General features: G+C 36.1%; 47 protein-coding genes (2 of these 47 running past the window's edge). 31 read left to right on the forward strand and 16 right to left on the reverse strand.

Annotated features, from left to right (window positions below; genetic code table 11):
• From AN34_RS18650 to AN34_RS18665, 4 genes are all read left to right on the forward strand, one after another.
• Positions 1-585 carry the 3' portion of a transketolase family protein gene (locus AN34_RS18650; protein ID WP_029287996.1) on the forward strand. Its footprint begins 375 nt before the window's first position, so the window shows 585 of its 960 coding nt (coding positions 376-960); its start codon lies beyond the left edge, outside the window; it ends in the stop codon at positions 583-585.
• Between the two features lie 85 nt (positions 586-670).
• The gene (locus tag AN34_RS18655) at positions 671-1,231 is read left to right on the forward strand and encodes an RNA polymerase sigma factor (RefSeq protein ID WP_029287998.1); all 561 of its coding nucleotides are present in this window, start codon (positions 671-673) and stop codon (positions 1,229-1,231) included.
• Positions 1,232-1,264: 33 nt separating this feature from the next.
• Complete coding sequence (locus tag AN34_RS18660; protein ID WP_029288000.1) at positions 1,265-1,915, forward strand: hypothetical protein; 651 nt, start codon at positions 1,265-1,267, stop codon at positions 1,913-1,915.
• A 2-nt stretch (positions 1,916-1,917) separates the two neighbouring features.
• Positions 1,918-2,358, forward strand: coding sequence for a hypothetical protein (locus tag AN34_RS18665; protein ID WP_029288002.1), 441 nt, complete (start codon positions 1,918-1,920; stop codon positions 2,356-2,358).
• Between the two features lie 146 nt (positions 2,359-2,504).
• On the opposite strand, the gene tnpA is transcribed toward AN34_RS18665, so the two are convergent.
• Positions 2,505-2,957, reverse strand: coding sequence for an IS200/IS605 family transposase (gene tnpA / locus AN34_RS18670; RefSeq protein WP_029288005.1), 453 nt, complete (start codon positions 2,955-2,957; stop codon positions 2,505-2,507).
• 239 nt (positions 2,958-3,196) lie between these two features.
• Between tnpA and AN34_RS18675 the strand changes: the two genes are divergently transcribed.
• The 3 genes from AN34_RS18675 (at position 3,197) to sucC (ending at position 6,350) form a co-directional block, all read left to right on the forward strand.
• Entirely contained in the window at positions 3,197-4,621 is a 1,425-nt protein-coding gene (locus AN34_RS18675) for a DUF4173 domain-containing protein (RefSeq protein WP_029288007.1), read from the forward strand.
• A 48-nt stretch (positions 4,622-4,669) separates the two neighbouring features.
• Positions 4,670-4,978 carry a hypothetical protein gene (locus AN34_RS18680; protein ID WP_051666717.1) on the forward strand — a complete coding sequence of 103 codons (309 nt, stop codon included), beginning with the start codon at positions 4,670-4,672 and terminating at the stop codon, positions 4,976-4,978.
• A 172-nt stretch (positions 4,979-5,150) separates the two neighbouring features.
• Complete coding sequence (sucC, locus tag AN34_RS18685) at positions 5,151-6,350, forward strand: ADP-forming succinate--CoA ligase subunit beta (RefSeq protein ID WP_029288011.1); 1,200 nt, start codon at positions 5,151-5,153, stop codon at positions 6,348-6,350.
• 341 nt (positions 6,351-6,691) lie between these two features.
• Here sucC and AN34_RS18690 read toward each other — a convergent pair whose 3' ends face one another.
• Entirely contained in the window at positions 6,692-7,894 is a 1,203-nt protein-coding gene (locus tag AN34_RS18690) for an MFS transporter (RefSeq protein WP_029288013.1), read from the reverse strand.
• Positions 7,895-7,995: 101 nt separating this feature from the next.
• On the opposite strand from AN34_RS18690, the gene AN34_RS18695 reads away from it, so the two are divergent.
• Together AN34_RS18695 and AN34_RS18700 are read left to right on the forward strand one after the other, a co-directional pair.
• On the forward strand, positions 7,996-8,553 hold the full coding sequence (locus AN34_RS18695; RefSeq protein ID WP_029288015.1) for an NADPH-dependent FMN reductase: 558 nt from the start codon (positions 7,996-7,998) through the stop codon (positions 8,551-8,553).
• A gap of 313 nt (positions 8,554-8,866) precedes the next feature.
• The gene (locus AN34_RS18700) at positions 8,867-9,469 is read left to right on the forward strand and encodes an outer membrane beta-barrel protein (RefSeq protein WP_029288018.1); all 603 of its coding nucleotides are present in this window, start codon (positions 8,867-8,869) and stop codon (positions 9,467-9,469) included.
• Between the two features lie 73 nt (positions 9,470-9,542).
• Here the strand turns inward: AN34_RS18700 and AN34_RS18705 are convergent, their stop codons facing one another.
• Positions 9,543-11,201, reverse strand: a complete 1,659-nt coding sequence (locus AN34_RS18705) for a M28 family metallopeptidase (protein WP_029288020.1) — start codon at positions 11,199-11,201, stop codon at positions 9,543-9,545.
• Positions 11,202-11,540: 339 nt separating this feature from the next.
• On the reverse strand, positions 11,541-14,285 hold the full coding sequence (locus AN34_RS18710) for a S8/S53 family peptidase (protein WP_157263357.1): 2,745 nt from the start codon (positions 14,283-14,285) through the stop codon (positions 11,541-11,543).
• A gap of 203 nt (positions 14,286-14,488) precedes the next feature.
• Between AN34_RS18710 and AN34_RS18715 the strand changes: the two genes are divergently transcribed.
• Positions 14,489-15,322 carry a M57 family metalloprotease gene (locus tag AN34_RS18715; protein ID WP_029288024.1) on the forward strand — a complete coding sequence of 278 codons (834 nt, stop codon included), beginning with the start codon at positions 14,489-14,491 and terminating at the stop codon, positions 15,320-15,322.
• 155 nt (positions 15,323-15,477) lie between these two features.
• Here the strand turns inward: AN34_RS18715 and AN34_RS18720 are convergent, their stop codons facing one another.
• Positions 15,478-17,985, reverse strand: a complete 2,508-nt coding sequence (locus tag AN34_RS18720; RefSeq protein ID WP_029288025.1) for a DPP IV N-terminal domain-containing protein — start codon at positions 17,983-17,985, stop codon at positions 15,478-15,480.
• 175 nt (positions 17,986-18,160) lie between these two features.
• On the opposite strand from AN34_RS18720, the gene AN34_RS18725 reads away from it, so the two are divergent.
• Genes AN34_RS18725 through AN34_RS18735 form a run of 3 tightly spaced genes read left to right on the forward strand, consistent with a single transcriptional unit; the run spans position 18,161 to position 21,190 of the window.
• A complete protein-coding gene (locus AN34_RS18725; RefSeq protein WP_029288026.1) occupies positions 18,161-19,039 on the forward strand; it encodes a polysaccharide deacetylase family protein in 879 nt (292 codons plus the stop codon).
• A 53-nt stretch (positions 19,040-19,092) separates the two neighbouring features.
• Entirely contained in the window at positions 19,093-19,980 is an 888-nt protein-coding gene (locus AN34_RS18730; RefSeq protein ID WP_029288027.1) for a polysaccharide deacetylase family protein, read from the forward strand.
• Between the two features lie 40 nt (positions 19,981-20,020).
• On the forward strand, positions 20,021-21,190 hold the full coding sequence (locus AN34_RS18735) for a DUF3298 and DUF4163 domain-containing protein (RefSeq protein ID WP_029288028.1): 1,170 nt from the start codon (positions 20,021-20,023) through the stop codon (positions 21,188-21,190).
• Positions 21,191-21,561: 371 nt separating this feature from the next.
• Here AN34_RS18735 and AN34_RS18740 read toward each other — a convergent pair whose 3' ends face one another.
• Positions 21,562-22,014: a hypothetical protein gene (locus tag AN34_RS18740; RefSeq protein WP_029288029.1), complete on the reverse strand. Its 453-nt coding sequence runs from the start codon at positions 22,012-22,014 to the stop codon at positions 21,562-21,564.
• A gap of 152 nt (positions 22,015-22,166) precedes the next feature.
• The gene (locus AN34_RS18745; RefSeq protein WP_029288032.1) at positions 22,167-22,742 is read right to left on the reverse strand and encodes a nitroreductase; all 576 of its coding nucleotides are present in this window, start codon (positions 22,740-22,742) and stop codon (positions 22,167-22,169) included.
• A 359-nt stretch (positions 22,743-23,101) separates the two neighbouring features.
• On the opposite strand from AN34_RS18745, the gene AN34_RS18750 reads away from it, so the two are divergent.
• The 6 genes from AN34_RS18750 (at position 23,102) to AN34_RS18775 (ending at position 28,677) form a co-directional block, all read left to right on the forward strand.
• Entirely contained in the window at positions 23,102-24,724 is a 1,623-nt protein-coding gene (locus AN34_RS18750) for an ABC-F family ATP-binding cassette domain-containing protein (RefSeq protein ID WP_029288034.1), read from the forward strand.
• A 68-nt stretch (positions 24,725-24,792) separates the two neighbouring features.
• Positions 24,793-25,449 carry a hypothetical protein gene (locus tag AN34_RS18755; RefSeq protein WP_029288036.1) on the forward strand — a complete coding sequence of 219 codons (657 nt, stop codon included), beginning with the start codon at positions 24,793-24,795 and terminating at the stop codon, positions 25,447-25,449.
• A gap of 100 nt (positions 25,450-25,549) precedes the next feature.
• Positions 25,550-26,242 carry a DUF4397 domain-containing protein gene (locus AN34_RS18760; RefSeq protein ID WP_051666718.1) on the forward strand — a complete coding sequence of 231 codons (693 nt, stop codon included), beginning with the start codon at positions 25,550-25,552 and terminating at the stop codon, positions 26,240-26,242.
• A 109-nt stretch (positions 26,243-26,351) separates the two neighbouring features.
• Positions 26,352-26,936, forward strand: coding sequence for an RNA polymerase sigma factor (locus AN34_RS18765; protein WP_082468465.1), 585 nt, complete (start codon positions 26,352-26,354; stop codon positions 26,934-26,936).
• The gene (locus tag AN34_RS18770) at positions 26,929-28,167 is read left to right on the forward strand and encodes an outer membrane beta-barrel protein (RefSeq protein ID WP_029288044.1); all 1,239 of its coding nucleotides are present in this window, start codon (positions 26,929-26,931) and stop codon (positions 28,165-28,167) included. The genes AN34_RS18765 and AN34_RS18770 overlap by 8 nt, the downstream gene beginning before the upstream one ends.
• A 72-nt stretch (positions 28,168-28,239) precedes the next feature.
• Positions 28,240-28,677, forward strand: coding sequence for a hypothetical protein (locus tag AN34_RS18775; protein WP_029288046.1), 438 nt, complete (start codon positions 28,240-28,242; stop codon positions 28,675-28,677).
• A gap of 66 nt (positions 28,678-28,743) precedes the next feature.
• Here the strand turns inward: AN34_RS18775 and AN34_RS18780 are convergent, their stop codons facing one another.
• Together AN34_RS18780 and AN34_RS18785 are read right to left on the reverse strand one after the other, a co-directional pair.
• Complete coding sequence (locus tag AN34_RS18780; protein WP_029288049.1) at positions 28,744-29,250, reverse strand: peptidylprolyl isomerase; 507 nt, start codon at positions 29,248-29,250, stop codon at positions 28,744-28,746.
• A gap of 11 nt (positions 29,251-29,261) precedes the next feature.
• On the reverse strand, positions 29,262-31,283 hold the full coding sequence (locus tag AN34_RS18785) for a thioredoxin domain-containing protein (protein ID WP_051666719.1): 2,022 nt from the start codon (positions 31,281-31,283) through the stop codon (positions 29,262-29,264).
• A 165-nt stretch (positions 31,284-31,448) separates the two neighbouring features.
• Here AN34_RS18785 and AN34_RS18790 point away from each other — a divergent pair, with 165 nt between their 5' ends.
• Positions 31,449-31,718, forward strand: coding sequence for a DUF1016 N-terminal domain-containing protein (locus tag AN34_RS18790; RefSeq protein WP_231625585.1), 270 nt, complete (start codon positions 31,449-31,451; stop codon positions 31,716-31,718).
• A gap of 23 nt (positions 31,719-31,741) precedes the next feature.
• Positions 31,742-32,839, forward strand: a complete 1,098-nt coding sequence (locus AN34_RS18795; RefSeq protein ID WP_029288055.1) for a mandelate racemase/muconate lactonizing enzyme family protein — start codon at positions 31,742-31,744, stop codon at positions 32,837-32,839.
• An 80-nt stretch (positions 32,840-32,919) separates the two neighbouring features.
• On the opposite strand, the gene AN34_RS18800 is transcribed toward AN34_RS18795, so the two are convergent.
• On the reverse strand, positions 32,920-33,786 hold the full coding sequence (locus AN34_RS18800) for a glycoside hydrolase family 25 protein (protein WP_029288057.1): 867 nt from the start codon (positions 33,784-33,786) through the stop codon (positions 32,920-32,922).
• Between the two features lie 158 nt (positions 33,787-33,944).
• Positions 33,945-34,931: a hypothetical protein gene (locus AN34_RS18805; RefSeq protein WP_051666721.1), complete on the reverse strand. Its 987-nt coding sequence runs from the start codon at positions 34,929-34,931 to the stop codon at positions 33,945-33,947.
• A gap of 184 nt (positions 34,932-35,115) precedes the next feature.
• Between AN34_RS18805 and AN34_RS18810 the strand changes: the two genes are divergently transcribed.
• Positions 35,116-36,342 carry an MFS transporter gene (locus AN34_RS18810; RefSeq protein ID WP_029288061.1) on the forward strand — a complete coding sequence of 409 codons (1,227 nt, stop codon included), beginning with the start codon at positions 35,116-35,118 and terminating at the stop codon, positions 36,340-36,342.
• Between the two features lie 39 nt (positions 36,343-36,381).
• On the opposite strand, the gene AN34_RS18815 is transcribed toward AN34_RS18810, so the two are convergent.
• Together AN34_RS18815 and AN34_RS18820 are read right to left on the reverse strand one after the other, a co-directional pair.
• On the reverse strand, positions 36,382-37,362 hold the full coding sequence (locus AN34_RS18815) for a glycoside hydrolase family 43 protein (protein ID WP_029288064.1): 981 nt from the start codon (positions 37,360-37,362) through the stop codon (positions 36,382-36,384).
• Between the two features lie 150 nt (positions 37,363-37,512).
• The gene (locus AN34_RS18820; protein WP_029288067.1) at positions 37,513-38,883 is read right to left on the reverse strand and encodes a dipeptidase; all 1,371 of its coding nucleotides are present in this window, start codon (positions 38,881-38,883) and stop codon (positions 37,513-37,515) included.
• Positions 38,884-39,132: 249 nt separating this feature from the next.
• On the opposite strand from AN34_RS18820, the gene AN34_RS18825 reads away from it, so the two are divergent.
• Entirely contained in the window at positions 39,133-40,107 is a 975-nt protein-coding gene (locus AN34_RS18825; protein WP_029288069.1) for an SGNH/GDSL hydrolase family protein, read from the forward strand.
• A gap of 37 nt (positions 40,108-40,144) precedes the next feature.
• Here AN34_RS18825 and AN34_RS18830 read toward each other — a convergent pair whose 3' ends face one another.
• Positions 40,145-40,468, reverse strand: coding sequence for a DUF493 family protein (locus AN34_RS18830; RefSeq protein WP_051666722.1), 324 nt, complete (start codon positions 40,466-40,468; stop codon positions 40,145-40,147).
• A gap of 455 nt (positions 40,469-40,923) precedes the next feature.
• On the opposite strand from AN34_RS18830, the gene AN34_RS18835 reads away from it, so the two are divergent.
• From AN34_RS18835 to AN34_RS18845, 3 genes are all read left to right on the forward strand, one after another.
• Positions 40,924-43,221, forward strand: a complete 2,298-nt coding sequence (locus AN34_RS18835; protein ID WP_029288073.1) for an ATP-dependent helicase — start codon at positions 40,924-40,926, stop codon at positions 43,219-43,221.
• A gap of 291 nt (positions 43,222-43,512) precedes the next feature.
• Positions 43,513-47,052, forward strand: coding sequence for a chromosome segregation protein SMC (gene smc, locus AN34_RS18840; RefSeq protein ID WP_029288075.1), 3,540 nt, complete (start codon positions 43,513-43,515; stop codon positions 47,050-47,052).
• 98 nt (positions 47,053-47,150) lie between these two features.
• Positions 47,151-48,125: a M28 family peptidase gene (locus AN34_RS18845; RefSeq protein WP_036677526.1), complete on the forward strand. Its 975-nt coding sequence runs from the start codon at positions 47,151-47,153 to the stop codon at positions 48,123-48,125.
• Between the two features lie 3 nt (positions 48,126-48,128).
• Here the strand turns inward: AN34_RS18845 and rsmG are convergent, their stop codons facing one another.
• Complete coding sequence (gene rsmG / locus AN34_RS18850) at positions 48,129-48,764, reverse strand: 16S rRNA (guanine(527)-N(7))-methyltransferase RsmG (RefSeq protein WP_029288079.1); 636 nt, start codon at positions 48,762-48,764, stop codon at positions 48,129-48,131.
• A 24-nt stretch (positions 48,765-48,788) separates the two neighbouring features.
• Complete coding sequence (locus tag AN34_RS18855) at positions 48,789-49,916, reverse strand: glycosyltransferase (RefSeq protein WP_231625583.1); 1,128 nt, start codon at positions 49,914-49,916, stop codon at positions 48,789-48,791.
• A 225-nt stretch (positions 49,917-50,141) separates the two neighbouring features.
• Here AN34_RS18855 and tgt point away from each other — a divergent pair, with 225 nt between their 5' ends.
• The 5 genes from tgt to AN34_RS18880 form a co-directional block, all read left to right on the forward strand.
• Positions 50,142-51,272, forward strand: coding sequence for a tRNA guanosine(34) transglycosylase Tgt (tgt, locus tag AN34_RS18860; RefSeq protein ID WP_029288083.1), 1,131 nt, complete (start codon positions 50,142-50,144; stop codon positions 51,270-51,272).
• Between the two features lie 2 nt (positions 51,273-51,274).
• Positions 51,275-52,378, forward strand: coding sequence for an LptF/LptG family permease (locus AN34_RS18865; protein ID WP_029288086.1), 1,104 nt, complete (start codon positions 51,275-51,277; stop codon positions 52,376-52,378).
• Between the two features lie 2 nt (positions 52,379-52,380).
• Entirely contained in the window at positions 52,381-53,259 is an 879-nt protein-coding gene (locus AN34_RS18870; protein WP_029288088.1) for a DMT family transporter, read from the forward strand.
• Positions 53,260-54,586: 1,327 nt separating this feature from the next.
• The gene (locus AN34_RS18875; RefSeq protein ID WP_029288091.1) at positions 54,587-57,391 is read left to right on the forward strand and encodes a hypothetical protein; all 2,805 of its coding nucleotides are present in this window, start codon (positions 54,587-54,589) and stop codon (positions 57,389-57,391) included.
• A 3-nt stretch (positions 57,392-57,394) separates the two neighbouring features.
• On the forward strand, positions 57,395-57,671 hold the 5' portion of the coding sequence (locus AN34_RS18880; RefSeq protein WP_029288093.1) for a lipopolysaccharide assembly protein LapA domain-containing protein. The gene runs 5 nt beyond the window's last position; 277 of the gene's 282 nt are visible here — the first part of the coding sequence; it begins with the start codon at positions 57,395-57,397; the stop codon falls past the right edge of the window.

A 57,671-nucleotide genomic window follows, 5' to 3' on the forward strand; every position in this document is an offset into this window, starting at 1 on the left:
ATTTTGGAGGATATCGGCTTAATGAAAATGTTGCCAGGAATGGTGGTGATTAATCCATGTGATTATAATCAAACCAAAGCTGCAACCATGGCCATTGCAGAATATGAAGGTCCGGTTTATTTACGTTTTGGACGCCCGGTAATTCCAGTATTTACAGATCCTGATCAAAAATTTGAGATAGGTAAGGCTTGGATGGTAAATGAAGGAACTGATGTAACCATTATTGCAACCGGCCATATGGTTTGGAAAGCAATTGAAGCAGGAGAGCAATTGGCAGAGTTGGGTATTGATGCAGAAATTATCAATATCCACACCATCAAACCTTTGGATGATGAAGCCATTTTGAAATCAGTTAAAAAAACAGGTTGCGTAGTTACCTGTGAGGAACATAACAAATTTGGCGGTTTAGGTGAAAGTGTTGCACGTTTACTAACAACTGAGTTACCTACTCCACAAGAATTTGTAGCTACTAATGATACTTTTGGTGAAAGCGGTACACCTGATCAATTAATGTCTAAATACGGCTTAGATGCGGTAAACATTGTGGAAGCAGTTCAAAAGGTAATCGGCAGAAAAAAAGCATAATTAAATAACTTTAAAGGCACGAAGCACACTAATAAAAACTTGGTGGTCTTGGTGCCTTTTTGGTAATCAATACTAATATTCCTCGATGAAACCAATTGAAGATTCGCAAATTCTTGAAATGTTTGCCATCGAGAAAACCCGCGATGAAGCTTTCAATTTACTTTTAAAAAAATATCAGCAGAAAATTTACTGGCACATCAGGCGATTGGTACTCAACCATGATGACTGTGACGATTTGCTACAGGAGGTATTTGTAAAAGTGTGGAAAAATCTTGATAAATTTAGAAACGACTCGCAACTGTATACCTGGATTTATCGCATTGCGACAAACGAATCCATTACTTTCCTCAATAAACAAAAACTAAAAAACAATACCCCTCTTGATGATGTCTCATTAGAACTGGCTGAAAATCTGGTAGCTTCATCTTATTTTAATGGGGATAAATTAGAATTAAAGCTGCAAAAAGCCATTCTTACCCTTCCTGAAAAGCAACGCCTGATCTTTAATATGAAATATTTTGGAGATATGAAATATGAAGAAATTTCGCAGGTACTGGGAACATCAGTAGGCGCTTTAAAAGCATCGTTCCATATTGCTGCAAAAAAAATTGAAGCTTTTATTACAAATGATGAAATAGATTATTAAACCTTTTCACTCAAATTGTATCCTATATCTGTGATGAATGAAAATATAGAAAATAACGATTGGAAAAAGGATGCTCCTGTACTGGCAGCAATGCAGAAAAGCAATCCATTCAATATTCCAAATGGATATTTCGAAAGTGTAGACGATAGAGTGAAATCTGCTATCTTCATAGCTGGTTTAAACAAAGAATTGAATAGTGATAGTTTTGAGGTTCCACAAAATTATTTTGAAAACCTAACTGAACGCATTGAAACAAATATCAGGTTATCAGCGCTGCCAAAAGCCGAGCATTCATTTTCAGTTCCTGAACATTATTTTGATGACTTAAAGCATAGAATAACTGAAAGAATAGCTGCTGAACAACCTATAAAAACTGCAAAAATTATTCCTCTTTGGAGACGAAACATTTTAAAGTATGCTAGTGCAGCCTGTTTCGTTTTGATGGCATCATTTGGAGCTTATTTCTATCAAAACGATTCATCATCAATACCTGCGCAAACCCAATCTGCAGAGCTTTCGAGCGAACAAATGCTATATGATATTGATGAAAGTACCATTATAGAGCATTTAGAGTCACAAAATACCACATCAGCAAATAATACTTCTGCGTCAGATACAGAAATGGAAAACTATTTATTGAGCAATTTCTCTTCGAGTGATTTATCTCATGAATTAAATAACTAATAATGAAAAACTTACTATTCAGCACCTTAATATTCCTATTACCCATCACGCTTTTGGCGCAAAGACCAAAAAGTGAAGAAATAGAATCACTTAAAATAGCTTATTTTACGCAAAAACTTAATTTATCCCCAGATGAAGCTAAGGTCTTCTGGCCGATATATAATGATATGCAGAGCGAGCAAAATGCCCTACGCAAAGAACGCATGCAAAAAATGATTTCTTTTAGAAAAGTAAATGAAATAGATAATCTTACTGATGCTCAGGTTCAAAGTTTAATTACCAGTGAATTTGATTTTAAACAAAGAGATCTTAATCTTGATAAAAAGTATTATAGTAAATTAAAAGCCAAGCTCCCCATTAAAATCGTTGGAAAATTTTATCGGGCGCAAGAAGGATTTAAGCGTGAATTGCTTAATAAATTTAGAGGCGGACAGAAAAATTAAGCTAAAGACTTGCAGAGATGCAGGTCTTTTTTGTTTTAAAGCAAACTGACTACTTTATTGACATTGATACATTTAACTTAAATAGCTACCCAAAATGGAAAATGAATGAATGACCCCGAAGCAGAGCTATCGGGGTATCGCATAATTTAAAGACTCAAGCTCAACTGATTTCTATTCAACATCTTGTAAGATGATTTATCCTCTCCCTGATTTTGAATATATTTCATAATAACTGTTTCATTTGCATATTGCCCAACAGTATTGACATAATAACCAGCAGTCCAAAAATTTCCTCCCCAAAGTTGTTGCTTAACTTCTGGGTGAAGACGGAAAAGCTCCTTGGCTGTAATGCTCTTTACTGCCTGAACAATACTTTTTACCGATAGCATTGGAACGCTTTGTATCAAAAAATGAACATGGTTATCATCAGCCCCAATCTCAACAAAATGAATTTCATATCGCTTGGAGATATCTTCACAAACCAAAACTAAACTCTCTTCAACGGAGGTAGACAGAATACTTCGTCGATATTTAATCGGACAGACCAAATGATAAAGCAGCAAACTTTTGTTATGACTCTTGTGAATATGATCACTCATAAACAAAAATACTTATTTTATCACCCAACCCGATGAAAACTCTTTGTTTTCAAACTTTCAGCTGTGACCGCCGAAGCAGAGCTTCGGGGTATTTTTTGAATAAATCCAACCTCTTGCTCATTGCCACCATATTCGGTGGCTTGCTGTTCAACTTCTTATTCTGGAAAGAAAGACTAGCCTTTAATTTATTGATATACAGCATCTTTATCCTGACCATAACCTATTTAAATACAGACATAATGAAGAGCACAAAATTTAAAATTTTTGGCTTAGCACATCTTATGTCTGCTATTTTAGTCGTGATTAATAATACTGACTTATCTATAGCGACCTATTACATCAGCTTATTGGTGTTTATTGGAATCAGTCATAATCAACAGATTAGAACTTTATTTGCAGCTGGGCTGGCGGCAATTCTTCAGATGATCACTACACCCTACAATGCCATTACTAACCTGAGTAAAATAAGCATAGGCAACTTTAACCTGAAACCTGTTTTTAGATTAATCAAATACATCGTCATCCCCTTCATCGCAGTTATCTTTTTTACTTGCCTTTATGCTGCCGCTAACGAATTATTTGCGCATTACCTACAGACCATTTTAACCAGCATTTTTAATTTTTTTAAAGGTATTCTCCGATTCTTTTTTGAAGACCTGGATATTGAACGCTTCTTTTATTTCTGCTTCGGATTATTGCTGACCAGTGGTTTATTGTTACCCTTACTGAACAAAAGACTTGAAAATGAAGAACTAAAAGCCAGTGAACAATTAAAAAGAATCAGAAGGGGATCGTCACAAAAGACACTATGGTATTTAGTTATGGAAACGTTTGCCGGAAATTTGTTGTCACGCAAAATGGCGCTCAAAACTGAATATATTATCGGTGCAATTATGTTTGTGGCACTCAATATTCTACTGCTCTTATTAAACACCATCGATATCACTACGCTTTGGTTTGGCTATAAACCAGCAGGTAATTTCTCTGGAGCACTCCATGAAGGCACAAATTCCTTGATTTTCAGTATCATTATGGCAATGGCTGTAATCGCCTACTTCTTCCGTGGGAATTTAAATTTTTATAGCAAAAGCAAAATACTTAAAACGCTTGCCTTCACTTGGATTGTTCAAAATATTATTCTCATTATTTCAGTTTTGATCAGAGATGGATACTACATCGAATTTTATGGTCTTACCCATAAAAGAATTGGGGTGTTGGTATTTGCACTGCTCTGCATGGTTGGTTTAACGACCGTTTACTTAAAAGTAGCCAAACAAAAAACATTATTTTATCTCCTCAAAATTAACGGAAACATTTGGTTTATGCTGTTATTGGCTTTCAGCACCATAAACTGGGATGTGGCCATCGCAAAATATAACCTGGCACAAAGTGAAAAAATTTCTTTGGATGTAGATTATCTGCTCTCACTTTCGGATAAGACTTTGCCTTTACTGGATCAGAACAGGGCGAAACTACATTATACGCCAGCCAAGGTGCTTGATGAAAGGGAAATTGCCAAACCTCAAAACGCAGATTACTACAGAAACCAACTGGATGAACGAATTGGCTATTTTAAGGAACGTTATGAGGAAGAAAGCTGGCTATCATGGAACATGCAAGATTGGAACTCAGCCCAGTATTTTGGGATTAAGCGATCAAATTAAATCGCCCACATTATAAATAGTTATAAAATTCACTTAATTTAATACACCATGACAAATCAACAAACACTTAACTCATCAAAACTAAGAATCCGGATTATTCTGGTTAGCACTGCTTTAATTCTAAGTATTCCCCTAATAGCCATGCAGTTTACAAAAGAAGTGAGTTGGACAGTTTCAGATTTTTTAACCGCAGCGGTGTTACTCCTGGGCACAGGTTTAGCAATAGAATTAGTCATCAGGTATGTAAAAACCAGTTTATGGAGAACCATACTCCTGATTATTATTTTATTAATTTTATTTTTAACCTGGGCAGAACTGGCGGTAGGAATATTCGGTACTTCTTTTGCCGGGAGTTAGTGTTTAAAACTACCATTTCTTTTAAAACCTAAGGTGTTTATACGAAAAGATGATGGAAGAACCAGAACTGCTTTTGCTGATTCACATAAAACCTTCATTTTCTTTAAAAAATCGGAAAATTCTATTTGTTTAAAGGCTTTAGAATTGTAGCTTTGGGCAAATTTTGTAGCAAATGAATATTCACGAATACCAGGGTAAACAAATATTAAAAAGTTTCGGTGTTAACGTTCAAGAAGGAATTGTTGCCGATACTCCGGAGCAAGCTGTTGAAGCGGCCAAGCAATTGAAGATCGATTACAACTCTGATTGGGTAGTAATTAAGGCGCAAATCCACGCTGGTGGACGCGGTAAAGGTGGCGGTGTTAAATTAGCTAAAAACCTTGATGAAGTTAAACAACGCGCTACCGATATTATTGGTATGCAATTGGTTACACCTCAAACCGGACCTGAAGGTAAATTGGTGAGTAAGATTTTGGTAGCTCAGGATGTTTATTATCCAGGTGCTTCAGAAACTAAGGAATTCTATATCTCCGTATTGTTAGATCGTGCTGCAGGCCGCAACATCATCATGTACAGTACTGAAGGGGGTATGGATATTGAAGAAGTTGCTGAACATACACCACACTTAATCTTCAAAGAGGAAATCGATCCTAAGGTTGGTTTACAAGGTTTTCAGGCACGTAAAATTGCTTTCAACTTAGGTGTTAGCGGTGGTGCTTTTAAAGAGATGGTTAAATTTGTAACGGCTTTATACAAAGCTTACGAAGCAACTGATTCTTCCATGTTCGAAATTAACCCGGTATTAAAAACTTCTGATGATAAAGTAATCGCTGTTGATGCTAAAGTTAATTTAGATGAAAACGCTTTATTCCGTCATGCAGATTATGCAGCCATGCGTGATGTTACAGAAGAAGATCCAATGGAAGTTGAAGCCAGTGCTTCTAACCTAAATTTTGTTAATCTTGATGGTAACGTTGGCTGTATGGTAAACGGTGCTGGTTTGGCTATGGCCACTATGGATATTATCAAATTAGCTGGTGGTGAGCCTGCTAACTTCTTAGATGTTGGTGGAACTGCAAACGCACAAACAGTTAAAGCGGCTTTCAACATTATTTTGAAAGATCCAAATGTTAAAGCAATTTTAATTAACATTTTTGGTGGTATTGTTCGTTGTGACCGGGTTGCTCAGGGTGTTATTGATGCTTATCAGGAAATCGGAAATATCCCAGTGCCAATTATTTGTCGCTTACAAGGTACAAACGCAGAAGAAGCTAAAAAATTAATTGATGAGTCTGGCTTACAGGTTTACTCAGCAATTGCTTTGAAAGAAGCTGCAGATTTAGTTACTAAAGTACTTGCTGAAGAAGCATAAAAATCGAAAGATTAAAAGCTAAAAGACTAAAGCAGAAAGCTAAGTTATATTTAGCATCATTATATTAAACAGCCTGTTCATCAATGATGAACAGGCTGTTTTGGTTTTACGTCTTTATGAGTTTTGGTTGGTGAGACACTAGATTGATAGGTGGAAAGTATCTTACCTGTAAGGTTTAACCTACTGGTTGGTTTCTCACCAAAAAGCCTAAGTTTGATCTTGTAAATCTATTGAAGCTATTAAATTTAAGTTTTTGGTAGTTTAGACATCAACCAATAGATGAAACATACTCTTAAAAGTACTTATCCCCTACTACAATACTGATTGACCCTATCTTTGTACTACTTTTTTCTAGTTTCTATATTCGGTAGAAATCCTGTAAGTAAACCAATCAACGGGAGAAAAGCACAAACATTAAATACATACTCTATTCCTTTCGAATCTGCCAATTTACCCAATAAGGCAGAACCGATTCCACCCATCCCGAAAGCAAAGCCAAAGAATAAGCCAGCTACGAGACCCACTTTCCCTGGAATCAATTCCTGAGCATAAACTAAAATGGCAGAAAATGCTGAAGCTAAAATCATCCCAATGGGAACGATAAGTACACCTATCCAAAATAAATTGGCATGAGGCAATAGCAATGCAAAAGGTGCTGTTCCTAAAATCGAAGCCCAGATTACATACTTTCTTCCGATCTTATCCCCTATTGGCCCTCCCAACAATGTACCAGCAGCTACAGAAAATAGAAACACAAATAAATAAATCTGAGAGGTCTGAACAGATACCTGAAATTTATGAATTAGATAAAAGGTAAAATAATTAGTTAAACTCGCCATATAAAAATATTTCGAGAAGATTAAAAGCAATAAAATAACGACAGAAAAAATCACCTTGCTACGTGAGAATCGGCTCACTTCAGTTTGAATAACTGCCTTCTTACTCCTGGCAATCATAAAGCCTTTATACCAATTGCCAACATAACTTAATATTACAATAGCCAAAAGGGCAATTGCTGAAAACCAGATCACACTAAACTGGCCATAAGGAACAATAATCCATGCTGCCAGTAATGGCCCTAAAGAACTACCGGCATTTCCCCCCAATTGAAATACAGATTGTGCTAAACCTCTTTTCCCTCCTGATGCTGCATGCGCCATTCGGGAAGCCTCTGGGTGGAATATGGATGAGCCAATACCAATAAAGGCAACAGAGATGAGCATGGTATAAAAATGAGCTGATTGAGAAAGTGTAATCAATCCAATAAGCGTGAAACCCATTCCTACGGCTAAAGAATAAGGTTGAGGTTTTTTGTCGGTATATAAGCCTACAAAAGGTTGAAGTAAAGATGCAGCCATTTGAAAGGTAAGCGTAATTAATCCAATCTGTGAAAAGCTTAAGCCATAACTCGACTTGATCACAGGATAAATGGCAGGGATTAAGGACTGAATAGTATCATTTAACAAATGAGAGAAACTCAAGGCAAACAAAATGGGGAAAACAGTTTTTTCAATGATCGGAGAAACGCTATTATTTTCGGGCATAAGTATTTAAATAAAGTATTAGTTGGCTGCTATTAATCTTAAATAGTGGTGTGCACATAATAAAGAAAAAAACTTTTATACGCAATGTCCGTTTAATGAATATGGAAAAAAATAAAAAAATAATCGGCTTGTGCGGGAGCCTTCGAAAAGGTTCCTATAATGAAATGTTGTTAAAAGTAGCAGGTGGCTTGTTACCTGAAGGTGTTGATTTCGAAATTGTAAGATATGATGAGATCCCGGTTTATAACGAGGATCATGATACGCCAAAGGCAAATGAACGCCCAGCTAGTGTAACTAAGTTCAGGGAATTGCTGGAAGCTGCTGACGCTTTTATTATAGCATCGCCAGAATATAATTATTCCATTCCTGGTGGATTGAAAAATGCTATTGATTGGGCCAGTAGAGGAAAAGATAGTCCGCTGATGCATAAACCTGTTGCCGTTATGGGTGCTACGCAAGGTCTTTGGGGTACAGTAAGAATGCAGGCTGCATTTCTTCCGGTATTTACCTTCCTGAATATGAATCCGGTTTTACAGCCAGAAGTTTTAATTGCCCAGGCTCAAAATAAATTCGATGAAGCTGGCCAACTAAACGATGAAATGGCATTGGGCTTAATTAAAAAGAAATTGGAGCATTTGGTTTCTGCAAGCAACGTCTAAAAACAAAACAATATTCCCCAAAGCGCTGCCATAATAACAGCGAAAAAACCTGACATTTATGCCTAAAAAGTCAGAATGTCAACTTCTTTAAATTAAAAAATTAATCAATTGATTGATTTTTAGTCACACAAAAATAATAATGATTTAACACCTATTTTATATATCGTTATCAATTAAGCAGTTAATATAAAACTGATTTTTTGATGACGATATGATATTTTATTGGCATCGATATTGACTTTTAACCAAATATAGTCAGAAATTAAAAAAGTAAAATTGACTATATTTTTAATAACAAATAAATAATAAAACGATGAAAAAATTATTATTATCATTAGTTGCAGTTGCAGGTTTAGTTTACAGTGCAAATGCACAAACTGAAAAAGGTAAAGTGATGTTGGGCGGTAGCATTGGTTTCAATTCTACAAAAGTAGAAGGCGCTGCAAAATCTGATGTAAGCTTTAACATTGTACCAAATGTTGGTTATTTTGTAAGTGATAACTTTGCTATTGGTACAGGTGTTGGTTATACATCTGATAAAGAAGTTAGTAGAAACAACATCAATCAGGCATTTAGAGTAGCACCTTTCGGTCGTTACTATGTTAACTTATCAGATCAATTTAAATTCTTCGGTCAGTTATCTGTACCAATGGAATTTGGAAACAATAAATTTGTAGATAACAATGGCGATACTGGAGCAAAAATTGGAAAAACGACAGAGATTGGCGTTAACCTTGCACCAGGTTTTGCTTTCTTCCCAACTAAAAGAATTGGTATCGAAGTTTCTGTTAACGGTTTAGGCTACAATAACCTAAAAGTTAAAAATGAAGTTACAGGCAATGAAATCACCACTAATTCTTTTGGCTTAGAGGCAAGTACTTTAGCACCAAAATTAGGCGTACAATTTCACTTTTAGTGTTTAGTGCTTAGCACTAAAATAATTAACCTTTTTTATAGCGCGTCCCGACTTAAAGCCGGGACGCGTTTTTTTATTTCTTTTCTCTTATGGCTTTAAATTCTGAGCCCGCTTTCCATTTTGGATAAGCGTCTTCATTGCTCAGGCGATAACCCAAATCAAAAACCAATCTTACATCTTCCACAATTCCAGATAAATCCCAGGTTTTTGCATCAAAATTATCCTGAGGAGAATGATATCTGAATTTGGTAAAGTCTGCTACTTGTTTTAATCCCCACTCTCTTCCATTTTTGATATTATCTACACCAGAACCTGTAAATAGAGACGGCACCCCCACTTTAGCCAGGTTAAAATGATCAGACCGATAATACAAACCTGAAGATGGAACGGGATCTGGAACGACTACCCTTCCCTGTTTTTTGGCAGATGTTATAGCATAATCTTCCAATTCTGACTGGCCAAAACCATACACCACGATATCTTTCGTTTTGCCAGCTATGCCCATCATATCCATATTAATGTTTGCTACTGTTTTAGCTAATGGGAAAACCGGATGTTTGGCATAGTACTCAGATCCTAAAAGCCCCTGCTCTTCAGCAGTATAAGAAATAAACAAAATGCTTCGTCCTGGTTTATTTGGTAACTTTTTAAATGCCGTTGCCAGTTCTAATAAAGAAGCAACTCCTGTGGCATTATCCACCGCACCATTATAAATGGAGTCGCCCTTTACCTTTTCACCAATACCTAAATGATCCCAATGGGCAGAATAGATAATGGCCTCATCCTTATGCTTATCTCCTGGAACCTTTGCCAGCACATTATAGGACACCGATTTTTTGATCTTATTTTTAACGGTTAAAGAAGTAGTTAAACCTAAATCAACAGCCTTAAAGCCTTTTCTCTTTGCCATAGCCATTAAATCATCACTTTTCCCCGCCATTTTAAAAAGTGATTTTGCTTTGTCTAAACTGATCCAGCCCTCAATCACAGTTCTATTCATGCCATTATCTGCAGATTGGAGGTTGAGTTTTGATTTAGACCAACCACTTCTTACCACACTCCAGGGATATGCAGCAGGCTCAGTATCATGAATGATCAGTACTCCAGCTGCGCCCTGCCTGGATGCCTCTTCAAATTTATAAGTCCACCGACCATAATAAGTCATGTTTTTGCCTTTAAACAAAGTAGAATCTGCAAAACCTGGATCATTAATCATCACCACCACAGTTTTACCTTTTACATCCAAACCTTCGTAATCGTTCCAGCCATATTCTGGTGCCACGATTCCAAAGCCTGCAAATACCAAAGGAGAATTAGCGATACTAACCTGGTCTTGTAACCGTCTTGATCCGGCAACAAAATCAGTTAGGTAATTTAAGCTTAAAGAACCAGATTTACCTTTAACTAACATCTGATCTTCTGGTACCGATTTTATCTCTACCATAGGTACTTCCTGAAAATAACTATCGCCGTTTCCTGGCTCGAGACGTAATTTTTCGAACTCAGTTTTTAAGTAGTTTATGGTTTTGGTTTCGCCATTGGTAAAGGGTTTTCTCCCCTCTAAACTATCTGCGGCAATAACAGAAAGGTAGTGGGTTAGGCTAGAATCATTAATCGCTTTTACTGAAAGTGAATCAGGAGAAGTGCTGCTTTTTTCGCTTGCCTGTTTGCATGATGCGAGCAAAAGAAGTGCACAACCTGATAAAAATATTGCTGTTTTTATCTTAATCATGTTTTGAAATTACAAAGAAATTAGCAAAAGCCAGAACATTCTCGTAGCAACACTTTTAAAGATCTAAAAAAGTAGAACGATTTAATGCGCTGTTACCTTTCAAATGATTTTGCCAATAGCGAAGAATGGCTTTTAAATGAGACACCAATCACTAGGATAGACGCAGGTCAGAATGATCAGCGCAGATTTTAAATTTCGCTTCTGCGGAAATAATCAAAATCTGCGGGAAAATTATTGCTTCATCCTGATTCGATTTATTGTACCCATATCTATAAATTTAATGGATTAACAGAGACACTACCTAATAGGATAAAAACTTATTCTTAACTATTTTAACAGCTATCTTTTAATTAGTTTAATTTTCTTTACCTGTTCTCCATTTTTATTAATTACGCCTACATAAACGCCAGTAGCCAATGCAGATAAATTAAAGCGGTTGGTACTTGCGGCCTTTTCTTCAAAAACTTTCTGTCCAAGAATATTAAATATAGTAAGACTATAATCTTCGAACGAACCACTTAAAATGGTTAAATAATCCGTCACCGGATTTGGATAGAATGAAAATTCATTTTCTTTAAGAAAAGTAGCAGAAACCAAATCACTTATTACATTTCCGGCTGTCGTTTCAAATGTTACCCGGTAAAACTGAATCCCCTGTTTGGGTTTATCATCAAATATGGTATAATCAAGCACATTACTGCCAGGTTTAGTTTGCTGCAAAGCAGTATATGTATTCACGCCTGTTTGTTTTTCCCAAATGATATTTTTGATACCGAGCGTCGTGCCGATATTCAGATCGATTTTAATCTTATCGTCAGATGTGGTGCTTGCAAAGAGACTCCTTATATAACAGGAAACCCCTTGTTGAGTATAATCTATGGTATAGCTTTTTAAACCCGTAAAATTGCTTCCATTTGCGGCAACAGCAAAATATTTTCCAGTGATAATACCCATGTCTAGCTTAACCAAAGTGTCGGTTACCGTTAAAATGGGAGAAAGTACATTATTGATTATACTGTAAACAGTATAATCTTTAGCCCCTATTTGAGGATTCCAATTCAAAACCACTCCGTCTTTACATACGTAGCCCACTTTTAAGGTTCTGGGTGCAGAAATCACAAAGCTTTGACTGGATACTACATTCCCTGCTACTTCCATTTTGATGATGGCCTTAGAAAATAAATCTGGTGCACCCCAGTTGTAAAAACCTTTAGCCAGATCTACATCTGATGCAATTGTTTTCCAGCTCACACCATCATCATAACTAACAGATAGTTTGCCCGTCTTCACATTGTATGTATTTTCCCAGCGGATATAATTATCTTCATTGGCAAAAAAGAAAACATCTTTTCCGGGTGTGATAAAAGAAAACGTGTTTTTAAACTGATAAGAATAAGCCAAAGCAAACCGCTGTTGTGCACCTTGAGTAATCCGGCCTCCGTTAACATGAATTTTAAAGTTTCCGGCTTCCGGATGAGCTATGCTGATCTGCTGGATATTATTAATGAGGTCAATTTTTCGCAGAGCGGGTTGTGCAATGGAATCTAAACTAGAAGCGCTGTTTAATACCCATGGTAATGTTATTTGTCCGGCTGGACTTTCTAAACTTAGATCCAGGCCATTAACCAGACTTTGCGCCGCATTCACCGCAGCAGCAGGATCATTCCATGCAATGGTTAGTTTTATTTCGGCAACATTATCCGGAATAACCAAAGGAATTTCAAGGTCTTGTCCTTTATTTACCTGATATAATGTAGCGCGGTTTTCATCAAGGGTTTTCAAGGATTGGGTTACATTCAGTTTTCCATAGCCGAATACATAATCTACATGTGGTGTTCCCAAATCATCAGCAGAATTAATTAAAACGGCCTTAACGAGTGAGGCTGACGGTGCTTTACCAAATTTCTGATGATAAAATTGCTCTAACAAAGCGATTGACCCACTACTGATGGCAGCAGAGCCCGAAGTACCATCTTCGCCTAAGGCTACCAGTTCGGGTTTTACCCGCCCGTCATACGCCGGGCCTTTACTACTTAGATTTTCAGAAACATTTTCACGGTTTATCCCTCCAATTACCAATAGGTTTTTGGCTTGTTTGAAATTCCCTGTCAAATTTGCCCTGGCAGTGAGTCCCTGATAAAAACCATTCGACGGGGTAAGTGTACCACTGTTTCCGGCAGAAAAAACATGTATTAAAGTATCTGTTTCAAAAATCTGCTGATCATATGCCGCCGCTTCAATGCCATAATTATTATCAATTCCGGTTCCATAAGAATGATTCTGTACACGAATTTGAAGTCGGTTTAATTCAGTGGTCAGATCTGGTAGTAAGCGATCAAAGCTTGAAAATGCTAGTTTTGCATTTGGTGCGGCACCCAAACCACGAACAAATGAATTGCCATTTCCTAAAGCTAGCGTAGCCATGGTGGTGGCATGAGACGTTGCAGAACCTATTGTAACTCCACCCGGAATGGTTTTGCCCAAGAGATCAAGATCAGTTATATCATACATTCCTTCTTTAAACGAGATATTAATCCCTGTCCCATCTATACCTGGAAAAAAGTTTCGGACATTGCTGATCTGGTTCAGGCCAAGATCTAATCCATTGATCACCACTTCTGGTTTAGCCAAAGAGATAATATCTGCATATAAAATATCATCAAGCGCCAATACATTGAGCAAATCATCAGGTAAAATATTAATGGTATAAACCGCATTCTGCTGATCTATTGATTTTACACTTAACCCTTTAAAGAATTCCGAATGTTCATTAATATTCTTTACCGCAAGCCTTACCAGGATAGAATCATTCTTTTTACCATTTTTATTGATCAGATTCATTAAACCATCGCTGGCTTTCCATAAGCCATTTGCCCGGGCCTGATAAATGACACTTTTAGATAGGCTGGAAACATCCTTTTGATCTATAATGAAATAATCGGCAGTAAGTTGCTTTCTGGGTCGCAGGTTTTGGATTTCTTTTGCGGTTAACTGATGATCAAACCTGATCACTAATACATCATTAGCCCGAAATTCATTCCCATTTCCATTGGCGGAAATAAATTTTTTAATTTTTTTCTCCACCCCACCAGGTTGTGCATATGCGTTTAAACCAAATACGCAAAGAAAAAAACATATAATTAAATATACAGTATTGACTTTCAAAAAATATTTTATTGTAAAATTTTGTTTACATCACAATTGTTCTCTAAATTAGCATTTATAAGGTAATTCACAAATTATATTAACTAACTTATCAAATAGTCCCCAATTAAAACTAAACTAAAATGAAAAGAACCAAATTTTTATCAGTTGCAGCAGCATGTTTATTGTTCACAACTATTTACTCTTGTAAGAGTAATGAGACAGAAAATGTTGCCGAAAATAAGGCTGATATTTCTACCAGTACCTTAGAAAAAGTTAAATCACTAGGCTTCAGCACAGAAAATATCCGCAAAATTAACGGTGGTTATTTAGTAGAAGGAGATATCCTTTTAACAGAAGCTAATTTATCTGAATCTGAAACAGGTGCTAAATTAAATATTGCTGAAACTGAGCAGTACAGAACCACCAATACAGTTAAATCATTACCCCGTGTAATTACCGTATCTGTAACTAATTTACCTCAGGTTTATAGTGATGCCGTAAATACGATGATCTCCAGATATAATTCTTTGGGATTAAGAATCACTTTCCAAAGAGCCAGTGCTGGCACTACAGGTAACATCAATGTTGTTGGTTTTAATGAAGCAGCAAGTGGCGGTTTTATTACTTTAGGCTCAGCAGGTTTCCCTACATCATCAGGAAATCCTTATAATGAGATCAGAATGAATACCAATTCTGCAGCTTACGGTTCTAACCCTAATCAATTGTATCTTGCTTCTGTGATCCAGCACGAAGTAGGTCACTGCATAGGTTTCCGTCATACAGATTATATGAACCGTGCATTTAGCTGTGGATCAAGTGGCGCAGGAAATGAAGGTGCATCTAACGTTGGCGCTGTGTTAATTCCAGGAACGCCTTCTACCCCAGATGCAGCATCTTTTATGTTGGCTTGTTCTAACGGAGGTAACCGTACATTTAACTCAAATGATGTTGTTGCATTAAATTACATTTACTAAAAACCATTATCGAATTACCTTATCATAAAAAGAGCCGCTTCATCATTAACCCATGAGGCGGCTCTTTTTCTTTTTAAAAAATTCTGACTTTAACAGTGCTATTCAAATTTCATCAGGAAACTAGGTTTAATAATAACAATTAAAAAATCGATAATTTATTTACCTGTTTTTTCAATATCTCTATCCATTTCAACCAGGTCTACATCACTGGGTTCAGAAAAATCGCCGATTAAATATTTATTAAAGTGATCTGCTAATTTCCAGAACGCGTATTCTGTCATATCACCAAAGCCATGTCGTTGGCCTGGAATAATCAGAAAATCAAAGCGTTTTCCGGCTTTCATCAATGCATTGGCTACCCTAATGGAATTAGCCGGATGAACATTATTATCAACATCACCATGCATCAGCAATAAATGCCCTTTTAGATTTTTGGCTAAATCAGGATTTTTATCAATACTATACTTAAATGAAGTATCTCCCTTTAATGAAATCGTTTCTTTCACACCATGGTGCTTTTCGCTCCACCAACGATTATAAATGCTGTTATCATGGTTACCTGCATTGGAAACAGCTACTTTAAAGAAATCAGGGTAGACCAACATGGCCGCAGTTGACATGAATCCTCCACCAGAGTGCCCCGTAATACCAACTTTTGATTCATCGATGAAGGCATATTTAGCTGCCAACTGTTCAATAGCGGTTTTCTTATCTGCCAAACCATAATCACGAAGGTTACCATAGCCATAAGTATGATACCATTTAGAACGTGATGGATTGCCTCCACGATTGCCAACAGTAATTACAATATATCCGAATTGCGCCAAGCGCTCTGTACGATCCATACTTTTACTAAATGTCTTGTTTACGGCTTCGGTTTGTGGACCCGGATAAACGTATTCAATGATCGGATATTTCTTTTTCGGATCGAAATCAAATGGCTTATACATTACACCATACAAATCTGTAATGCCATCATCGGCCTTTACTTTAAATGGCTCAGGATATTGATAACCAGCAGCCATTAATAAAGAAAGATCAGTGGTTTCCAACTCCATTACTTTTCTGCCATTCCGATCATAGAGCGTAGACTTTGGCGCCGTATTTACCCTAGAGTAGTTATCTACAAAAAAGGTATTGTTATCATTCATAAATGCTGCATGATCAAAATCGCCCGCATTAAGCAGCTTCATATTTGAACCATCAAAGTTAATGCTATACAAATGCAGGTAATATGGATCTTCTTTCCCCTCTCTCCCATTGGCTGTAAAATATAACACACGGTTCTTTTCATCTATATTAACGATGCTCTCGCAGTGGAACGCGCCCTTGGTAATTTGATTTTTAAGTTTTCCATTCTCATCAAAAAGATAGAAATGTGCCCATCCATCACGCTCACTCCAATGGATGAGTTCTTTGCCATCGTTCACCAATCCCGGACGATTTACCTCTACATAGGTATTAAAACGTTCGTCGATTATTGGTGTTACCTTTCCTGTAGCAATATCAATGGTTCCTATGTCAATTCTTTTTAAATCACGACTGGTGCGTGAAAAATAGAAGCGACTGTTATTTCCCAGCCAAATGGAAGGCCGGAACTCATTGTCACGGTCTTTAGCTAAAACCGGCTTGCTCCATACGGATACACTTTGATCTTTAAAAGCTGAAACATTTAATTTTTTATAACTTTTTGCCGCGAAATCAAAAAGCAAAACTTCATCCTGCGGTGCCTCCGTTTCCCCCGGCATCTGATATTTATAGGTTTCGAGTGTTGGGCGACCCGGAGTAACACTATTAATCACCCAGAGATCTTTAACCTTGCGGGAATCGGTTCGATCTAAAACAAAATATTTAGAATTTGGTGACCAAAGCACATAAGCAGCTCTTCTCTTTTTATTGTTTTTCTCGTTTTCAACATTGTTTTCGCCATCTCCATCACTCCCATAAGAATAAAACTTAACGCCATCCTTGGTTAGCTGATGTTCTACAATGGTGCTGTCTTCATCATTTTTAACCGCCTTTTTATAATTTTCTTTATCCATCCAGTAGAGGTTATAGTTACGCGAAAATATAATGGCTGATGAATCTGGTGCAACTGAACCCCAATCTGGCTTTGGCTTGGGCTTACTAAAATTGGGCACTTCTGTTAATTTTGATGAAGCCAGTTCATACTTAAAGGAATAAACTTTTTTCTGCATTGAATCAGCAGCTTTTTTGTCTTTACGATCTTTTTTAAGCTCATCTACAGAACTTTTAACTTCGAAAGAAATACTTTTTTCATCTGCGGCAAATTTTAGATTATCCAGTGGCAAATGTTCCGCATCAAATGGATCACGAACAATTAATGTGATGTCTGCAGCAAGCTTCGCATTATCAAATAACTGCTTTTTGGTTTTGGAGGCAGGATCTACCAAATACCAGAATTTACCCTTCGGACTTTCAAAAGTGTACCAAAAGCGATTGCTCAATTTTAACCAATGTGGATCAACAGCAGTTGAATACACCATTTTTTTTAGCTTATTCGGCGAAAAGCGAGATGCTAGTTGATAATTTGCCTTTGGTTGTGACTGAATATTTTCAGTGATGGTAAAAGTTTTGGTTTGTGCAAGAACAGTTAGCGACAGAAACTGTGCACAAAAGACTAATTTGTAAATTTTATTCATTAAGAAAGGTTTGGAACGGCTAAATTATTTAATAAAAGCCAATTATATTGGTCACAATTTGTAATAAATGCGTTATTGACGAGAAATTTATGCTGTAAATATTTTATTAACAAGCCATCATTTGATGGGTAAATAATTGTTAGAATTTATAGTTTTGCATCAATATACTATAACTATGAAAAACGGCGTACTAACCGCAATAACAGCTGGCGTAATTTTGCTGGCAAGCTGCCAATCCAAATCTACAGCAGAAACTTCAAAAACTGCAGATTCTACCGAAAATACAAATGTTAATGCTGCTAAAACAGCCACACCTATTGACGTATCCAAAATCAAAGTGGCTGATGCTAAAACCATACTGGCCCGGAAACAGGTGCCGATTTTGTGCTACCACCAGGTAAGAAACTGGAAACCGACAGATGGCAAGGTTGGAAAGGATTACATTGTTGAAATTCAGAACTTCAAAGACCAAATGAAAATGCTCGCCGATAGTGGGTACCATACCATCCTACCGGATCAGCTCTATGCCTATTTGAATACTGGCGCGGCATTACCAAGCAAACCCATCATGCTTACTTTTGATGATACCGACCTGGATCAGTTTACGATTGTAAATCCAACCTTGAAAAAGCTAGGTTACAAAGCGGTGTATTTTATCATGACTGTTTCTATTGGTAGAAAAGGAAAATTTGTTGATTATATGAGCAGCGATCAGATTAAGCAACTTTCAGATGAAGGAAACATCATTGGCTCACATACTTATGACCACAAAAACTTCAAAAAATATGCAGGTAAAGATTGGGAAGAGCAATTAGATAAACCTACAAAAAGGCTGGAAGAAATTACGGGTAAAAAAATGACAGAGTTTGCTTATCCGTTTGGGCTATGGAATGCAGAAGGTATTCCAGAATTGAAAAAACGTGGTTTCAGAATGGCTTTTCAACTATCAACCAAACGTGATGAAAAAGATCCTTTATTTACCATCCGCAGAATTATTGCCAGTGGTTACTGGAGTCCGAAAACATTAAGTAACAGCATTAAAAATAGTTTCTAATTTTTAACCTCGGCATTAGCCGGGGTTTTAATTTTTTACTAAAATTATTATCAGTGAAAAAGAGATTAAAACCAGCACCAGGGCTTTACCCCTTAATTTTAGCTTTATTTACAACTTTACTTTCTACTGCCTGCAGTAATTCACCAAATAAGGAAAAAACCACTAAAAATACTTTTACCACTGAAGTTAAAGAAGATACTGCTAAGCAAAAGCCTGCAGATGCCAAAGCCATTATGGCTAAACGTGAAGTCCCGGTTTTGTGCTACCATCAAATCAGGAATAACCTGGCTAGCGACAGCAAAAGGGCACACGATGATATTATTTCACCAGATAAATTTCGTGAACACATCAAAATGCTGGCAGATAGTGGCTACCATACTATTTTACCAGATCAATTATACAATTACCTGGTTTTTCATGCCAAACTTCCTGAAAAGCCCATCATGATTACTTTTGATGATACGGACATGGATCAATTCACTGTGGGCAATTCTACGCTAAAAAAATATGGCTTTAAGGGTGTATATTTTATCATGACGGTATCCATAGGCCGCAAAGGCCGGATCAATTATATGACCAAAGAAAACATCAAACAGCTATCAGACGAAGGAAATACCATTGCCAGCCATACTTACGATCATAAAAATTTTGCACAATTTACAGATGAAGACTGGAAAACCCAAATTGACGAACCAACCAAAAAACTCGAACAAATTACAGGGAAAAAAGTAGAATATTTCGCTTATCCATATGGTATTTATAAAGCATCAACTTTACATAAACTAAAGGAACATGGCTTTAAAGCTGCCTTTATACTTTCTACCACCAGAGATGAAAATTATCCGCTTTACACCATTCGCAGAATAATAGATCCTGGAAGATATACCGCCAAAAACCTATATTATAGTATTAATAAGAGTTTCAACAAAACAAAATCATAAGTTCAACTGTCAATTCTATTAATTGCGACTAACCGAACCTATGAAAAAGTACTTATTATTTTGCCTTCTGCTAACAGCTATTATTTATGCATGTAATAACAATGAAAATAAATCTGGCCATCAGGAAAATCAAGATTCCGCTAAACCAATTGAAAAGCAGGAATTAAAAGGTAACTTCTACAAAAGATTGGAGGGCACAATTGCCGGGAAACCAGTGGTAATGAATCTTCAGCGATTAGATGGGGATTTAGATGGAAATTATTATTACGATGGTTCTTGGTTAAATTTATCAACTGATACCATAATCTCCCAAGATAGCCTGATCTTATCAGAATACAGTTTTTACACTTCATATTTTGATCAAAATTCTAAGGAGCCTCATCTGCATTTAAAATGGACTGGTAAAGGCTTTAAAGGGACATGGAAAAGTGGTGATGGAAGTAAAAGTTTTCCAATCATCCTGGAAGAAAAATATCCTGAAGGCAGTTATCAATTTACCACGGGTATTTACCAGGATTCAGTTGTTGCGTTTACCAATAAATCAAATTCTCCAACAGCAGAAATTACTTTTGAATACCTGAAAGCTAATGGTACAGATGATTCGGGAAACTGGTTAAATGAGCAGTTAAAAAAAATAGACGGTTTAGCAACATCAGCTGATCGGGAAGTTAGTTTTAAATCTATTGCTGCTGAATACTTTAGAGATTATAAATCTCAAATAGCCGAGCTGCAGAAAGAAAGTAAAAATGATAACTACGAAAGATGGATGAATTACACCAGCAGTAGTCAGCAAACGGTGTTATATAATGAGAAAGGTTATGTTGTAGTAGATTTTCTAGCTGATGCCTATACTGGAGGCGCACATGGAAACTACAGTAGCTCCATGTATTGCCTGGATGTTAAAAACAAAAAACAACTGATATTGAGTGACGTTGTTAAAATAGATTCGAATAATCTCCAAAAATTATTGGAAAAGAATTTAAGAAGACAATATAACATTAAACCAAATGATGCAATCAGTACTGTTTTATTTGATGACTATCTTAAGCCAAATAAAAACTTTTATTTTAATTCAAAAGGCTTGGCGTTCATGTATAATCCTTATGAAGTAGCCAGTTACGCACAAGGGCAAATTGTTGTTTTCATTCCTTTCAACGAATTGAAAGTATATTTGGTTCCATCTTTCGCTGAAAGAATTGGCGCAAAATAATTCAACTTGCGAAGTTTATAAGGCCTGGTGCAAAGAAAACTTCGCAAGTTTCAATAAAAACTCTTTCAAAACTAACGAAATTCTTCAACCACACCGTCCAGCTAAATTTCGTAAGTCGATGTCCTAACTTGCGAAGTTTATAGGCCTAAGCGAAGGAAAACTTCGCCTGTCTAAATAAAAAACCTATGTGAGACTGACGAAATTCTCCCAGCCACACCGTCCAGCTAAATTTCGTAAGATGATTGGTCTAACTTGCGAAGTTTATAGGCCTAAGCGAAGGAAAACTTCGCCAGTTTAAATAAAAAACCAATGTGAGACTGACAAAATTCTCCCAGCCACACAAACTATTTAAATTTCGTAAGTCGGCTTAACTAAAGAATCTCCTTTAACAAATATTTCTTACCGTTAAAATTTAACACGTCCCCTGCTTTTTTCCCGATGAAAAGTTTACCAATCGGCGCTGCCTGAGAAACGGCAAAGAACTTATGCCCATCTAAGTTAAGTTCGCCTGCACTGATGCTGATATAAAAGTTTCCTTCTGATGTAAAAACCAAACTGCCATTTTTAACTTCTATTGAAACATCAACACTTTCAATTTGCTGTAAAGCAATTTTTTGCTGGCCAGCCTCATAGAGCAGTTTACTATTGCGATCCATTTCCTGTTGCATCATTTCACGGGTGGTTTCGTACTTATCACCAGCGCTACTTTTGGTATCATCATTTGATGCCTGGCGTGCCTGCTGCAATGAATATTCAATATTTTCTATACGGTTTTGAATAAAAGTAAGACACAGCTGATAAAGCTGAGATTTTATAGAAGACATATTTTGATGTAAAATGGATAAAGGAAAGAAAGTAATATTTTCGAAATTCGTCATTTCGATGCTAAAGAAGAAATGTTCACCAATCGATTAAATGATTTTTCAAACTCATCGTCACTTCGTTGTGCACCAGTCGAAATGACAAATACGCCAAATTAATCTTCAATCCAGCGAACTTTATCAGCCATCGGCGTACGGTTTGGCGCCCAGGGCGTTTCATTATGATAGCCCATATAAAACAATCCGATGCATTTTTCATTTTCTTTTAACCCAAGAAAATCACTTAAACTTTCAATTAATGGTGGAGAACTCCAATAAGCACCAACATTTAAACTTTCGGCTGTTAATGCCATGTTTTGAACTGCACAAGATACTGCAGCCAGTTCTTCCCATTCCGGAATTTTACCACTAACTGCCATGTTGATCGAGATAATGCAATCAGATTGACTTGTTTTTTCGGCAAAGCTATCATACTTTTTTTGAAGAAACTGATGCGACGGAACAAGGTCTTTATATAATCTGCCTAGCTCCTCGCCCAACTTTGCTAAGCCAGCTTTTCTAATCACGGTGAAGCGCCAGGGTTGTGTTAATTTATGTGTAGGTGCGTAGTTTGCGGTTTCTAATATTTGATCAATTACCTCTACAGGGATTTCTTTTTTAATATAACTAGCCGGAAAAATACTACGGCGTTCTTTAATTACTTTTGAAATGATTTCATATGTTGTACTCATTTGGTAAAAATAGTAAAAAGGTAAAGATTAAAGAGAATGGTTAATCTATTTTAAAGTTACTAATGCTAAAGAAACTGGATATTGTTCCGATGACGAGTCAGGTTTTTGGCTGCCAAAAGCACAAGACTGATTAACCTAAACCCGATTGAACGAAAATACTTTTTATGCTTTTCACAGTTAGTAACATTAATGAGAGAAACGCTGATAGGGTTATTAACTTTATTTAAAAAGATTGCAGTGAAAGCGGGGTTGCACACGCAATAATTGCTAAACTTTCATTTTCAAATTACTAATCTTAAACCTTCTACCTTTTTACCCTCAACCTTTTTCCCTATCTTTGCGGCTTATTTTATTTGTTTATGATTTCAGTTTCTAATTTATCCTTACGATACGGCAAACGCACATTATTTGAAGATGTTAACTTAAAATTCACTCACGGCAATTGCTATGGTGTTATTGGGGCTAACGGAGCAGGTAAATCTACTTTCCTGAAAATTTTATCAGGAGAAGTTAACCAAACTTCGGGTAGTGTTGCTTTTACTCCAGGCGAAAGAATGGCGGTTTTAAAACAAAACCACTACGAATTTGATGAAGTTTCCGTACTTGAAACCGTAATGATTGGTCATAAAGAACTTTATGCCATCATGAAAGAGAAAGATGCCATTTACATGAAGGAAGATTTCTCAGAGAAAGATGGTGAACGTGCAGGAGAATTAGAAAACATCTTCGCTGAAATGGATGGATGGAATATGGAAAGCAATGCAGCAACCATGCTGAGCAATCTTGGCATTACGGAAGATAACCACTATAAATTATTAAAAGAGTTAGACAATACCCAAAAAGTTAGGGTGTTGCTGGCACAGGCCTTATTTGGTAATCCGGATATCTTATTACTGGATGAGCCAACCAACGATTTGGACATTGAAACCATTGCCTGGTTAGAAAACTTCTTAGCCGATTATCAGAATATTGTTTTAGTGGTAAGTCACGACAGGCACTTTCTAGATGCAGTTTGTACACACATTGTAGATATCGATTTTGCTAAAATGAGTATCTACACTGGTAACTATACTTTCTGGTATGAATCTAGTCAGCTGGCTTTAAAACAACGTAGCGACCAGAATAAAAAGATGGAAGATAAGGTGAAGGAGCTGCAGGAATTTATCAGAAGGTTTAGTGCAAATGCATCGAAATCAAAGCAGGCTACCTCACGTAAAAAGGCTTTAGATAAAATTGACATCACTGAAATTAAAGCTTCCAGCCGTAAATATCCCGCTATTATTTTCAATAACACTGGTCGTGAAGCGGGCGATCAGATCTTACAGGTAGAGAATTTAGGTAAATCCGGAAATGATGGCATTTTGTTCGACAAAATTACTTTCATGGTAAATAAGGGTGATAAAATTGCTGTATTATCTCAAAATAGTTTAGCAACCGCAGCTTTTTATGATGTTTTAACAGGAAGAGATAATGATCATAAAGGTGAATTTAAGTGGGGTGTAACCATCAGCACAGCAGATATCCCTAATGATAACTCTGAATATTTTGCAGGTAAAGATGAAAACCTGGTTGACTGGTTACGCGAATATTCAGGAACCGATGCTGATGAGCAATTTGTAAGAAGCTTTTTAGGCCGGATGTTATTCTCTGGTGAAGAGGTTTTAAAGAATGTAAAAGTGCTCTCAGGAGGTGAAAAAATGCGTTGCATGTTCTCTAGAATGATGTTACAACAGGCTAATCTTTTAATGTTTGATGAACCTACAAATCACTTGGATCTGGAATCTATCGAAGCATTAAACAATGGTATGAAAGACTTTAAAGGTGCCATATTGTTTACTTCAAGGGATCACCAGTTAACAGAAACCGTGGCAAACAGAATTATTGAAATTACGCCTAAGGGTACAATTGATAAGTTAATGACATACGATGAATACATTAACAGTGCCGATGTTGCCAAACTCCGTGAGGAAATGTATGCATAATCCTTAATAAAAATATAACATTGAAAGAGTTTTGATATCACGTCAAAACTCTTTTTCTTTATATAGCTATGAAGACATTATTAACCGCTATACTTTTAACCTTTACTTTAAGTGCCTTCGCACAGAAAAGTGATTCAACAACTTTCCGTACGACCAACATCCATGAGAAATTTATAGAACGTTACACCGTAATAAAATCTAATAAGAACATCAAAAATGGATTCGCGGAGGTCTTGTTCAACCAAAAACAAATTGCTTCAGGTTATTATCAAAATAATGAAAGGGTAAACCAATGGAAATTTTATTTATTAAATGGTGTGCTGGAACAGGTTTATAATTATAGCACTAAAAAAGTGGAGTTTGAAATGGAGGATAAATCCACTACCTATCATTTAGAAAATGCAAAAGAAGGAGATACAATTATTCGCCCAGTTAAAATTGGCGGCAATTTCAGTGCTATTTTAATATTAAATAGAATCCTTTATCCTGACATGAATCTCAGAAAAAGAAACGGGACTTACACGGTAAGCTATACCTATTTTTTAGATGAATTGGGCAAGATTATGAAACTAGAACGAAACGTTATTGGTTCTAATTTTAATGAAACCAAAAGCATTGACCAAAATTTATTCAGATCGGAAGAACTGGCTTGTAATCCTGGTTATGTGAATGGTAAGCCGGTAAAAAGTACGATAACCATTTCTCATCACTTAACAGTAAATTAAATTTTTGCTATTGTAGCGTTTTCATTTGCTTAATCGTTTTATCATCAAAAGCGTTAATGGCCATTAACCAATTTTGTTAAAAGATTGATTTAAATACATTATGAAAACTAAAAACTACTTAGGCTTAAGCACTAAAATAATATGCGCATTATTTGCGATCACACTCACTTTTTCTGCCTGTAAAAAAGATTGGAATGACGATCCGATTGAGGCTGCTGGTATAGGCTTTGTACATGCTTCTCCGGGAACTGCGGCTTTAGATTATATCCTTGACAATCAAAAAATTGGAAGTTTTAGCTATACCAATGACCGCGGATATTTTGCGGCCTACCCTGGCACCAGAATTGTAGGTGTTTCTAAGAAAGACTCGCTTAAATATTTAACCAATGGAACAGCTGCTTTAAAAGGTGGTTCATTTTATTCTGTATTTGTAGTAGATACCTTAAAATCAACTAAACTTTTATTGGTTGAAGATGATTTGAAGGCACCTGAAACGGATAAGGCAAAAATTCGTTTTATTAATTTAAGTCCGGGTTCTTCACCTTTAGATTTAGCATTGGACGGAAACGCTACAGCATTATTTACCTCAAAAGCATTTAAAGAATATACGGCTTTCACCTCAATTAATCCATCAGAGAATTATACTTTCCAGGTGAAGCAGGCCGGAACAGTTAGGGCTACCTTACCCGCAATAAAAATTGAAAAAGGTAAAATCTACACCATTTGGGCAAAGGGTTTAAGCAATGCAACTGATAGTACTAAATTTGGTTTAGCTATCATGACTAATAAATAACATCTACCAATTGAATTTAACACCATTCGGTAAAATGGATGGTGTTATTTTTTAATTTTGAAATAAATAAGCATTAAAACTAATCAAACCCTAAACAGGCTTTTACAGCGTGATCAAAAAAATACTCAGATTTGAGGAGATTTTAAAAGGCTGTGTAAAAAACGACAATAGCTGTAAAGAAATGATGTATAAATCATTTTATGGCTATTTAATGGGTATAATTTTAAGGTATACCAAGAATACTTCAGACAGTGAAGAACTTGTAAATGATACCTTTATCAAGATATTTAAACATGTTGCGGGGTTTAAGCCACCAGCAAATCCTGAAGAGTTACAGAGATCTTTCAGGGGCTGGATTGCGCAAATTGCTTCAAGAACGGCAATAGATAAAATCAGAAGTTCGAAAGCTCATTTTTATGTGGATGAATTAAATGAAGATCAACATCCGGTTACCCAGGTCTCAATAGCATCCGAACTTCATGTGAGTGATATTATGAATTTATTGAATCATTTGCCAGATACGCAACGACTGGTATTTAACTTATATGAGATTGAAGGCTTTGCACATGAGGAAATTTCAAAAATGCTAAACATTCCGGAAAGTTCAAGTCGTGTTTATTTAACCCGATCAAAAAATAAGTTGCGTACACTTTACACCAACACATTAGTTGGTACATATAAAAAAAATGGATAAGGAATTAATTGAACATATCACTACCCAGTTACAAAATCACGAGGAGAATTACGCTCCTGGTGCCTGGGAGCGCTTTTCTAAAAAGGAGGAAGATAAGCGTAGGGGTTTTGTTTTATGGCCGTTATGGACGGCTGCAGCCATTATTTTCATTATTTCAGGCATATTTTTTATTCATCGTAGCGAAGAATCACAACAACCTATTGTGGTAAAATCAAAAGTTCAAAATACAGAGTCGCCAATAGCTAGAAAGGTAGAAGAAAATGATCACTCAAATGAGTCGTTCAATCAAGTTACAACATCGACAGAAATCAACCAGATAGAAAAACAAGTCTATATTCCATCCTATTTTAAATCATTAGACAGCAACCTAAATCTTCATCCTAAACAGGATGTTATTGCACAAACTTATCAGCCAATGGAAGAATTGATAACAGATAAGACCAATGATTTTATTGCTAAGCCAGCTGATATTAAAACTGTTGATGCCAACCCAGTTACTACAATTGTTCAGGCTGAGAAGCAAAAAACAGAAACGAATAAAAAGTTATCTTTTGAAGATTTGTTAGCCGTTGATAGCAAAGTAAACCAGCAACATCCAACCTATAGTAAAACTGATCAGCATTCTAAATGGCAGCCAGACGTGTATGTGGCGCCATCAATGGGTAATGACAATAAGTTAAACATGAATTATGGATTCTCTTTATCTTATGCCATTGCCAATAAGTTATCCATCAGCTCTGGCGTTTCTTATGCTTCCATTAGTTCTACAGAATCGCAGAATGCTGCCGCACCTCAATCGTTATCTGGCAAAAACCTGGAATCTATCAATGCAAAAGTACAGGGAATTAATGTGCCATTAGAAGTGCGTTATAATATTTCAGACAAGTTATATACGGGCATTGGCGTTTCTGCCCTTGCTGTTTTAAACAATTCGCAACAAAACACCTATCTGGTTAATCAAGTCCAAACCCTGTCATCTCCATTAGCCAACGGCACGATGGATTCTAAAAGTTTTATTGTGGCAGAAAAAAAAAGTGAGCCACAGCCAACATCTAGCATCGACCCGGATAAATATATTGGTTTTTACAATTTCTCTTTAGGCTATAAACAAAAGATATCCAAAAAGAATAATATTGCCATTGAGCCCTTTTTAAGGCTACCGATGAAAACTTTTTCAAGAGAAAACTTAAATCTTACCAATGGTGGCTTACGTTTAAAGGTAGATTTTTAAAAAAGTGTACTAAATCCTTTACCTGATCACCATCATCTCTTTTTGTATATTTGCTTTTCAGATAAAATTCAGATGAGATTATTAACTTTTTTATTGTTCATTTTTATTGGTTTTTCGGCCAGTGCACAGCATGATCCCAGCGATCAGATGGATTCGCCCAATTGGGATATTATTGGTGGGGTTAAAATTAAAACAGTAAAGCCTACAGAAACCTATGCCATTTATAATGCAGGAATCCAGAAGTATGAAAGTAAACCATTTGAGCTATCGGGCTATATCGTACCAATAAAGGATGGCATGAAGCAAACCAAATTTATGCTTTCTACCTTACCTATAAACCAGTGTTTTTACTGCGGAAAAAATGGAATTCCCATTATGGTGTTGGTAGAAATGGCTGAGCCTATTAAATTTACTTATCAACCAATTACCGTGAAAGGGGTTTTGAAGCTGAACAAGGGAAATGCCATGAATAACCCTCCGGTTGAACTGATTACAGCTAAATTATTATAAAAAAATCCCGATATTCATCGGGATTTTTTAGTTTTATCAATTTGAATTTACGATTTTTTGATCAATCTAGTGATCCGCATGTCCATCTGCGCCGTGTGCATGACCGTGAGCCAATTCATCCTGAGTAGCTTCACGAACGTTTAAAATAGTACCTGCAAATAATAAATTTTTACCTGCCATCGGGTGGTTCAAATCTACCGCAACCGTCTCTTCATGAACAGCTGTTACACCTGCTCTGAATTGGTTACCATTGTTATCTTGCAAAGGAATTACATCACCAACAGCCGGAACTTCGCCACCTGCTTCAGTAAACATGGTTTTTGGCAAATCAGCAAAAGCTCCTGGATCAAGTTCTCCGTAACCATCAGCTGCAGATAACTCAAAGCTATACTCATCACCGGTTTTTAAGCCGGCCAAGTGCTCTTCGAATTTTGGCAACATCATGCCTACGCCATATAAAAATACTAAAGGATTTTGCTCATCAGCTTTTTCAACAAAAACTTGTTGTCCTTCTTCGTTTGTAGTGTGCAATTCATAAGTTACTGCGACTACTGAGTTTGGTGAAATATTCATTCAGATTTTTTTTATTGTAAATACACTAATGCTTCCTCAACAGTATTAACCGGTAACTGGCACACATTATTTCGGCAAATATAAACTTTTGTTTCATTGCTTTGCTTCCCTTTTAACAGGGGTAGGTTACTTTTTGTTCCGCCTAAAGTAATTTTATTGGGAATATAATGATTGCTTAACTGCAGTTTAACCAAATCTGTTTCTAAACCAGTAATTGCAATTTCATTGATGCCGTAAATTTCATTCAGCAGTAAAATAGCCCAATTAGAATAAGCTGAACCATATGTTTTGATTTTGGGATGTACCGCAGCAAGCATTTCTACTGCCTTATCGTGATAATGCCCGAAATCAAATAATAAACCAAGTTTCTTCAAATTTAGCGCCATGGTAGAGTTTGCAGCAGGAATCACATTATCCATTACCTCATGTTTACGGGCAATAAGGTCTTCACTTTCTGCCGAAGTATAAAACAACATCGGTGAATGATCATCGCTAAATTTATTTAAAACATAATCTGCGAATGATTTTGCTTCAATCAGCCATTTCTCATCAAAATCATATTCATAAAGTGCTATTAAAGCTTCAATTAGGAAGGCATAATCATCTAAAAAACCAGTGATAGATGCTTTACCATTTTTATAATTACGATACAAGCCACCTGCTTCCGATTTCATATTTGTCAAGATGAAATTTGCAGCCGCAGATGCTTTCTGATAATAGAAATCATGGCCCAAAACCTGTGCAGCATCTGCCAGTGCTTTAATCATCATACCGTTCCAGGCCGTTAAACATTTATCATCCAACCCTGGGCGAATCCGTTTATTTCTAACCTCAAGTAACTTTGCTTTTGCCTGGTTTACCTGATCAAATAAATCATCAGCAGTAATTCCATATTTTGCCAAAAGGCTGTCATCCTCAATTGTTTTTCTTAAAATATTGGTATGTTCTTCTTCCCAGTTGCCCTCTTCGGTAACGTTATAATATTCTGCCAGCAGTGTAGCATCATCTCCTAAAATCTGGTTAAATTCAGTTTTATCCCAAACATAAAATTTACCTTCAACCCCTTCGCTATCTGCATCTAAAGCTGAATAAAACAACCCTTCTGGTGAAGTCATTTCATTAAAAACCCATTCAATGCTCTCGACAGCCGTACGTTTAAATGAATCAAATTTGGTGCATTGATAAGCCTCTATATATAAACTGATTAACTGTGCATTATCATAAAGCATCTTTTCGAAATGTGGCACATGCCATTTATCATCAACCGAGTAACGGGCAAAACCACCAGCAAGCTGATCATAGATTCCTCCCCTGCTCATCTCTTCCAGTGTATGGCAAACCGGTGTAAAAATTGATTCATCATCGTTCAGAAATCCATATCGCAATAAGAAAACCCAATTATTGGGTAGCGGAAATTTTGGGGCACGATTATAGCCTCCATAGCCTATATCGAAATGGCGTTTCCATGGATCAATAATTTCAGTTAAATGATCTTGAGTATAATCTTCTTTACGTTCAACAGCAATGATTTTTTCACTATCATTTATACCAGCAGTTAGTCTTGCCGCGTATTCAATTGCCTTATCTGGTTCATTTGTCCAAAGTGCAGCAACATTTTCCAGTACATTAATCCAATCTGTTTTACGGAAGTATGTGCCACCATAAATCGGGCGCTGATCTGGCAGACAAATACAATTCAATGGCCAGCCTCCGCTACCAGTCATGAGCTGGATGGCATACATATAAATCTGATCAATATCCGGACGTTCCTCCCGATCTACCTTGATGCAAACGAAATGCTGATTCATTACTTCTGCCACCTCATGGTTTTCAAAACATTCTCGTTCCATTACATGGCACCAGTGGCAGGCCGAATAGCCAATACTAACTAAAATCAGCTTATTTTCTGCCTTCGCCTTTTCCAGAGCTTCTGTGCCCCATTCATACCAATGCACTGGATTATAAGCATGTTGTAACAGGTAGGGCGAAGATGCGTTAATTAAATTATTGGGTTCGGAATGTGTATTTGACATGAAATAAATGAATTATAATATTAAACAAGTAAAGCTATAAATTATCTACAATGCTGCTCCCTTTTAGTTTTGTTTTTCTAATTTAGATGTCGATCAATTTTTGATTATGGAATTAGCTAAAAACGATTTCTCAATATTGTTAAGGAAATCATTATTCAGTCTCGTCTGAAAGTTTACCGGGCTGCAAATTCTGAATTACTTGAATCTTACTGGCAAATTGGTAAGTTGATTGTTGAGGATGAACAGCAAGGTAAAGCCCGGGCAGATTATGGCAAAAGTACGTTAAAGAATTTATCGCAACAGCTTACGCTTGAGTTTGGAAAAGGATTTGATGAAAGTAATTTGAGAAATATCAGAAGTTTCTTTAAAGCTTTTCCAATTCGTGACGCATTGCGTCACGAATTGAGTTGGACGCATTACCGGCTGCTTTCCTGATTAGATTAGAAAAAAAATAGAAAATGAAAATCACGCATACCGAAATATATCGCTTTAGTATCCCGATGGAACCCTTTGTAATTGCAACCGGAACCATGCATTTCGCACAGAATGTATTGATTAGAATTTATACGGATGCGGGCATCCACGGCATTGGTGAATGCTCAGCTTTCCCGATGATTGTGGGCGAAACACAGGATACCTGTATTGCGATGGCCAAAGACTTTGCCGCCATTTTAAAAGGTAAAGATCCATTGGAAATTCCTGAAAGAATGAATGATCTTCTGTCTTATGCCGATCATAACAGTACCATAAAAAGTGCTTTTGATATGGCTTTGTTTGATATTGCAGCTAAGCATGCCGGACAGCCGCTCTATAAATTTCTAGGCGGAACAAGGAGAACCATAGAAACCGATATGACAATTGGTATTGATTCACCTGCAGGAATGGCTATAACAGCATTAAAATATAAAAGTCTGGGTTGCCGGATTTTAAAAATCAAATTAGGGAAGAACATTCAGGATGATATTGAACGGGTTAAACAAATCCGTGACGCGGTTGGTACTGAAATCACCTTGCGCCTGGATGCCAATCAGGGATGGAGTTTTGATGAGGCGCTATTTGCGCTTAGTGAATTGGAACAATATAATATCGAATTTTGTGAACAGCCCATGCGTACCTGGTATGATGACCGACTCCCAGAACTGAATATCAACTCTCCTATTAAACTCATGGCTGACGAAAGCTGTTATAACCACCACGATGCCAGAAAGCTGATCAATAGCCAATCGACCACTTACCTAAACATCAAATTTTCAAAATCTGGCGGCATTTTAGAGGCTCAAAAAATTCATGAGGAAGCCTTAAAAAAAGGCATAAAATGCATGATTGGCAGCATGCTGGAAAGCCGGATTGCCTTAAGTGCTAATCTTCATTTCGCACTTGCTAGCCCAAACGTAGCGTTTTTTGATTTAGATACCGCGTTACTTGGTCGCCTGGTAGATCCTGTTGTGGGCGGATTGACTTATAATGGTTATTTCCTTGATGTACCTGAAGAAGTTGGGATTGGTGCAGAGGCTGATGAATTTTTCCTGGAAAAATGCGAAAGTTGGACAGTATAGTTCATTGATGTATTGGAGTCATAAGTTCAATAGTTTTATGGCTTGATGACACCTTACCCAATGTACTAATGACAAATGAACTATTTCACCAGCATATTTGCAAGTGAAGTACTATCACCATTAAATGCATTAAAATCAACCACATGGCCGATGCCATTTATTTTGGCTTTGTCTGAATGTTGCCAAAATTTCCAGCGGCTTTTATCCAATCTTAATTTGGGTTGATAATAATGTGCAATCCATAAAGGATATTCATCTAATTTTCCTTCGAGATGATCTTCATAAAACTTTAAACCTGTGTAAATGATCGGGCGGACACCCGTTTTCATTTCTATATAAGTGAGAAAATCTGAAAGCTCCAGCCTCATTCTAAGCGGAGAAACACCGTCTAAAGTTTCAATATCCACAACAGGTGGTAAATCGCCCTTTTCAATATTTACCACTTGTAAGAAAAATTTTGCCTGTGCCCGCCCACTTTTTTTTGGTCTAAAAAAATGATAAGCACCACAAATAATTCCAGCCTTTGGTGCTTCACGCCAATTGCGTTGAAAATATGGATCAACTTGTAAAATACCTTCAGTAGCTTTAATAAAGGCAAAGCTGACTTTAACCTCATCTTCTTTCATTGCCTTTACTTTCTGCCAGTTAATTTTACCCTGGTAGTATGAAACATCAATACCATGCACCGTATATTTCTTCGGAATTTTAATATTAAAGCTTTTGTACGTACGATAATTTGGGTCTTGTCCCCAATCTTTAATCCACCGCCAAGTGGCTACAAAACCATTTAAAACATAACCATAATAAAGTGGTGAAAGTAAAATCAATAATAAGCCTGCCAGCGCAATTTTCATCTGTATAGAAAGCACAGCTGGCTTTTTCTTATTTAGCGCAGGCTTTCTGGTAGTTTGCTTTCTGGCAACAGGCTTTCGTTTTTCTGGCGGCATAAATGTTTTATGTCGCTAAGTTGAGGAAAATGTAGTGAAATAAAAAAGGGATTGCCGGATTAGATTAATCTATATTCTTACTAAATGGTTTTTAAATTCGACAACAATATATCTGAATGAATAAATTATCGACGGTGTATTTAATAACTATCAATAAATTATAAACTCACCTTTTCGCCAGCGTAAACAATGAAACCAGGCTTTCCGGCTGCATTATATTTAAAGATAAGGTCATCCGTAGTCTGATGTTCCAATTTTACTTTTTCCAATAAATTCAGGGAAGAATCTTCATAACCTAAAAAATTATCCCTATATATCTTCAGCTCAGTAGAATAGTAAAGATTAACAGGATCAATGTTATTAATGTTTACTTTTATTTCATCGAAAGTCCATTCCTGATTTTCAGAACGATCGATAATCTCTTTCATTTTATCTACATTAAAATTGATCAGTGTTTTAAGCTTCGTTGGCTTATTTTCACTTCTCTTCTTTGCGCACAGGTTTACCGTAATTTCCTCTGGTAGATAAACCACCCCTTCGCCTAACTGACTAGCCAGATTCAACATAATAAAAACCTGTGGCTCTGTAATGAGGGCTCTGTTTAGCGTTTCACTGATCACAATATCTACATCAATATCTTGCAAAACATAATTGGTTGCATCAGCAATTTCAATAGATTTCACATAACTATTCAAATCGAAGGCTGTAATTACATCCAATAATTTGTGGTAACTGTTCTCATTAATTTCGAGTAAGGTAAACTGCACTTCTGCAGGACTAAACTGCACCATTATCGGAAGTGCCAATGCGGCAAAGGGACCTGTACCAGCATAAAGAACATGTATGGGGCCATCTCCTTGCAGCAACTTATCTTTAATGGCTAAATGTAATCCCCTCACAAAACGTTGGGTTCTAAATACTTCTTTCACACAGTTAGCTGCCCAAAATGTACCAATGGCACTGCCAAACTTTGATCGAATATCTGTTCTGTCGGATATTTCATCAGCCTTTATTTCGCCAAGTTCAAATAAAAGTTGAGTATAAGAAGTAATGGCAGGTACCAGTTTATCATGAAAATCTTGAGGTAGAAGCAAATCATTGCTGATGTTAACCAGTTTATCTTTCAGGTTTTGAGATGGAAGCATTAATTTGAAGAGATTAGATTGTTAAATAAAGAATGCTGAAAGATAAAAAAGAATACAATTACTTACACCCTATCTGAAAGATTTTCTAATAAAATCGATGTCCGATCTAATAGGTAAAACTATCTTTTTATTTTAATATTAAATCGGCGGGGCTTTATTACTTTTGTGCGCTGGAAAAATTAATATGCTCAAACTGATCTTAAATACCTATAAATCATCCTTTAGTGGCCTGAGTCGTGAGACCTGGTTGCTGAGTATTGTCATGATGTTTAACCGTTGTGGTAGCATGGCCGTGCCTTTTATGGGATTATACGTCACTCAGAGTTTGCATAGAACAGAGATGGATGCGGGTTTAATCATTACACTTTTTGGTGTGGGTTCTATTTTAGGTTCGGCAACGGGCGGAAAGTTGACTGATATAATTGGTTTCAGACCAGTACAAATTTTATCCTCCATTATCGGCGGACTGCTTTTTATCGTATTCTCAACCATTACGCACTTTTCTACACTTTGTATTTTGGCTGTTGTGATTAGTTTTTTCTCTGAAGCATTTAGACCTGCAAATTTTACGGCAGTAGCGCACTATGCAAAAACAGATACCATTACCCGTTCTTACTCACTAAACAGATTAGCCGTAAATATTGGTTGGTCAGTTGGAATTAGCATGGCAGGTATTATTGCCTCCATTAATTACAAACTACTTTTTATTGTAGAAGGCTCGGTAAGCATTTTGGTGGGTATAGCCATTATGGCTTTACTCCCTAAAGTGCAGGATTTTAGGAAAAAGGCTAAAGAAAACCGTATAAACATGGTGATTATAAAACCCTGGCAAGATGCTTTTTATGTTAAATTTATTTTGCTTACCACTCTTTTTATTACCTGCGCATTCTTGATGTTTAGGGTTGTTCCAGTATTTTTTAAGGAGGAATGGCATATTGATGAATTTGCCATTGGCATTATTATCGGATTAAACGGCGCAATTATAGCATTGTTCGAAATGATCATGATTAATAAAATAGAGAAAAAAAGATCACCCATGTTTTTCATCATCATTGGTTCCATTTTCTTTGCTGTATCTTATTTATTATTAAGTGCTCCAATTATTTTTCATATCATCACGGCAGTGTTAACCATTGTTACTTTTACTATTGGTGAAATGTTCGTTTTACCTTTTATCAATACTGTTGTCATTAGCCGGAGTAACGAGCATAATCGTGGCTTATATGCAGCGGGCTACACATTAAGCTGGTCTTGTGCTCAGGTTATCGGACCTTTTGGCGGATTTTTTATTGCCCGTCATATGGGCTATAACTGGCTTTGGTTTGGGCTAGCTTGTGTATTACTGGTATGCGCTTATGGTTTTAGCCTGCTTGATAAAAAACAGCAGAAAGCTATTCTCGAAGCAAATTAGTTTCATATTCAGCTATAAAGCTGAATATGAAACCAAAATTTATTTTACTTTTTGAGCCTTTACACCTTCATTGGTAATTACAACCGGCAGAATCATTCCGTTGGCATCAAATTTCATTTCATCAATACAAGTAACACGATGGTTTCCATCAGTTTCTGTTAATGGGCGACGGTGGTAAACAATATGATAAGTACCCTTTTTCTCATTAATAATAACAGAATGATGCCCGGCTCCAGTTGCAATTGATGGATCTTGTTTTAATATCTTGCCAATCCTTTTAAATGGTCCGAAAGGGGAATCACCTACTGCATAAGCGACAGAATAATCAGGGCCAGTCCATCCGCCTTCACTCCACATAAAATAATATTTTCCATTTCTGATGAACATGTATGGTCCCTCAACATAATTGTCTGGCGTAATTTCCTTAAAAATCTTTCCGTCTTCAAATGGCAGAAAACCACTAAAATCCTTATTGAGTTTAGCGATATTACAGTGTTTCCAGCCACCATAAATCAAGTAATACTGACCGTCTTTATCCTTAAATACAAATTGATCAATGGGCTGTGCACCATTATGAAATTTATCTACCAGGGGTTTTCCAAGATGATCTTTATATGGTCCTTCCGGCCGATCAGCTACGGCTACACCAATGCCTCCAATTTCCTGATCGCTCTGGATATCGTTGGCTCCAAAAAATAAATAATACTTTTTATCCTTTTGAACAATAGCCGGAGCCCACATGGCTTTATTTGCCCATTTAACCGCTGAGGTATCTAAAATATGATCATGTTTTTTCCAGGAGATTAAATCATCTGATGAAAATGCATCCAGAAAAACCTGCTCTTTATACTTGGCAGAATAAGTTGGATAGATCCAGTATTTATTATTAAAAATAGCGGCGTCAGGATCTGCATACCAACCCTTAAAAATTGGATTACCTGATTGCTTAATCGTTTTAGTAGATTGAGCAAAAGAAGCAAAGCCTGCTAAAAGTAAAAGAGATGAGATTGAATATTTCATGAGCACAATGTAAAAAATATTTATGTGGAAATGATTAAAAGTGAAATATTTTCGAGAGTAATTCAGACTAAGGCAACAGAACTGGTTGAAAAATAAAAGGTGGAAGTTATTCATGTTATTGAATGCCCTCCACCTCTTAATTGATTCAAATTATTTACTTAACTCAGCAAAATATTTGTGAAATAAAGGTAGCGTCTCTATACCTTTATAGTAGTTATAAATATCATATTTTTCATTTGGAGAATGCAATGCATCGCTATCTAAACCAAAACCAAAAAGTACTGATTTAATACCCAATACATCTTCAAATAAGGCAACAATTGGAATACTTCCACCACCACGTGTTGGAATGGCTTTTTTATCGAAACTATCTTCTATTGCTTTTTCTGCAGCCTGATAAGCGATGCTATCCGTTGGCGTAACAACAGGTTCGCCGCCATGGTGAGGCGTAACTTTAACCTTTACATTTTTAGGGGCAATGCTTTCAAAGTGTTTAGTAAAAATATCGGCTATTTCTTCTGAACTTTGATTAGGCACCAAACGCATAGAAATTTTAGCATTGGCTTTGCTTGGTAACACTGTTTTTGCACCTTCACCAATATAACCACTCCATATTCCATTTACTTCTAACGTTGGGCGTGTACCTGTTCGTTCTAAAGTAGAATATCCTTTTTCACCCCAAACTTCTGCAATATCAAGATCCTTTGTATATTCTGCTTCATCGTAAGGTGCTGAATTTAAAGCTTGTTTTTCTTCAGCTGTCAATTCTACCACCTGATCATAGAATGCAGGAATGGTGATGTGATTATTTTCATCATGCAGGGAAGCAATCATTTTACAAAGAATAGTTGCCGGGTTAGCTACAGCGCCACCGTAAACGCCTGAGTGTAAATCTCTATTCGGACCAACTACCTCCACTTCCATGTAAGCCAAACCACGCAAACCAGTTTCAATAGATGGGTGTTCCATGCTGATCATTGAAGTATCAGAAATTAAAACGACATCTGCTTTTAAACGATCTGCATTTTCTTTCACAAAAATACCAAGATTTGCAGAACCAACTTCCTCTTCACCTTCAATCATAAACTTAACATTGCAGGCCAGTGTATTGGTTTCCATCATTAATTCAAAGGCTTTTACATGCATATAGAATTGCCCCTTATCATCGCAGGCTCCACGGGCATAAATTTTGCCATCTCGAACGGTTGGTTCAAATGGTGGTGTATGCCAAAGTTCTAAGGGATCTGCAGGTTGTACATCATAGTGGCCATAAATTAAAACCGTTGGCAATGAAGAATCAATTATTTTTTCGCCATATACTATCGGATAGCCAGCTGTAGCACAAATTTCTACGTTTTCTGCACCCGCATCCTTTAATTTCTGAGCTACATAATCGGCAGTTTTCAAAACATCACCTTTATATTTTGGGTCGGCACTTACCGATGGGAAACGCAACAATTCAAACAACTCATCTAAAAAGCGTTGCTTGTGCGTTTCTACATAATTTTTAATCTCTTGCATAACAAAATTAATTTGGACAAATATAAGGTTTTAACATAAAAGGCATATTCAATAATATCCGACTAATAGCTTTATTAAATTATGAAGAAAAAGACTACATTATTAATCGTCTAGGAGTCAATTTAGAAGAGCAAAAGCTTATATCTTTTCACCTGATAAAATTTTATATTCATAAATCGTTTTAATCATTTTTTTGTAAATTGCAGCCTTAATAGACATCTTAAAAATCAACCAGAATGATCATTTGTAATGAAATTTAACGCAAGATTAATTTCTTTTCTGCTGTTGTTTTTTTCTTTAGCTATTTCCGGTGTTGCATTTTCACAAACCCCACCTCGCGTAAGTTGCCCTGAAGCTGCCCAATTTTATGCTAAAGATAGTATCAATATTGTAACGTTCGGTGCCAGTACAGTTGAAGGTGTTGGCGGGGTAGGTTTTCAGAATATGCTCAAAAATAATTTTGAAAACTGCTATGTTAATAAGGTTGTAGACATTACCAATCAAGGTATTGGTGGGCAGACTACCTTTCAAGGATTACTCAGAATAGATAATGCAATTAAAGACCGCACTGGTTTTATTGTAATTTCGATGGGTATTAATGATGCTCTTGCAATTAGCAACGGTAAGGGAAGTTTAGCAGAATCTGAAGCTAACATGCGGCAGTTAATAACCATTAGCTTAAAACAAAAACTCGTTCCCATTTTATGTACTCTACAAAATGTAGACGACAGGAACAATTCGCCTTTGGTTACAACAAATGCAAATATCAGAGCCTTAAATGCAATCTACCGCCGTTTAGTAACTGAATATAAGATTTATCTAGCGGATGTAAACGCAGCGATGAGACGAGACTTTACACTGTATCAGGATGCTTTTCACCCCAATGCACGAGGTTACAGGCTAATTAGTTATGTGATTTTTGATGCAATTAACAAGGCAATCTTTGATAAGTTTTTGATGTTTGTAGTCACACAAAATTATCCAAACCCAGCTGCTTCGCTAACCTATTTAGATATTGTTTTACCTGAAACAGATAAAATTAACCTGCAGGTTTTTGATTTAATGGGGCGTTTGGTTAAAACCGTGATAAACGAATATTTAAACACAGGGAAACATACGCTGGAAATTAATACCTCATCTTTTGTTCCGGGTGTTTATTTTTTTAAAATTACGTCAGATTCAGGCCAGTATAATGTGGCTAAAAAGTTTATCGTTGCGCGTTAAGTGCACCTATCAATTACACTCGCCCAAAATCAAAACGTTAGAGTGCCATAATGCCTTTAATAGTTGCCGATTGTTTATAGATTGAAATAACCTCATCTGCGTTTTGCATTTGTTTTTTTACAGTTATGGATACATATTTACCTGTTTTCGAAGAGTGTTCAATAAATTCATCATCAGGTAGTATCTTGCGCAATTCATCTACTTTATCTAGCCCGCCTGTTATAATAAATTTAAAATTATATATACCTGGAAACGGCTGCACACTTTCTAATTTTTCCTTTAAATTGGCATAAATATCTATAGACTCTCCTTCTGGTACATCAGTTAACTCAATGTTTTTATTAATTTTCTTCTCGTTCATAGCGAAAACATATCAAATTCTATTCCTAAATAAGAATATATTTATTAGTTACAATTTATTTTACAAAGTAAGTAAAATGAGATTATAGATAAGCTTTATGAGCTTATATTTTATTACATTCCAGAATAGTAGATTAATTGTAGAAAGCTAGACGATTATCAACTTATTTTAATAACACATAAGAAATATAAGATTCATTTAAGCCCCATGAGCTTATGTTTTCTTACATTCCTTAAATGGTAAATTAATAATGGAAACTGGACTATTATCAATTTATTTTAACACATAAGATCTATCAACTTATATTTTCTTACATCCTTTATAGTATATTAATAAATTTTATACTAAAATCTACTAAAATGGTGCATAACCGTGAATGATGAACTAATTACCAACACCTCTCCAAAAAAGAAATGAAATTGTTATTTTTGAACTTCAAAAAAACAGGAGCCGATTTGGATTATTTAGAAGGATTAAACCCCCAGCAAAGAGCAGCAGTAGAAAACACTAAAGGACCAGTAATGATTGTTGCTGGTGCCGGATCTGGCAAAACCAGGGTGATCACGTTTAGGGTTGCTCATTTAATTCAAACAGGAACCGATCCTTTTAACATCCTGGTTTTAACCTTTACCAACAAAGCCAGTAAAGATATGCGTGAGCGAATCAGCAAGGTAGTTGGTGCAGAGGCTAAAAACATTTGGATGGGTACTTTTCACTCCGTTTTTGCCAAGATTTTACGTGTAGAGGCTGAAAAGATAGGTTATCCAAGTAATTTCACCATTTACGATACGGATGATAGTAAAAGTGTTATCCGTGCCATTTTGAAAGAAATGCAGCTGGATGATAAGTTATACGCCGCTAATTTCGTTTTTGGCAGAATTTCATCAGCAAAAAACAACCTTATTTCCTGGGGCGAATACCAGGCCAATGATCAGATTCAGGCAGAAGATATTCAAAATAAACGTCCGCTGATTGGTCAGATTTATGAACAATATGCCAAGCGTTGTTTCCGTGCAGGTGCCATGGATTTTGACGATTTACTTTTCAAAACCAATATTCTTTTGAAAGAACATACTGAAGTTTTGAACAAATACCAGCAAAAATTCAGGTATTTGATGGTAGATGAGTATCAGGATACAAACTTTTCGCAATATACCATTGTAAAAAAACTGGCTGCAGCCTATCAGAATATCTGTGTGGTTGGTGATGATGCACAGAGTATTTATGCTTTTCGTGGGGCAAACATTCAAAATATTTTGAATTTTGAACGTGATTATCCGGATTTAAAAGTTTATAAATTAGAGCAAAACTACCGTTCAACACAAAATATAGTTGATGCTGCAAGTAGCATCATCGCCAATAATAAAAATCAGCTGGAAAAAAATGTTTTTTCCGAGAATGCTGAAGGCGACAGGATTAAAGTTTCCCGTGCTTTTACAGATAATGAAGAGGGTAAACTGGTGGCAGAATCCATTATCCAGGAACGCGGTTTAAAAGGCTATAAACATAGTGATTTTGCCATTTTATACCGCACAAATGCGCAAAGCAGGGCGATGGAGGAAGGTTTGCGAAAGCTGAATATTCCATATAAAATTTATGGTGGACAATCTTTTTACCAACGTAAAGAAGTTAAAGATTTAATCGCCTACTTCCGGTTAACCTTTAATCCGAAGGATGAAGAAGCCATTAAAAGGGTGATTAACTATCCAAAACGTGGAATTGGAGATACTTCTATTGATAAAATTATTGTAGCTGCCGCTCAGAATAATGTGACGATGTGGGATGTCATTTCCAATGCACATCAATACGTAGATGGACGTTTAGCCAACCAGCTGAATGATTTCTCTATGATGATTCAAAGTTTTCAGGCTGAAGCTAAAAAATTAGATGCATATGATTCTGCTTTGTTTATCGCGCAACATGCCGGAATTTTAAAGGAACTGTATACGGATGACAGTGTAGAAGGCCGCTCCAGATATGAGAACATCCAGGAGTTGTTGAATGGGATAAAAGAGTTTGCTGAACGTGAAGATATAGAAGAAAAAGGTCTGGATATTTTTATGCAGGATGTGGCGCTCTTAACCAATGATGATAAAGACGGCGATAAAAATAAGGATACTGTTTCATTGATGACGATTCACTCAGCAAAGGGGCTGGAGTTTAAAAATGTATTTATTGTTGGTTTGGAGGAAAACCTTTTCCCATCTCAAATGTCGGTAAACTCCCGCTCTGACCTGGAAGAAGAGCGACGCTTATTTTATGTAGCCATCACACGTGCAGAAGTAAAATTGACCATCACCTATGCAACATCCCGATATCGTTGGGGAACATTGACCAATTGTGAGCCAAGTCGTTTTATCAATGAAATTAATCCAAGATTTTTAGAATTAGATGTTAAACCAGCCAAAAGCAATGTTTTGGAAGGTAATTTTGATGATGAGCGTAAAACATGGACTTCGCAACCGCGTGATTTCTTTAGTAAACCAAAGCCAGCAAGTACTACTTCTGCCCCACCACCCCGCCCGAAAACGACTTCGCTATTGGCTAAAGCTCACGTGCCTACGCCAGGATTTACCCCCTCTCAACCGCATGAATTTCAAGGAGGTATGGAGGTAGAACATGAAAAATTTGGTTTCGGAAAAATCATCAGTCTGGAAGGTGCTTTACCAGATGTTAAGGCTACAGTATTTTTTCAAGGATTAGGTAATAAACAATTGTTATTGAAGTTTGCTAAGTTGATGATAGTGAGGTAAAAAAACCTCACTCTGTTAAAGTCTGTGATTTGGTTTCTGAAATTTAATCCCTCTCTGGGAAAGAGGAGGAAACTGAGGTTAGTGGCTTGAACCTATTGGTTTAAAGTAAAGCCCCTTAAAACTTTCTCTTCTGGAGAGGGAGGCTACAATAGCTGCCTAAATTCTGCCTGAGGCTCTACCCTTTTCTCTGTGAAAATCTCTGTGCACTCTGTGGTTAAAACCCATAAACTTCCGCTTGAAAAACCCCAAAATTATCCTTATTATTGAGTTCGGTACGCCCGATTCAAAACCATGCAACTTACCAGATTAGAAATTAAGGGTTTCAAGAGCTTTGGCGACAAAGTAACCATCAATTTTAATGAGGGTGTTACGGCTATCGTTGGTCCGAATGGTTGTGGGAAATCTAACGTAATTGATGCCATGCGCTGGGTTTTAGGCGAGCAAAGCACTAAAGCTTTACGCTCCGAAAAGATGGAAAACATCATCTTCAATGGAACAAAAAATCGTAAACAGGCACAACTGGCCGAGGTTTCATTAAGTTTTGACAACACAAAAAATATCCTTCCTACAGCTTACTCTCAGGTTACTGTTACCAGAAAATTGTACCGAAACGGTGATAGTGAATATCGCCTGAATGATGTTCAATGCCGTTTAAAAGATATTACTGATTTATTTTTGGATACCGGAATTGGGTCAGACAGCTATTCGATTATTGAGCTGAAAATGGTAGATGAGATTATTACCAATAAGGAGCATAGCCGCCGGTCTTTGTTTGAAGAGGCATCTGGCATTTCCAAATACAAGTTACGTAAAAAACAAACGTTCAATAAGTTAAAAGATACTGAAGCCGATTTAGAACGCGTGGAAGATTTGCTTTTTGAAATTGAAAAGAATTTAAAAACACTAGAAAGTCAGGCCAGAAAAGCAGAGCGTTATTATAAGTTAAAAGAACAGTATCGTGAATTGAGCATTCAATTGGCGACCCATAGAATTGCCTTTTTCCGCACAGACCTTGATGCATTAGAAAGCCAGGAAAAAAATCAGCAAGTAAACAGATCAGAACTGAGTACCAAAATCGATCAGCAGGAAGCCGAATTGCAAAAGCTTAAATTAGGCAGCATTAATCAAGAGAAAAATCTTTCCATACAACAAAAGGCAACCAATGAACTGATCTCCAAAATTCGTAATTACGAAAGTGAAAAGAAGGTAAAGAATGAGCAAATGCGGTTCTTGCAGGAAAAAGAAACCCGTTTAGCTGGAGAACTTGAAAAAGACAAAAATCAACTTAATCATATCAAATACAATATTAAGCGTTTAAATGAAGAGGTTTTAATAGAAACAGAGGTCTTTAATCGCTTAGAAGCTGATTTAAAATTATTAAAGTCAACACTTGACACGCTAAGGGAACAGCAACAAACCGAGAAAAACAGGACTGATCGTCTGATTAAATCGCTAAATGATTTGCAAAATCAGGTTTACCAATCGCAAAAAGAAATAGACATCCTCAATATTCAAAAAGATGCTTTGGTTCAGGAAACCAATAGAAATGAGGGGGATGCAGAAACTAAAACACTGGAGTTGAAGTCCTTTGACCACGCTCTGGCAGAACTTGACGTTAAGGTTTTGGAAAAGCAGCGCAACATCAAACAGTTTAAAGAAGCTGAAGAAATTCTCAAAGAAAAACTAGCGGCATCAGAAATTACCATAGCTTCAACCAAAGAAAAACTTACAGCCGAGAACCGTAAAAAAGACGCTAAACAAAATGAATATAACCTAACCAAATCACTTGTAGATAGTTTAGAAGGGTATCCAGAATCGATTCGTTTTCTGAAAAAAAACAACAACTTTTCAAAGAGTGCCCTACTCCTATCTGATATCTTGTTTTGTAATGAAGATTATCGAATAGCGATTGAAAATTATCTGGAGCCGGTAATGAACCATTATGTGGTTGATCAATATATAGATGCTGTTCAGGCTATTAATTTGTTAACAGATTCCAGTCGCGGTCGTGCAAACTTTTTTATATTGGAAAACATCCCCAACAAAAAACCGGTTTTGATACCACATGAAGGATTAGTTCCGGCACTTTCAGTTATCGATGTAGATAAAAAGTACCAAAATCTTTGCAACCTGCTGTTACAAAATGTATATCTGGCTGTTGCAGAGCAGGAACAAATTTTTAGAGAAAGCCCAGCTGAAAGCCTGACTATTCTCGCAAAAAATGGAAAATATGCACAAAGCAGGTTCACATTATCTGGTGGATCTGTCGGTTTATTTGAAGGAAAGCGTATTGGGCGTGTTAAAAACCTGGAGAATTTAGCCAAAGAAATTAAGGCTTCTGAATCACTAATCAATCGGTATACAGAAGTCATCAAAGCAGATACGGATCAGATTTTCAATCTTAAAGAAGCTTCAAAAGTTAATGAAATTAATACTTTGCAGCAGGAATTGAATCGTTTAAGCAATGAACAAATTTCTGTGCAAACCCGGCGAGACCAATATCAGGAATTTATTACCACTAGCGAAAACCGGAAAACAGATATCGCACAAAAAATCGCTTCTATAGAAAATTCGCTTCAAGAAAAGTTACCTGCACTAGTTGAATTACAGCAAAAACAACAACAGGAACACCTTAACTTGCAGGAACAGCAATTAAATTATCAGGAACTTGCCGATCAGGTAAACGAGTCTGCAGGCAAATATAATCAGGATAATATCCGCTTTCATCAACAGCAAAACAAGCTGGCTGGCCTTGAAAAAGATTTAGATTACCGCTTTGTGCAGGAAGAAGCACTGGATAAAAGAATAGCACAAAATGATCAGGAACTGCAGGAAACATTAGCACAAATTACAGCCACTTTACAACATACTGATCTAAGTGATGATACACTTTTAGAGATGTATCAACAGCGTGAAGATCTGGAAAAAGGCCTTGCTGACATTGAGAAAGAATATTTTGAAAGTAAAGGAACCATCAATGATTTGGAAGGAAACATTACCGTTATTCGTAAAAACCGGGAAGAGACTGATTTTTTATTAACGGAAATCAAGGATAAAAAAAATACCTTGAAGATAGATCTAAATTCATTAAAGGAGCGATTAGCCGTAGAATTTAACATTGACATCAATGATCTCCTAGAAACGGAAATTGGAGTAGAAACATTGGAAAGTGAATTTGAAATCAGGCAGAAAGTAGAAAAAATGAAACGCCAGCTGGATGAATTTGGAGCTATAAATTCGATGGCAATGGAAGCATTTAAAGAAATGGAAGAACGTTATGTCTTTATTCAAAATCAGAAAAAAGATTTAAATACGGCTAAAACAGATCTTCTGCAAACCATTAAAGAAATTGACGATACAGCCAAAGAAAAATTCATGCAGGCCTTCACTCAGGCTCGCGAGCATTTTATAGTTGTTTTTCGTTCGCTGTTTAATGAAGAAGACAGTTGCGATTTGATTTTATCTGACATCAATAATCCATTAGAGGCTGATATTGATATTATTGCCCGTCCAAAAGGAAAAAGACCCTTATCCATCAATCAGTTATCAGGTGGTGAAAAAACCCTTACTGCAACAGCACTGTTGTTTTCCCTCTATCTTTTAAAACCTGCTCCCTTCTGTATTTTCGATGAGGTAGATGCGCCTTTAGATGATACGAACATCGATAAATTCAACAATATTATCCGCAAATTTTCAGATCAGTCGCAGTTCATTATTGTTTCGCATAACAAACGTACCATTGCCAGTACGGATATCATTTACGGGGTAACCATGGTCGAACAAGGCGTTTCTAGGGTTGTAGCGGTAGATTTGAGGGAAGTTGCAGCTTAATAAAAATCCTTTTTTCAAACCTATAAGGTTTTTTTAAAAACAATATTATAATTTAAATACCTTTATACTTCTTGGCTTTAATTACAAAAAGAACAACTATGAAAATCCTATATATTATTCCTTTAGCCATGATGCTCAGCTGCTGTTCATCGGTTAAAAATCAAACCACAACCGGCTCAGGAAAATTAGATGCACAATTACTTAAAGATGTAGAAATCCTGTCATCTAATGCCTATCAAGGTAGAAAAACAGGCACCAAAGGTGCAGAAATGGCAAGAGCTTATATCATTGATCGTTTTCAGAAACTAGGATTAAAATCCTACCCTCAAAATGTTAACTACGCACAGGAATTTACCTTTAATTCCAGAAGCGGAGCAAAGATCAATGGTACCAATGTAATTGGCTATATTCCTGGAAAAGGCAAAAACGTAATCGTGGTTTCTGCTCATTATGATCACTTGGGTGTGATTAAAGATGAAGTTTTTAATGGTGCTGATGATAATGCTTCGGGAACCGCAGGATTGCTTAAGATTGCAGCATATTTTTCAAAAAACAAACCCAATAGCACCATCATATTTGCCTCATTTGATGCAGAGGAAATGGGATTGCAAGGTGCCAAAGCTTTTGTAGCCAATCCATCTGTACCACTCGGATCAATTGCTGTAAATTTAAATATGGATATGATTGGACATAGTGAGAAAGGTGAACTTTATGTTTGTGGTACATTCAGGTATCCCACACTAAAAAAATATGTTGATACAACCAGAAAAGACATTAAAGTTATTTTAGGTCATGATGACCCGAAACTTGGCCACGATGACTGGACAAATCAAAGCGATCAAGGCGCATTCAATGCTAAAAATATTCCATTTCTTTACTTCGGCGTGGAAGATCATAAAGATTACCACAAGGCAACAGATGAGTATTCAACAATTACAAAGCAATTCTTTAGCGATGCCGCAAATACGGTGTTAGATGTAGTCAAAAATGTTGATGCACAATCAGGCCTTCAACAATCGTTAAAAGATAAAATGATTATGATGGATAATCCTAAAAAGAGAGAAAGGCTTTAATCCTTATTGCGGTACGTAAACCACATATTTGGTTTCAAAAAAATCTTCCTCAAAATAAGCTGAAAGCGGATATAATTCTGCTTTCAGTTTTGATTCTTTGATCTCATCATTCAAATCACCACCCTTTAAGTACAAAATTCCATTTGGAATGGCGTTTATCACCTCCTTCTTAAACTTTCCCTGAATCCATGGATAAAATTCTCCTAAACGGGTAACCGCCCTTGAAACCACGAAGTTGAACTTTTCTTTGATTTGCTCTGCTCTCAAATGCTCCGCCCTTAAATTTTCTAAACCCAAAGCAGAAGCTACTTCTTTCACCACCTTAATCTTCTTACCAATAGAATCTACCAGATAAAACTGTGTATCAGGAAACAAAATGGCTAATGGAATGCCTGGAAAGCCTCCACCAGTGCCTACATCTAAAACAGATTCGCCAGCTCTAAAAGTGCAAACCTTTGCTATTCCCAGAGAATGCAAAACATGGCGTTCATAAAGCTCTTCAATATCCTTTCTTGAAATCACATTAATTTGAGCGTTCCAATAAACATAAAGATCAAATAATTGCGAAAACTGATCGATCTGTTTCGCCGTTAAATCAGGAAAATATTTTAAAATGAGATCTGGTTTTACATCAGCCATATGATAATTTTTTATATTTAATATCTATTTCCAATTCACTTTTTTCTTGCCAAACATGGCTACAAATCCGTTTAAGGTTAAAAACAAGAACAAAAGTATATCTAATATTGGGAACCACCAACGCAAATCCCCATAGTTTAGTCGTTTCAATAACTTTGGATAAATTAAACTCCTAATGATAATGCTCAATAAAAGTATACCCCCTGCTATATATTGTGCTTCCCGGCTTAAAAACATACCTGCTACAAAAAAGCCATAAAATAAAAATTGAAAAATAATTTGCAGGCTTAAAATAAACTTATGTTTTGACTTATACATTTTACCTGCCCCAAAATGGCGCTTTTTCTGTTTAAGGTATCCGCCCCAGGTACGATTTGGTTCGCTCCATACATGGCTATCCTGATGAATGCGAATTGCTGTATTAAATCGGTTTGCATTGGCATTTACGAACAAGTCATCATCACCAGAAGGGATATGCATGTGCGCTGCAAATCCTTTATTTTTAAAAAACAGGGCCTTTTTGTAAGCCATATTCCGGCCAACGCCCATGTAAGGCATTCCTTTTAAGGCAAATGAAAGATAGTTTACAGCAGTAAAAAAAGTCTCGAAACGAATCAGGGCATTTAGTAAACCACGTTTTTTCAAGTAAGGAGAATAGCCTAAAACAATTTCAATATTTTCATTTTCAGGTTGTTGCATATCCATCAACCATTGATCTGATCCTGGAGTACAATCTGCATCTGTAAAAACAAGCCATTCATATTTGGCTGCCTTTATGCCCATGGTTACTGCGAATTTTTTTCCAGCCAAAAATTTATCGTTATCCAAAACTTTAACCACTTTCAAGTTGTGGTATACTTTCTCCATTTCCTCCAGAAACTCTTCTGTTCCATCCCAGGAGCGATCATTAACTACCACCACTTCATATTCAGGATAGTTTTGAGTCATTAAAGTGGGTAAGTATTCCCTTAGATTTTTAATTTCATTTCTCGCACAAACAATCACGCTTAGCGGCTTTCTGGCTATAAATGGTATTTCTTCTACCACAGCATTGGCCAGTTTTAAGTGCACAAATAAGACAAAATAAAGCTGAACTAAAAGGCAAAAAGCCAATATGGAAAGCAGAATAATTTCAGGTAAGGTTAAGATCACGATGATAAAATAAATAGGCGCAAATTTCTTATTTTAAATCTGCAATATGCCTGATGTTGAAAAAAACATTCCAAATATTATTTCAGTACAACAGAAGTTATGTGAATAACCTTCACTTTAGATTTTTAATACAGAAAATCTGGCTAATATTATTGTTTAATTTAAGCCATTAAACTAAGCAACAATATATATAGCTGTGGTAAATTTGTTACTTTTGCATCCTATATGAAATTTACTTTACAGGCAAACGATCCTTTATCAAAAGCCAGAGCCGGGACTGTTACCACTGCCCATGGCGAAATACAAACTCCTATTTTTATGCCTGTAGGCACGGCAGGAACAGTAAAAGCTGTTCACCAGCGCGAGCTTAAGGATGATATAGATGCCAAAATTATTTTAGGTAACACCTATCATTTATACCTGAGACCAGGTTTAGATATATTAGAAGCAGCCGGTGGCTTGCATAAATTTATTGGCTGGGATCGCCCGATTTTAACTGATAGCGGTGGTTATCAGGTATATTCTTTAAGTAAAGTGCGTAAAATTAAAGAAGAAGGTGTTACTTTTCATTCGCATATAGACGGATCGAAACATCTTTTTACGCCTGAATATGCAATGGACATCCAGCGCACCATCGGAGCAGATATTATCATGGCTTTTGATGAGTGTACGCCTTACCCGTGCGATTATACCTATGCGGCACAGTCTATTAAAATGACCCACCGCTGGTTGAAACGTTGTTGTACACATTTTGACAATACTGAACCTAAATATGGTTTTGATCAAACCTTGTTCCCTATTGTGCAAGGTTCGGTATACAAAGACCTGAGAATCAAATCTGCTGAGTTTATAGCCAGCATGAACAGAGAAGGAAATGCCATTGGAGGCTTATCTGTTGGTGAGCCTGCTGAAGAAATGTATGCCATGACGGAAGTGGTATGCGATATCCTTCCATATGAAAAACCACGCTATTTAATGGGAGTTGGAACACCGATTAATATCCTCGAAAACATTGCCTTAGGTGTTGATATGTTTGATTGTGTAATGCCAACCCGAAATGCTAGAAATGGAATGCTTTTCACCAGAAATGGTATTATTAATATCAGAAATAAGAAATGGGAAAATGACTTTTCTCCGCTGGATGCTGAAAGTGACCTACATGCCGATCTGGTAACCAGTAAAGCTTATTTAAGACATTTAGTGCATAGCAAAGAAATGCTTGGCGCACAAATTGCGACATTACATAACCTACATTTCTATTTATGGCTGGTAAAACAAGCCAGAGAGAAAATTATTTTGGGCGAATTTTACGAATGGAAGAATAAAATGGTCAAGGTTTTAGGAAATAAATTATAAGAATGAGTCTGTTAAAAGGAAAGATAAAAATCATTGACCAATACATTATCGGTAAATACCTGGGTACATTTATATATACTCTTGCTATTTTCGTAATCATCATTGTCGTATTTGATCTGTCCGAAAAAATGGATGACTTTATGAAAAGTGGTCTCAGTTTTTGGGGCATTCTTTCTAAATATTATGCCGGTTCCATTCCCTTTTATGTGAACATGCTATCGCCACTGATTAACTTTATTGCCGTTATTTTCTTTACGGCTAAGATGGCCGATCAAACTGAGATTGTACCCATTTTAAGTGGAGGCGTTAGTTTCAACAGGTTCCTATTGCCTTATTTCGTTTCTGCAACGGTTATATTTGCAGCTAATCTGGGTTCCAACCTTTATGTTTTACCCTATACCAATACCTTAAAAAATAGTTTCGAAAACACTTACGTAAAGCGTAATGACCCTTCTACGAAAACAAATATCCACATGAAACTGGATGACAAAACTTACATTTATATTGAAAGTTTTGACAACAAAACCAATTACGGATATAGATTTTCTTTAGACAATTTTAATGGTGATGTGTTGGTTAAAAAAATTGTTGCTGACAACATCAAATGGGATTCTACGAAAAGGAAATGGCAACTGAGTAATTACTCTATTCGTAAAATTGATGGCTTAAAAGAATCCATGATTTATGGAAATGGAAAACTTAAGGACACCATTTTAGATATGCGTCCTGATGACTTTTCAGCATACGCAAATGTGGTTCAAAATCTCTCAACTAGTGAGTTGGCAGACAAAATCCGGAAGGAAAAAGTCAGGGGAACAGGTATCATGAACGACCTGGAGTTTGAGCAATATAAACGCTTCTTACATCCACTTTCTGCCTACATTTTAACCTTAATTGGCGTAGCTTTATCATCACGAAAAGTACGTGGTGGTGTTGGCGTTTCGTTAGGGATTGGCATTTTTATTAGCTTCGCCTACATTGTATTTAATCAGTTCACACAAATGTTTTCTACCAAAGGTGGATTACCGCCGGTGATTGCTGTCATATCGCCCACTATTGCATTTGGTTTACTCGGTATCTACCTGTTAAAACGGGCGCCAAAATAGGAATGGATCAAACCAAGAAAAACTTACTTATTCTTCATTTTACCGTACTCATCTGGGGCTTTACCGGCGTGCTTGGCAAAGTAATTTCTATCGATGCAGTACCATTGGTCTGGTACAGGGTTTTAATAGCAACCTCAACACTTTTTGCATGGTTTCTGATTACAAAAAAGAATATTAAAATTTCTAAAATACAATTTTTACAGTTCTTTTTTACGGGTGCAATTGTGGCTATTCACTGGATATTTTTCTTCCATGCCATTAAGGTTTCTACAGTTTCTGTTACCTTAGTATGCCTCTCTTCCTTCACTTTATTTACCGCAATTTTAGAACCTTTAATTAAAAAGCAGCCCATTCAAATAGGTGATATTTTAATCGGACTGATCATTATTTTGGGCATCTATATGATCTTTAAATTTGAAAGTCAGTATACTTTAGGGATTATTTTCGGATTACTTGCAGCCGTTGCTTCGAGTCTTTTCTCCACCATTAATTCAACCTTGGTTCAAAAAAGTGAGCCATCTATTATTGGTTTTTATGAATTGGTTGGTGGACTTTTCTGGATCACCTTGTACCGCTTACATGATGGATCACTGATCAATTCTTCCTTCAACCTGAATATAAATGACTGGTTTTATATTGGTATTTTAGGCACACTTTGCACCTCTGTTGCTTATGTCGCAGGCGTATCTGTCATGAGAACATTATCAGCTTTCAGAGTGGCTTTGGTTACTAATCTTGAACCTGTATATGGCATTCTTTTAGCCTTTATTTTCTTTAAAGATAGAGAGCAAATGACAGCTGGATTTTACGTTGGTGCAGCGATTATTTTAAGTGCTATTTTTCTATATCCAATCTACAAAAAAAGGAAAAATAAACTTTAATTTTTAGACATCAAATTCAAGATAAAATTGGTACTAATCGCCAATATCATCCACACCAATTTGCCCCATTTATTTTGTAATAAATTGAGCTTTCTTACAATAGATTATATTGCATTAATACCTTGATAAAACAACCTATTTCAGGTGCCTTAAAACCAGAACTTCATACTTAAAATAATCTTAAAAAAGATAAGGTTATCAGTGGTAATTGAGCATATAAAATATGTTTCAAAACGATTAGCAGGACGCTATTTTCTTCGCGTTTGGTGGGTGATAATTATAGATAAGCATCACCAATTTAACATAAATAATCCGTTAGCGATCGTACAATTTATATCCTTCTACAGTTGAAATAGGAATTATTTAGTGATAATCGCTGTATCATAATTTATTTCCCTAGCACAAAATACACCACCCATCTACACAATATAAAATACTGATTAAAAGGTACTTAACATACAATAAAACACATAAGTTATAATTTATCATAAAAAATAAAAATTTATAAAAGATAGGCGAATATCCTCAGGAAATACAATTATAAGACTAAAATAGTGCCTCGTATTGGATGATTTCTGATCAAATTCATACAAAATTGCCACATAAATGATGATGCTATCAAAGAATAATTCTTAAGTTAAAACCAAAAAATGCACTTCATTATTCAATATTTTAGCCAGAGATCAAATGAAAAGCCTGGTACTTAACTTTTTAATATTATAGGTATTGATCAACGCTAATCAAAACGTGTGTGATCGGATCAACGAATACACCAAAACCAAATATGCCATAATGACACTAATTTTAAATATTGATGTTGCTGCTGGTTTCTTCAGTACTTTGTTTAAAATGAAAGATTATTTTTCCATTAGGATTAATAAATGCTCAATGGCTATACGCACAAACCCCTAACTATTTAGCTTACGTTAATATTCAAAAACTGATTAAAAATGTTTTTACTCATAATTTTCATAGCACTAAATCCATAAAATCTAAGTCCAGTTTTTTATTGTTCTATATAAATAAATATTAATTGTGTGCACATCACTCACTCTGAAAATAAAAACCGGAAAAAATCTTACCCTTAAATGGATTAATAAGTGTAATTTAAGGCACTAAATTAAGTGTTACGAAAAAGCTGAAATTCAAGTAAATAAATCCTCTCATAAAATTGATTAAGAATCATAAATCCATAAAATATTAGATTTAAATAAATATCATAACAAACTGAAAATCAATAAAAATAAAACCAAAACGTAAAGTCATAATAAATCAAAAATAACAATTAGAAAAACTATAAAACTAATTATTTTAGCAAAGTACTTTAATGACCTTTTATAAATCAAACAAAATACTAATTATCAGATACTTAACATCAATATCATTAAGTATCATTTCATATCCTGTTTTTGGACAAATCTTCAGTACTGCACAGAACCCACTTAGTGTACATTGGAACTATATCCAGGCAGGGGGTTTTAAAATTATCTATCCAAAGGAATTGGAAAAGGAAGCGCAACGAATGGCCAATACTTTGCCTTTCATTTATCCGAAGGTTGGCTTAGGGTTAAATCAACAAAATACTGCTATCTCCTTACTTCTTCAAAACCAGGGAACCATAGCCAATGGCTTTGTTCAGCTGGGACCGAAGAAATCTGAATTTTATACTACACCTCCGCAATATTTCGACAGTCAGGATTGGCTTAATAATTTAGCAGTTCATGAGTTACTACACATCGCTCAATTTGACAAATTGACAGGTAATAAAAAATTTCCATTTCCAGAATTGGTTTACTTTGCTTATTTCGGGGCGAGCATTCCTACATGGTTTTTTGAAGGTGATGCAGTAGTTAATGAAACAGCATTAACTGAATCTGGCCGCGGCCGCCAACCCAATTGGATCATGCCTTACCGGGCTACAATTTTGGAAGGCAAAAAATACTCTTATAGTAAAGCCTATTTTGGTTCTAATAAGGATGTCACTCCCGGATATTATCAAACCGGATATTTGATGGTAGCAGACATGAAAGAAAAATTTGGTCAGTTCATTTCTGATAGCCTACTTTCAGATATCAGAAAGCGCCCGATAAGGCTCTATCCTTTTTCAAAAAGTTTAAAAAAATATACCGGTAAAAACACAAAAAAATACTTTGAGGATACTCAAGAAAAATTAGAGAAAAAATGGATCACTCAGCAAGATTTTTTATCTACAGAAAACTATGCATCACTTAATAAAAAAACATCGCTGGCTACACATTATTTTCTTCCTGCAAGATTGAATAAAAATCAAGTTTTAGCGCTTAAAGAAAGCAAGCAGGAAGCGAGACATTTTGTGGTAATCAATCAAGATCAATCTGAACAAAAATTATTTGGAATTGGCTACCAGGAACAGCCTTGGTTTAGTTTAAAAAACAACACCTTGGTTTGGGACGAAATCCGTTACGATCCAAGGTATAAACAAAGGAGTTATAGTGTAATTTGCACTTATAATATGGCAACCAGAAAGTTCAAAAAACTGAGCAGTCAAAGTCGCCTCTTCTCCCCCACCCTTTCTAATGATGGAAAGAAAATCATAGCGGTAAAAGTTGAACTGAACAATCAATTCAATCTTGTTGAAATTGATGCCCGTTCAGGAAAGATTTTAAAATCAATCCCGAACCCAGATAATGAAATTCTGCAGACACCTTGCTTTGATCAAACCGGAAATCAGATTGCTTACATTAGTGTTACTGAAAAAGGAAAAAGCCTTTGGGTAATAGATGGTGAGAAAAAGAAACCGCTCATTTTAAATAGCAGGCAGCAGTTGAGCAGACCAATTTTTATTGATCGTAAAATTGCCTTCAATGCACACTTTAATGGCATAGATAATATTTACACAATAGACACTGCTACAAAAAAAATTAATGCATTAAGCGCATCTAAATATGGTGCTTTTAATCCAACAGAAAGTGGTGACGGAAAAATCATTTTTAATGATTACAAAATCAATGGATATGAAATTGCAGAACAAATGATTTCTGAAAAACCCGTTGGAGAAAATGGGTTTATAGATTTCTCTACTGAAGCACAAAAACAGGAAAATATTGGTAATGTTTTTAATCACATTCCTGATAACACCTTCCAATCCAAACGCTACAAGCAAGGATTAAATCTTTTCAGCTTCCATAGTGTGATTCCGGTTATTGATAATGAATATGTTTTCGGTTTAGAATTGCAATCTAACAATTTGTTAAACACTATGGACTTTTATACAGGCGCAAAATACCACCGGGATTTAAAGCGTTTTGAATACTCGGCAGATATTAGCTATAAAGCACTTTACCCTGTATTTAGTGCGTTGTATCGAAACCGACCAAAAAGAACGTTCTATCGATCTAAAAATACTATTCAGCAAGGTGATTGGAGAGAGAATTATATCAAGCTTAATGCATCACTTCCATTATCATTTAATGCAAGGAATCAAAACTACTCTTTTACACTAAATGCGGCTACGAGTTTTACCAAACGTTATCTACCAGAAAATATGCCTGACAATTTTATAACGGCATTAAAATTTCCGATGGAATACAACTTTACCTTTAATCATAGCGCAAGAACTACCGAAAGAGACATTGCACCGAAGTGGGCACAGATCTTAAGGGCAACCTACAACCACCAGCCCTTTGATAAAAATCTTGGTGGTGAAATTATGGCTCTAGAAAGTTTCTTCTATTTTCCAGGCTTTGCAAAAAACCACTCCTTCCTCGCTAGTTTCAATTATCAAAAAGCAACTGGCGTAAACCAATATGCAACAGAAATTGCAACGGTTTATGGCTATAATAATATCCTTGCAAAAAGTAAACTACAAAACAGTATGCTTTTTAATTATAGATTTCCCTTTGCCTTTCCAGATTGGGAATTAGGACCATTAGCTTATATCAGAAATTTTAGAGCCGGCATATTTTCTCATTATGAAAATATTGGTAAAGACACGAATATTGGCGAACCAAAAACTTATGGCATAGAATTGAATAGTAGTTTAAACATTTTACGGTATCAACCTGTTGTTGATGTTGGAGCAAGGTTGGTTTTTGTTAATAAGATTTACAATCAAAATCCGATATTAGAGTTTTCATTTAATTATAGCTTTTAACCCATGAGCGGAAAAACCATATTTATTATCATCCTAACAGCATTACTTACTGCTTTTTTATTTTTAAACAGCGATGAAGTAGCATTCAATTTTATAGTGGTAGATGGCGTATTTGTCTCCAAACTACTGGTAATAGGCATTTGTGTCATCATCGGTTTTATCATTGGCTTTATTGTTGGCCGACCTAAAAAAACGATAAGTAGCTATGATAATGAAATTGAAAGAAATCAGCAAACTGCGAATAAAAAAGAATTGAGCGACGAAGATAGGGAGTACATCT

The sequence above is a fragment of the Pedobacter sp. R20-19 genome, from assembly GCF_000708265.2.
Classification (GTDB): Bacteria; Bacteroidota; Bacteroidia; order Sphingobacteriales; family Sphingobacteriaceae; genus Pedobacter.

Coding starts and splice junctions, on each gene's coding strand:
- AN34_RS18655 (WP_029287998.1), top strand. CDS start 671: ATGAAACCAATTGAAGATTCGCAAATTCTTGAAATGTTTGCCATCGAG.
- AN34_RS18660 (WP_029288000.1), top strand. CDS start 1,265: ATGAATGAAAATATAGAAAATAACGATTGGAAAAAGGATGCTCCTGTA.
- AN34_RS18665 (WP_029288002.1), top strand. CDS start 1,918: ATGAAAAACTTACTATTCAGCACCTTAATATTCCTATTACCCATCACG.
- tnpA (WP_029288005.1), bottom strand. CDS start 2,957: ATGAGTGATCATATTCACAAGAGTCATAACAAAAGTTTGCTGCTTTAT.
- AN34_RS18675 (WP_029288007.1), top strand. CDS start 3,197: ATGAAGAGCACAAAATTTAAAATTTTTGGCTTAGCACATCTTATGTCT.
- AN34_RS18680 (WP_051666717.1), top strand. CDS start 4,670: ATGACAAATCAACAAACACTTAACTCATCAAAACTAAGAATCCGGATT.
- sucC (WP_029288011.1), top strand. CDS start 5,151: ATGAATATTCACGAATACCAGGGTAAACAAATATTAAAAAGTTTCGGT.
- AN34_RS18690 (WP_029288013.1), bottom strand. CDS start 7,894: ATGCCCGAAAATAATAGCGTTTCTCCGATCATTGAAAAAACTGTTTTC.
- AN34_RS18695 (WP_029288015.1), top strand. CDS start 7,996: ATGGAAAAAAATAAAAAAATAATCGGCTTGTGCGGGAGCCTTCGAAAA.
- AN34_RS18700 (WP_029288018.1), top strand. CDS start 8,867: ATGAAAAAATTATTATTATCATTAGTTGCAGTTGCAGGTTTAGTTTAC.
- AN34_RS18705 (WP_029288020.1), bottom strand. CDS start 11,201: ATGATTAAGATAAAAACAGCAATATTTTTATCAGGTTGTGCACTTCTT.
- AN34_RS18715 (WP_029288024.1), top strand. CDS start 14,489: ATGAAAAGAACCAAATTTTTATCAGTTGCAGCAGCATGTTTATTGTTC.
- AN34_RS18720 (WP_029288025.1), bottom strand. CDS start 17,985: ATGAATAAAATTTACAAATTAGTCTTTTGTGCACAGTTTCTGTCGCTA.
- AN34_RS18725 (WP_029288026.1), top strand. CDS start 18,161: ATGAAAAACGGCGTACTAACCGCAATAACAGCTGGCGTAATTTTGCTG.
- AN34_RS18735 (WP_029288028.1), top strand. CDS start 20,021: ATGAAAAAGTACTTATTATTTTGCCTTCTGCTAACAGCTATTATTTAT.
- AN34_RS18740 (WP_029288029.1), bottom strand. CDS start 22,014: ATGTCTTCTATAAAATCTCAGCTTTATCAGCTGTGTCTTACTTTTATT.
- AN34_RS18745 (WP_029288032.1), bottom strand. CDS start 22,742: ATGAGTACAACATATGAAATCATTTCAAAAGTAATTAAAGAACGCCGT.
- AN34_RS18750 (WP_029288034.1), top strand. CDS start 23,102: ATGATTTCAGTTTCTAATTTATCCTTACGATACGGCAAACGCACATTA.
- AN34_RS18755 (WP_029288036.1), top strand. CDS start 24,793: ATGAAGACATTATTAACCGCTATACTTTTAACCTTTACTTTAAGTGCC.
- AN34_RS18760 (WP_051666718.1), top strand. CDS start 25,550: ATGAAAACTAAAAACTACTTAGGCTTAAGCACTAAAATAATATGCGCA.
- AN34_RS18770 (WP_029288044.1), top strand. CDS start 26,929: ATGGATAAGGAATTAATTGAACATATCACTACCCAGTTACAAAATCAC.
- AN34_RS18775 (WP_029288046.1), top strand. CDS start 28,240: ATGAGATTATTAACTTTTTTATTGTTCATTTTTATTGGTTTTTCGGCC.
- AN34_RS18780 (WP_029288049.1), bottom strand. CDS start 29,250: ATGAATATTTCACCAAACTCAGTAGTCGCAGTAACTTATGAATTGCAC.
- AN34_RS18785 (WP_051666719.1), bottom strand. CDS start 31,283: ATGTCAAATACACATTCCGAACCCAATAATTTAATTAACGCATCTTCG.
- AN34_RS18795 (WP_029288055.1), top strand. CDS start 31,742: ATGAAAATCACGCATACCGAAATATATCGCTTTAGTATCCCGATGGAA.
- AN34_RS18800 (WP_029288057.1), bottom strand. CDS start 33,786: ATGCCGCCAGAAAAACGAAAGCCTGTTGCCAGAAAGCAAACTACCAGA.
- AN34_RS18805 (WP_051666721.1), bottom strand. CDS start 34,931: ATGCTTCCATCTCAAAACCTGAAAGATAAACTGGTTAACATCAGCAAT.
- AN34_RS18810 (WP_029288061.1), top strand. CDS start 35,116: ATGCTCAAACTGATCTTAAATACCTATAAATCATCCTTTAGTGGCCTG.
- AN34_RS18815 (WP_029288064.1), bottom strand. CDS start 37,362: ATGAAATATTCAATCTCATCTCTTTTACTTTTAGCAGGCTTTGCTTCT.
- AN34_RS18820 (WP_029288067.1), bottom strand. CDS start 38,883: ATGCAAGAGATTAAAAATTATGTAGAAACGCACAAGCAACGCTTTTTA.
- AN34_RS18825 (WP_029288069.1), top strand. CDS start 39,133: ATGAAATTTAACGCAAGATTAATTTCTTTTCTGCTGTTGTTTTTTTCT.
- AN34_RS18830 (WP_051666722.1), bottom strand. CDS start 40,468: ATGAACGAGAAGAAAATTAATAAAAACATTGAGTTAACTGATGTACCA.
- smc (WP_029288075.1), top strand. CDS start 43,513: ATGCAACTTACCAGATTAGAAATTAAGGGTTTCAAGAGCTTTGGCGAC.
- AN34_RS18845 (WP_036677526.1), top strand. CDS start 47,151: ATGAAAATCCTATATATTATTCCTTTAGCCATGATGCTCAGCTGCTGT.
- rsmG (WP_029288079.1), bottom strand. CDS start 48,764: ATGGCTGATGTAAAACCAGATCTCATTTTAAAATATTTTCCTGATTTA.
- tgt (WP_029288083.1), top strand. CDS start 50,142: ATGAAATTTACTTTACAGGCAAACGATCCTTTATCAAAAGCCAGAGCC.
- AN34_RS18865 (WP_029288086.1), top strand. CDS start 51,275: ATGAGTCTGTTAAAAGGAAAGATAAAAATCATTGACCAATACATTATC.
- AN34_RS18870 (WP_029288088.1), top strand. CDS start 52,381: ATGGATCAAACCAAGAAAAACTTACTTATTCTTCATTTTACCGTACTC.
- AN34_RS18875 (WP_029288091.1), top strand. CDS start 54,587: ATGACCTTTTATAAATCAAACAAAATACTAATTATCAGATACTTAACA.